The organism is Thioalkalivibrio sp. ALJ3 (genome assembly GCF_000377205.1).
Lineage (GTDB): Bacteria > Pseudomonadota > Gammaproteobacteria > Ectothiorhodospirales > Ectothiorhodospiraceae > Thioalkalivibrio.
The window spans coordinates 56,300-105,479 of sequence record NZ_KB897911.1 but is presented as its reverse complement, the minus strand read 5'-3'; the positions used below and the strand labels follow the sequence as shown (position 1 = coordinate 105,479).

Annotated in this window: 47 protein-coding genes and 1 tRNA gene (1 of these 48 only partly in view); 27 read left to right on the top strand and 21 right to left on the bottom strand. The window is 65.6% G+C overall.

Annotated features, from left to right (window positions below; all coding sequences use genetic code 11):
• Positions 1–190: 190 nt before the first annotated feature.
• Entirely contained in the window at positions 191–1,183 is a 993-nt protein-coding gene (locus C935_RS0111885; RefSeq protein WP_018862131.1) for an IS110 family transposase, read from the top strand.
• Between the two features lie 38 nt (positions 1,184–1,221).
• On the opposite strand, the gene ilvD is transcribed toward C935_RS0111885, so the two are convergent.
• A complete protein-coding gene (gene ilvD, locus C935_RS0111880; protein ID WP_018862717.1) occupies positions 1,222–3,126 on the bottom strand; it encodes a dihydroxy-acid dehydratase in 1,905 nt (634 codons plus the stop codon).
• An 82-nt stretch (positions 3,127–3,208) separates the two neighbouring features.
• Between ilvD and C935_RS0111875 the strand changes: the two genes are divergently transcribed.
• The 3 genes from C935_RS0111875 to argA all read left to right on the top strand — a co-directional run bounded on the left by C935_RS0111875 (position 3,209) and on the right by argA (position 5,416).
• The gene (locus C935_RS0111875; RefSeq protein WP_018862716.1) at positions 3,209–3,481 is read left to right on the top strand and encodes a heavy-metal-associated domain-containing protein; all 273 of its coding nucleotides are present in this window, start codon (positions 3,209–3,211) and stop codon (positions 3,479–3,481) included.
• Between the two features lie 15 nt (positions 3,482–3,496).
• Positions 3,497–3,967 carry a DUF192 domain-containing protein gene (locus C935_RS0111870; protein WP_018862715.1) on the top strand — a complete coding sequence of 157 codons (471 nt, stop codon included), beginning with the start codon at positions 3,497–3,499 and terminating at the stop codon, positions 3,965–3,967.
• Positions 3,968–4,045: 78 nt separating this feature from the next.
• Positions 4,046–5,416, top strand: a complete 1,371-nt coding sequence (argA, locus tag C935_RS0111865; RefSeq protein WP_081616609.1) for an amino-acid N-acetyltransferase — start codon at positions 4,046–4,048, stop codon at positions 5,414–5,416.
• Positions 5,417–5,443: 27 nt separating this feature from the next.
• Here argA and C935_RS0111860 read toward each other — a convergent pair whose 3' ends face one another.
• Both C935_RS0111860 and dksA read right to left on the bottom strand, forming a co-directional pair.
• On the bottom strand, positions 5,444–6,322 hold the full coding sequence (locus tag C935_RS0111860; RefSeq protein ID WP_018862713.1) for a sterol desaturase family protein: 879 nt from the start codon (positions 6,320–6,322) through the stop codon (positions 5,444–5,446).
• A gap of 45 nt (positions 6,323–6,367) precedes the next feature.
• The gene (gene dksA / locus C935_RS0111855; RefSeq protein WP_012983659.1) at positions 6,368–6,793 is read right to left on the bottom strand and encodes an RNA polymerase-binding protein DksA; all 426 of its coding nucleotides are present in this window, start codon (positions 6,791–6,793) and stop codon (positions 6,368–6,370) included.
• 141 nt (positions 6,794–6,934) lie between these two features.
• On the opposite strand from dksA, the gene C935_RS0111850 reads away from it, so the two are divergent.
• The 3 genes from C935_RS0111850 to murU are packed head-to-tail and all read left to right on the top strand — an operon-like array spanning position 6,935 to position 9,407.
• Positions 6,935–7,732, top strand: a complete 798-nt coding sequence (locus tag C935_RS0111850) for a phosphodiesterase (RefSeq protein WP_019572124.1) — start codon at positions 6,935–6,937, stop codon at positions 7,730–7,732.
• A complete protein-coding gene (locus C935_RS0111845; protein WP_018862711.1) occupies positions 7,729–8,715 on the top strand; it encodes an aminoglycoside phosphotransferase family protein in 987 nt (328 codons plus the stop codon). Before C935_RS0111850 ends, C935_RS0111845 begins: the two co-directional genes overlap by 4 nt.
• Positions 8,715–9,407: an N-acetylmuramate alpha-1-phosphate uridylyltransferase MurU gene (gene murU / locus C935_RS0111840; RefSeq protein WP_018862710.1), complete on the top strand. Its 693-nt coding sequence runs from the start codon at positions 8,715–8,717 to the stop codon at positions 9,405–9,407. Before C935_RS0111845 ends, murU begins: the two co-directional genes overlap by 1 nt.
• Here the strand turns inward: murU and C935_RS0111835 are convergent.
• From C935_RS0111835 to C935_RS0111825, 3 genes are read right to left on the bottom strand one after another with little or no spacing between them, the layout of a single operon-like run.
• Positions 9,392–9,877 carry a DsrE family protein gene (locus tag C935_RS0111835; protein WP_018862709.1) on the bottom strand — a complete coding sequence of 162 codons (486 nt, stop codon included), beginning with the start codon at positions 9,875–9,877 and terminating at the stop codon, positions 9,392–9,394. The genes murU and C935_RS0111835 overlap by 16 nt on opposite strands.
• 40 nt (positions 9,878–9,917) lie before the next feature.
• Positions 9,918–10,733, bottom strand: coding sequence for a hypothetical protein (locus tag C935_RS0111830; RefSeq protein ID WP_018862708.1), 816 nt, complete (start codon positions 10,731–10,733; stop codon positions 9,918–9,920).
• Positions 10,726–11,286 carry an RNA polymerase sigma factor gene (locus tag C935_RS0111825; protein ID WP_018862707.1) on the bottom strand — a complete coding sequence of 187 codons (561 nt, stop codon included), beginning with the start codon at positions 11,284–11,286 and terminating at the stop codon, positions 10,726–10,728. Before C935_RS0111825 ends, C935_RS0111830 begins: the two co-directional genes overlap by 8 nt.
• A 145-nt stretch (positions 11,287–11,431) precedes the next feature.
• Between C935_RS0111825 and C935_RS0111820 the strand changes: the two genes are divergently transcribed.
• The 3 genes from C935_RS0111820 to C935_RS0111810 are packed head-to-tail and all read left to right on the top strand — an operon-like array spanning position 11,432 to position 14,336.
• Complete coding sequence (locus C935_RS0111820; protein ID WP_018862706.1) at positions 11,432–11,875, top strand: hypothetical protein; 444 nt, start codon at positions 11,432–11,434, stop codon at positions 11,873–11,875.
• A gap of 2 nt (positions 11,876–11,877) precedes the next feature.
• Positions 11,878–13,314, top strand: coding sequence for a glutamate--cysteine ligase GCS2 (locus tag C935_RS0111815; RefSeq protein ID WP_018862705.1), 1,437 nt, complete (start codon positions 11,878–11,880; stop codon positions 13,312–13,314).
• Between the two features lie 8 nt (positions 13,315–13,322).
• A complete protein-coding gene (locus tag C935_RS0111810) occupies positions 13,323–14,336 on the top strand; it encodes a M14 family metallopeptidase (protein WP_018862704.1) in 1,014 nt (337 codons plus the stop codon).
• A gap of 45 nt (positions 14,337–14,381) precedes the next feature.
• Here C935_RS0111810 and C935_RS0111805 read toward each other — a convergent pair whose 3' ends face one another.
• From C935_RS0111805 to C935_RS0111785, 5 genes are all read right to left on the bottom strand, one after another.
• Positions 14,382–16,613, bottom strand: coding sequence for a hypothetical protein (locus C935_RS0111805; protein ID WP_026278786.1), 2,232 nt, complete (start codon positions 16,611–16,613; stop codon positions 14,382–14,384).
• A gap of 210 nt (positions 16,614–16,823) precedes the next feature.
• Positions 16,824–17,033: a hypothetical protein gene (locus C935_RS0111800; protein ID WP_018862702.1), complete on the bottom strand. Its 210-nt coding sequence runs from the start codon at positions 17,031–17,033 to the stop codon at positions 16,824–16,826.
• Positions 17,034–17,172: 139 nt separating this feature from the next.
• A tRNA-Met gene (locus C935_RS0111795) sits at positions 17,173–17,249 on the bottom strand.
• A gap of 60 nt (positions 17,250–17,309) precedes the next feature.
• Entirely contained in the window at positions 17,310–17,615 is a 306-nt protein-coding gene (locus C935_RS0111790) for a ferredoxin (protein ID WP_018862701.1), read from the bottom strand.
• A 54-nt stretch (positions 17,616–17,669) separates the two neighbouring features.
• Positions 17,670–18,404, bottom strand: a complete 735-nt coding sequence (locus C935_RS0111785; protein WP_018862700.1) for a YdiY family protein — start codon at positions 18,402–18,404, stop codon at positions 17,670–17,672.
• A 106-nt stretch (positions 18,405–18,510) separates the two neighbouring features.
• On the opposite strand from C935_RS0111785, the gene C935_RS0111780 reads away from it, so the two are divergent.
• Together C935_RS0111780 and coq7 are read left to right on the top strand one after the other, a co-directional pair.
• Positions 18,511–19,695, top strand: coding sequence for a (Fe-S)-binding protein (locus C935_RS0111780; protein ID WP_018862699.1), 1,185 nt, complete (start codon positions 18,511–18,513; stop codon positions 19,693–19,695).
• A 325-nt stretch (positions 19,696–20,020) separates the two neighbouring features.
• Positions 20,021–20,659 (top strand): 2-polyprenyl-3-methyl-6-methoxy-1,4-benzoquinone monooxygenase, encoded by a 639-nt coding sequence (gene coq7 / locus C935_RS0111775; RefSeq protein WP_018862698.1) that lies wholly within the window; start codon positions 20,021–20,023, stop codon positions 20,657–20,659.
• 24 nt (positions 20,660–20,683) lie between these two features.
• Here the strand turns inward: coq7 and C935_RS0111770 are convergent, their stop codons facing one another.
• Positions 20,684–22,855: an HAD-IIB family hydrolase gene (locus C935_RS0111770; RefSeq protein WP_018862697.1), complete on the bottom strand. Its 2,172-nt coding sequence runs from the start codon at positions 22,853–22,855 to the stop codon at positions 20,684–20,686.
• A gap of 12 nt (positions 22,856–22,867) precedes the next feature.
• Positions 22,868–24,265, bottom strand: a complete 1,398-nt coding sequence (locus tag C935_RS0111765; protein ID WP_018862696.1) for a glycoside hydrolase 100 family protein — start codon at positions 24,263–24,265, stop codon at positions 22,868–22,870.
• Positions 24,266–24,377: 112 nt separating this feature from the next.
• Here C935_RS0111765 and C935_RS0111760 point away from each other — a divergent pair, with 112 nt between their 5' ends.
• The 4 genes from C935_RS0111760 to C935_RS0111745 are packed head-to-tail and all read left to right on the top strand — an operon-like array spanning position 24,378 to position 29,724.
• A complete protein-coding gene (locus C935_RS0111760; RefSeq protein ID WP_018862695.1) occupies positions 24,378–25,004 on the top strand; it encodes a TetR/AcrR family transcriptional regulator in 627 nt (208 codons plus the stop codon).
• 31 nt (positions 25,005–25,035) lie between these two features.
• Positions 25,036–25,491 (top strand): cytochrome c, encoded by a 456-nt coding sequence (locus C935_RS0111755; RefSeq protein ID WP_018862694.1) that lies wholly within the window; start codon positions 25,036–25,038, stop codon positions 25,489–25,491.
• A 7-nt stretch (positions 25,492–25,498) separates the two neighbouring features.
• Positions 25,499–26,638, top strand: coding sequence for an efflux RND transporter periplasmic adaptor subunit (locus tag C935_RS0111750; protein ID WP_018862693.1), 1,140 nt, complete (start codon positions 25,499–25,501; stop codon positions 26,636–26,638).
• Positions 26,635–29,724, top strand: coding sequence for an efflux RND transporter permease subunit (locus C935_RS0111745; protein ID WP_018862692.1), 3,090 nt, complete (start codon positions 26,635–26,637; stop codon positions 29,722–29,724). Before C935_RS0111750 ends, C935_RS0111745 begins: the two co-directional genes overlap by 4 nt.
• A gap of 13 nt (positions 29,725–29,737) precedes the next feature.
• Here the strand turns inward: C935_RS0111745 and C935_RS0111740 are convergent, their stop codons facing one another.
• Complete coding sequence (locus C935_RS0111740) at positions 29,738–30,817, bottom strand: EAL domain-containing protein (RefSeq protein ID WP_026278784.1); 1,080 nt, start codon at positions 30,815–30,817, stop codon at positions 29,738–29,740.
• A 121-nt stretch (positions 30,818–30,938) separates the two neighbouring features.
• Between C935_RS0111740 and msrB the strand changes: the two genes are divergently transcribed.
• Complete coding sequence (gene msrB, locus C935_RS0111735) at positions 30,939–31,334, top strand: peptide-methionine (R)-S-oxide reductase MsrB (RefSeq protein ID WP_018862690.1); 396 nt, start codon at positions 30,939–30,941, stop codon at positions 31,332–31,334.
• Between the two features lie 31 nt (positions 31,335–31,365).
• Entirely contained in the window at positions 31,366–32,565 is a 1,200-nt protein-coding gene (locus tag C935_RS0111730; protein WP_018862689.1) for an MFS transporter, read from the top strand.
• Positions 32,566–32,631: 66 nt separating this feature from the next.
• Here C935_RS0111730 and C935_RS0111725 read toward each other — a convergent pair whose 3' ends face one another.
• From C935_RS0111725 to gshA, 4 genes are all read right to left on the bottom strand, one after another.
• A complete protein-coding gene (locus C935_RS0111725) occupies positions 32,632–35,790 on the bottom strand; it encodes an efflux RND transporter permease subunit (protein ID WP_018862688.1) in 3,159 nt (1,052 codons plus the stop codon).
• Positions 35,787–36,902: an efflux RND transporter periplasmic adaptor subunit gene (locus tag C935_RS0111720; RefSeq protein ID WP_018862687.1), complete on the bottom strand. Its 1,116-nt coding sequence runs from the start codon at positions 36,900–36,902 to the stop codon at positions 35,787–35,789. Before C935_RS0111720 ends, C935_RS0111725 begins: the two co-directional genes overlap by 4 nt.
• A 76-nt stretch (positions 36,903–36,978) precedes the next feature.
• Positions 36,979–37,995 carry a glutathione S-transferase family protein gene (locus C935_RS0111715; protein WP_026278783.1) on the bottom strand — a complete coding sequence of 339 codons (1,017 nt, stop codon included), beginning with the start codon at positions 37,993–37,995 and terminating at the stop codon, positions 36,979–36,981.
• Positions 37,996–38,128: 133 nt separating this feature from the next.
• On the bottom strand, positions 38,129–39,721 hold the full coding sequence (gshA, locus tag C935_RS0111710) for a glutamate--cysteine ligase (RefSeq protein WP_018862685.1): 1,593 nt from the start codon (positions 39,719–39,721) through the stop codon (positions 38,129–38,131).
• 147 nt (positions 39,722–39,868) lie between these two features.
• Here gshA and budA point away from each other — a divergent pair, with 147 nt between their 5' ends.
• The 6 genes from budA (at position 39,869) to C935_RS0111680 (ending at position 45,004) form a co-directional block, all read left to right on the top strand.
• Positions 39,869–40,681, top strand: coding sequence for an acetolactate decarboxylase (budA, locus tag C935_RS0111705; protein ID WP_026278782.1), 813 nt, complete (start codon positions 39,869–39,871; stop codon positions 40,679–40,681).
• 129 nt (positions 40,682–40,810) lie between these two features.
• Positions 40,811–41,713 carry a helix-turn-helix domain-containing protein gene (locus C935_RS12825; protein ID WP_051074687.1) on the top strand — a complete coding sequence of 301 codons (903 nt, stop codon included), beginning with the start codon at positions 40,811–40,813 and terminating at the stop codon, positions 41,711–41,713.
• A gap of 74 nt (positions 41,714–41,787) precedes the next feature.
• Positions 41,788–42,144 (top strand): group 1 truncated hemoglobin, encoded by a 357-nt coding sequence (locus tag C935_RS0111695; protein ID WP_018862682.1) that lies wholly within the window; start codon positions 41,788–41,790, stop codon positions 42,142–42,144.
• 19 nt (positions 42,145–42,163) lie between these two features.
• Positions 42,164–42,631, top strand: a complete 468-nt coding sequence (locus tag C935_RS0111690) for a DUF302 domain-containing protein (RefSeq protein WP_018862681.1) — start codon at positions 42,164–42,166, stop codon at positions 42,629–42,631.
• 188 nt (positions 42,632–42,819) lie between these two features.
• Complete coding sequence (locus C935_RS0111685; RefSeq protein WP_018862680.1) at positions 42,820–43,212, top strand: hypothetical protein; 393 nt, start codon at positions 42,820–42,822, stop codon at positions 43,210–43,212.
• A gap of 106 nt (positions 43,213–43,318) precedes the next feature.
• Complete coding sequence (locus C935_RS0111680) at positions 43,319–45,004, top strand: alpha/beta-hydrolase family protein (protein WP_018862679.1); 1,686 nt, start codon at positions 43,319–43,321, stop codon at positions 45,002–45,004.
• Positions 45,005–45,040: 36 nt separating this feature from the next.
• Here C935_RS0111680 and C935_RS0111675 read toward each other — a convergent pair whose 3' ends face one another.
• Positions 45,041–45,403, bottom strand: coding sequence for a hypothetical protein (locus C935_RS0111675; protein WP_018862678.1), 363 nt, complete (start codon positions 45,401–45,403; stop codon positions 45,041–45,043).
• A 169-nt stretch (positions 45,404–45,572) separates the two neighbouring features.
• On the opposite strand from C935_RS0111675, the gene C935_RS0111670 reads away from it, so the two are divergent.
• The 3 genes from C935_RS0111670 (at position 45,573) to fliL (ending at position 47,610) form a co-directional block, all read left to right on the top strand.
• Positions 45,573–46,220 (top strand): outer membrane protein, encoded by a 648-nt coding sequence (locus C935_RS0111670; RefSeq protein ID WP_018862677.1) that lies wholly within the window; start codon positions 45,573–45,575, stop codon positions 46,218–46,220.
• A gap of 158 nt (positions 46,221–46,378) precedes the next feature.
• Positions 46,379–47,215, top strand: coding sequence for a zinc-dependent peptidase (locus C935_RS0111665; protein ID WP_018862676.1), 837 nt, complete (start codon positions 46,379–46,381; stop codon positions 47,213–47,215).
• A complete protein-coding gene (gene fliL / locus C935_RS0111660) occupies positions 47,212–47,610 on the top strand; it encodes a flagellar basal body-associated protein FliL (protein WP_018862675.1) in 399 nt (132 codons plus the stop codon). The genes C935_RS0111665 and fliL overlap by 4 nt, the downstream gene beginning before the upstream one ends.
• A 105-nt stretch (positions 47,611–47,715) precedes the next feature.
• On the opposite strand, the gene C935_RS0111655 is transcribed toward fliL, so the two are convergent.
• Together C935_RS0111655 and C935_RS0111650 are read right to left on the bottom strand one after the other, a co-directional pair.
• Complete coding sequence (locus tag C935_RS0111655) at positions 47,716–48,012, bottom strand: hypothetical protein (RefSeq protein ID WP_018862674.1); 297 nt, start codon at positions 48,010–48,012, stop codon at positions 47,716–47,718.
• Positions 48,013–48,088: 76 nt separating this feature from the next.
• On the bottom strand, positions 48,089–49,180 hold the 3' portion of the coding sequence (locus tag C935_RS0111650; RefSeq protein WP_018862673.1) for an ABC-F family ATP-binding cassette domain-containing protein. It continues 816 nt past the right edge of the window; the window shows 1,092 of its 1,908 coding nt (coding positions 817–1,908); the start codon falls outside the window, past its right edge — the gene reads right to left on this strand; the stop codon is at positions 48,089–48,091.

Genomic DNA, 49,180 nt, shown 5'->3' with positions numbered 1-49,180 from the left:
CCTTGTGTCTTGCGGTTCACGGATCGCTACCATGGACCGCACCGGACTCGGGGTAACCCGATCGCATCCTGAGGTCACGAACCTGTGCCGTAGATGGGCCCCCGAGTCCTTTTTCATCTCGAAGTTTGAACGGTATCCAAGCTCCCCGTGAAGGGCGGGTGAGGCTGTACGGACAAGGTGAGAGGACGAGATGGCTCATATTGGCATTGATGTCAGCAAGAACAAGCTCGACTGCATGTGGGTCCGGGATCTGGAGGCGGGCAAGGTCAAGCCGAAGGTATTCCCGAACCGCCAGGACCAGTACCCGGAGTTGCTGCGCTGGCTGCAGCGCAACACGGGTGAAGCGCCCGAGACGCTTCAGGTGTATCTGGAAGCCACCGGCATCTATCACGAACCGCTAGCCTACTGGCTGCATGAGCAGGGGGTTCGGGTCTATGTGCTGAACCCGGCTCAGGTGCGCTTCCACGCCCAAGGCATGGGGGTGCGCAACAAGACGGATCGCAAGGACAGCATGATGCTGGCGCGTTACGGCATCGAGCGCGCGCCACGGCGCTGGCAACCTGAGCCGCCCGAGGTGCGGGAGCTCAAACGCCTGCTCAGCCGGCTGGAAGCCCTTGAGCAGGACATCCGGCGCGAGGAGAATCGCCTGGAGAAGGCGCAGTTCAGCGAGGACACCCTCGCCCAGGCGTCGATCGACAACGTGCTGCAAGCCCTGCGCGAGGAATACCGTCGGCTACAGCAGCAGATCGATGATCACTTCGACGCGCATGATCATCTCAAGCGGGATCGGGCCTTGCTGGAGAGCATCCCCGGCATCGGCCGGGTGTTGTCGGCGTCGATGGCCGCGACGTTGCGCAGCCGTGCGTTCACGAGTGCTCGGCAGGCGGCGGCGTTCCATGGACTGGTACCGGTCCTGCAGGAGTCCGGGACCTCGGTCCAGCGACCCCCGCGGCTGGCGAAGGCCGGCTCGGGGCGGCTGCGCAAAACGCTCTACATGGCCGCCGTCGTGGCCAGCCGCCACAACCCGGACGTACGGCACCAGTACCACCGTCTTCTGAGGCGGGGCAAGGCCAAGATGGCCGCGATCGGGGCAGCCATGCGCAAGCTCCTGCACATCGCCTTCGGCGTCCTCAAGTCGCAAACTCCGTATCAACCCCGAAATGACACGCCTTGCACCTCATAGGGCAAGACGGTATCTACGACCCTGCTGGTAGCCCTCGGTCAGTCCTCGAAGCGGGAGATGTCGCGCACCGCGCCGAAGGCGGCGGAGGTCGTCATCAGGGCGTAGGCACGCAGGGCCTGGGTGACCTCACGCTTGCGCGATTCGGGCTTCCAGGCCTTCGCGCCACGGGCCTCCATCGCCGCGCGGCGGGCCGCCAGGGTAGCGTCGTCGACGTCAATGCGGATCTCGCGCCCGGGGATGTCGATCACGATGGTGTCGCCCTCCTCGATCAGACCGATCGCGCCGCCCTGCGCGGCCTCCGGCGAGACGTGGCCGATGGACAGGCCGGAGGTGCCCCCGGAGAAGCGCCCGTCGGTGATCAACGCGCATTCCTTGCCCAGCCCCTTGGACTTCAGATACGAAGTCGGGTAGAGCATCTCCTGCATGCCGGGGCCGCCCTTCGGGCCCTCGTAGCGGATGATCACGACGTCACCCGCCTGAATCTGGTCACCAAGGATAGCCTCGACGGCCGATTCCTGACTTTCGAAGATACGGGCCGGGCCGGAGAAGACACGGATCGTCGAAGTGGGCACGCTGGTGGTGTAGCGCAGCTGCTGCGTTTCGAACATGCTCTCGTCGACGCCCGCGGTCTTCACGATGCAGCCGTCCGGGGCCATGTTGCCGTAGAGCACGGCCAGGCCGCCGTCCTGCGAGTAGGCATGTTCGATGTCGCGGATGCAGCCGTTCTCGCGGTCGATGTCGAGGCTGTCCCAGGTCTTGTCCTGGCTGAACGCGACTTGGGTGGGCACGCCGCCCGGCGCGGCCTTGTACAGCGTCTCGGAAGCGGCGGCGTGAAGCATCACGTCCCACTGCTCCAGCGCCTGGCCCATAGTGTCGGCGTGTACGGTCGGGACATCGCGGTGGATCAGCCCGCCGCGATCCAGCTCCGCGAGGATGCCGACCACGCCGCCGGCGCGGTGCACGTCTTCCATGTGGTAGAGCTGGGTGGCCGGGGCCACCTTGCACAGGTTCGGGACCTTTCGCGACAGGCGGTCGATGTCCGCCATGGTGAAGTCCACGTCGCCCTCGCGCGCGGCCGCCAGCAGGTGCAGCACGGTATTGGTGGAGCCGCCCATCGCGATGTCCAGGCTCATCGCGTTCTCGAAGGCCTCGAAGGTGGCGATCGAACGCGGCAGCACGGATTCGTCGTCCTGCTCGTAGTAGCGCTTGGCGAGCTCGACCACGCGCCGGCCGGCCTGTTCGAACAGCGACTTGCGCCCGGCATGGGTGGCCAGCAGCGAGCCGTTGCCCGGCAGCGACAGGCCCAGGGCCTCGGTCAGGCAGTTCATCGAATTGGCGGTGAACATGCCGGAGCAGGAGCCGCAGGTCGGGCAGGCGGAGCGCTCGATGGCCTCCACCTCCTCGTCGCTGGCGCTGGAGTCTGCGGCCTTGACCATCGCGTCCACCAGGTCCAGGTGGATCACGTTGTCGCTGCCCGGTGCCTGCACCTTGCCGGCCTCCATCGGGCCGCCGGAGACGAACACCACCGGGATGTTCAGGCGCATCGCGGCCATCAGCATCCCCGGGGTGATCTTGTCGCAGTTGGAGATGCACACCAGCGCGTCGGCGCAGTGGGCATTGACCATGTACTCCACCGAATCGGCGATGATCTCGCGCGAGGGCAGCGAATAGAGCATCCCGCCGTGACCCATCGCGATGCCGTCGTCCACCGCGATGGTGTTGAACTCCTTGGCCACACCACCGGCCTTCTCCACCTCGCCGGCGACCAACTGGCCCAGATCCTTCAGGTGCACGTGCCCGGGCACGAACTGGGTGAAGGAGTTGGCAATGGCGATGATCGGCTTGCCGAAGTCGCCATCCTTCATGCCGGTGGCGCGCCACAGGGCACGGGCGCCGGCCATGTTGCGGCCGTGGGTGGTGGTGCGGGAACGATAGGCGGGCATGGTCGGGTCTCGTGAACGTTTATGCAGATGCGGAATCGTACATAATGAACAGTACAAACCCCAGTATCCCGAGGTGCAGTCCATGAAAATTGAGGTTGAAAACATCAAGTGCGGTGGCTGTGCGAACTCCATCCGCAAGGGCCTGATGCAGGTCGAGGGTGTGGAGAGCGCGAAGGTCGATGTTGAAGGCGGGGCGGTCGAGGTCGACGCGCCGGAAAGCGCCCGCGAGGCGGTGGCCGCCAAGCTCGCCAGCATGGGCTACCCCGAGACCGGCTCGGTCTCCGGTCTGCGCTCCGCCAGCGCCAAGGCCAAGTCCTTCGCCAGCTGCGCCGTGGGCCGCATGAGCGGCGACTAACCGGCAGCAGACGAGATGCACTCAATCCCGCGTATTGCGCCCGCCCTCGTGGCGGGCGCAGCTTTGCTGGGGGTCCTGCTGCTGTGGGGCTCGCCTCAGGCCGGGCCCGGCCTGCCGGTCACCGAGCTCAAGGTCGGCGAGCGCACGCTCAGCGTGGAGATCGCGGCCGACGAGCCGGCACGCCGTCAGGGCCTGATGCACCGCGAGGAACTGGCCGACGACCAGGGGATGCTGTTCGTATGGGATCACCCGGCGCGCTACGCGATGTGGATGCGCAACACCTACATCCCGCTGGACGTCGCGTTCATCGACGCCGACTACCGCATCACCAACATCGAGACCATGGAACCACAGACCACCACCCTGCACGAAGCCAAACGCGACGTGCTCTATGCGCTGGAGGTCAACGCGGGCTGGTTTGAGGAAAACGACGTCAGCGCCGGCGACCGGATCGACGACCTCCCGCGCGCGCTGGGCAAGAAATAGCTCAGATCTCACACTGATGCGCGCGCGGCGCGCTTTCCCTACACTGTCCGACAAGCCCATCCGCGCGCGGACACGCCCGTGAACCCTCCCGCCACCGCCAGTGCCACGCCCGGCGCGCCCAGCGAAACCCGCGCCGCCCCGCACCCCTCGGAACTCGACTGGTTCCGCGGGGCGGTGCCGTATATCGCCGCTCACCGGGGTCGGACGATGGTTATCGCGCTGGCCGGCGAGGCCGCGCTGGCACCGGAGTTCCCGGAGCTGATGCGCGATATCGCCAAGCTGCACGCCCTCGGGGTGCGCGTGGTGCTGGTCTATGGCGTACGCCCCCAGATCGAGGCCCGGCTCGCCGAGCGCGGTCTGACGCCGCAGTACGCGGAGGGCCTGCGGGTCACCGACGCGCCGGCGCTGGAGGCAGTGCTGGATGCAGTCGGCCGGCTGCGCCTGCAGATCGAGGGGCTGCTGTCGCGCAGCCTTGGTCAGCCGGGCACCGGCAATGCACGACTGCGCGTGGCCAGCGGTAACTTCGTCACCGCGCGCCCCCTTGGCGTGCGCGGCGGCGTGGACTTTCACTACACCGGCGAGGTGCGCGGGGTCGATACCGAGGCCCTGCGCAACCTGCTGGACCGGGAACAGGTGGCGCTGGTTTCGCCGCTGGGGTACTCGCCCACCGGCGAGGTGTTCAACCTCTCGGGCGAGGACGTGGCGACCCAGGTCGCGATCGCCCTGAACGCGGACAAGCTGATCTTCCTGACCGAGGCGGGGGTCCTGCGCGATCCGGAACACGGGGTCCTGGGCCAGCTGACCGTGCCCGCCGCGGAACGGCTCCTGGCGGAAGCGGACGATCTGCCGGAGGAGCTGGCCAACCACCTCAAGAGCGCGATCGATGCCTGCCGCCAGCGCGAGATGCGCGTCCATCTGGTGGATCGCCATGACGATGGCGGGCTGCTGATCGAGCTGTTCACCCGCCAGGGGATCGGAACGCTGGTCTCGCGCGAACCGCTGGAGCGGCTGCGTCAGGCGACGATCGACGATGTCGGCGGCATCCATGCCCTGCTGCAGCCGCTGGAGGCCGAGGGCATCCTGGTCCATCGTGCGCGCGAGCATCTGGAACTGGAGATCGAGCGCTTCCAGGTGCTGGATGTCGACGGTCTGATCATCGGCACCGCCGCGCTGTATCCGTTTGGCGAACAGGCGGCGGAGATCGCCTGTCTGGCCCTGCACGCCGACTATCGTGGCAGCGGCCGGGGCGACCGCCTGCTGGCGGCAATGGAGTCACTGGCGCGGGAACAGGGCGCACGGCAGCTGTTCGTATTGACGACCCGCACCGCGCAGTGGTTTCAGGAGCGCGGCTACACGACCGGCCAGGTCAACGATCTGCCGCCCGAGCGGCGCGCGCACTACAACCAGGCGCGCAACTCCCGGGTCTACACGAAGCGGCTCCAGCCCTGAACCCTGCCGCCCGCGGCAGCCGCGCCGTCAGCGCCGTCGGTGGGTGACCTCCTCGCTCGACCCCCGCTCGGTCTCGGGCCGGCGATTGATCGGATAGCTGTCGGCGGGCCCGACGAAGGGCTGGATCAGCATGCGATCGAGCCGCTCCCAGGTGGGATCGCGAAACTGGTTGAGCCCGATGGTCATCCCCTCGTGCCCGTCCTGCGGCTGCGCCCGGTAAGTCCCCATAACCCGATCCCAGAGCGAGAGGTTGAATCCGAAGTTCGAGTTGGTCTCGTGCGGATACCAGGAGTGGTGGACACGGTGGAAGTCCGGCGTGACGACGAACCAGCGCAACACCCGGTCCACCGGGGCCGGCATGCGCACGTTGGAGTGGTTGAACAGAGCCAGCGAGCTGAGGATGACCTCGAAGATCAGTACCGCCAGGGCCGGGGCGCCGATTGCGACCACCACCATGGCCTTGATGCCGAACGACAGCAGGATCTCCAGGGGGTGGAAGCGCAGGCCAGTGGTCAAGTCGAAGTCGAGATCGGCGTGGTGCATGCGATGCAGCCGCCACAGCGACGGGATGGCATGAAACATCACGTGCTGCGCCCAGATCGCGAAATCGAGGACCACGACCGCAATCAGCACGACCAGCCAGAAGGGCAGATCCAGCACCTGCAACAATCCCCAGCCCTGGGTCTCGACGAAGAGCCCCAGACCCACCAGACCCGCCGGGAACAGGAACCGGGTCAGCAGCGTGCCGGTAATTACCACACCCCAGTTGTTCGACCAGCGATAGGCCTTGCCCACCGACAGGGGGCGCCGCGGCCCCAGAATCTCCCAGGTCGCCATGATCGCGAGAACGGACAACAGGATACCGATTCGAATAATCGGCTCCTGCGCCAGAAACCAGTCCGTCATGCGTGTGCCCTACGTGTCACTATGGGCGCCAGGGTGCGCCTGTATCTACTGACCGAAGCGGGCCTCGTTGCGTTCATGGGCTTCCTGGGCAGCTACGCTCAGCGTGGCGATCGGGCGCGCCTCCAAGCGGGCGATGCCGATCGGCTCGCCGGTCTCCTCGCAATAGCCGTATTCACCCAGATCAATACGTGCCAGGGCCGCATCGATCTTGTTCAGCAGCTTGCGGTAGCGATCCCGCGTGCGCAGCTCCAGCCCGGCGTCGGCCTCGTGGGTCGCGCGGTCGTTGGGGTCCGGTTCCTGCCAGCTCTCGGTGCGCAGGTGTTCGAGCGTCTGCTCGGACTCCTCGATCAGCTCCGCACGCCAGGCTTCGAGCTTGGCGCGAAAGTAGTCCAGCTGACGCGGATTCATGTAGGGTTCGTCCTCGGACGGACGATACCCGGACTCCAGGATGGTTTCGGCTTCTTGGCTCATATCGGCCCCTCGCCGGACCGTCTTCCGACCCCATGTCGGAACGGACCCGGCACGACGACAGGTACACCCGATCCAGTATAGGGCACTTCCCCGCGCGGACGGCAACCGCCGCGCAACAATCGCCGGACTTCATGGGAACCCATGCACACCATGACGACTATGCAGCGCCTGATCCAGATCAGTGATACCCACCTGGGCCGCGACCCCGGGCCGATCCGGGCCGGTTACCCGGACAGCGACACCCAACTGGCGCGAATTCTGGACGCGCTGCCCCGGGAACCGGCGGCGGACGTCCTGCTGCTGAGCGGCGATCTGGCCGAGGACCCGGAACCCGCCACCTACGCGCGGCTGACGAAGCGGCTGCGAGCACGCCACGAATCGATGCTGGCGCTCGCCGGTAACCACGACGATTCGCAGACCCTGCGCGCGGCACTGGAGCCCGGAACCTGCCAGGTCCATGGCGAGAGGATGCTGGGCCCCTGGAAGCTGGTCGGACTGGATTCCAGCACCCCCGGCGAGGCGGCCGGGCGTCTGGACGCGGCAGAGTGCGAACGACTGGAACGAAGCCTGTCGGCCGATCCGGACCGCCCCACGATCGTCGCGCTGCACCATCCGCCGGTGGCCATCGGCAGCGCCTGGATGGATCGGCTGGGGCTGCTCGATCCGGACGCGCTGTTCACGGTGCTCGACCGCCATCCGCAGGTGCGCGCCTGCCTGTTCGGGCACATCCACCAGGATTTCCGGGTCCGACGGGGCACAGTCGAATTCCTCGGTTGCCCGTCGACCTGCGTCCAGTTCTCACCGGGCTCCGAAGAGTTCGCCGTGGATGCGGCCCTGGACGCCGGCTACCGCGTCCTGGATCTGTACCCGGATGGGCGATTCAAGACACAGGTGGTCCGGGTGCCCGGGACCCACACAGCCGCGGGACATTTGGCATGAGCACTCAGGACACCCGCATCCACGCGCTGCAGCGATGGCTGGATACCCTGCCCGGGGAATTCGAGGGTCTGCATCTGCTGCGCGCGGATGCGAGCTTTCGCCGCTATTTCCGTGCACGCCGGGACGGGATGTCGGTGGTGATCATGGACGCCCCGCCCGAACGCGAGGCGACCGGGCCCTTCGTGCGGATCGCCTGGCTTCTGGAGGATCTGGGGCTGCGCCCCCCCGGGGTACTGGAACACGATCCCGACTCGGGCTTCGTGCTGCTGGAGGACCTGGGGGACCGCACCTTCACCCGGGCCCTGGCCGAGGGGGCGGACGAATGGCCGCTGTACCGGCACGCCCTGGATACGCTGGCTACACTCCATCAGCGCTGGCCGGAAAACGGACGCGCAGATGGCATCCCTCCCTACAACCACGAGCGCCTGCTCGCAGAGACGGGCCTGTACGCGGACTGGTACTGGCCGCGATTGAACGGCCGGGCGATGCCGGAACCGATGCGCGCCGATTTCGACGCCGCGTGGCACCAGGCCCTGGATGCCCTGCCGAACCTCCCGGAAACCCTGGTGCTGCGCGATTTCCATGTCGACAACCTGATGCTGCCCCCCGGCGACAAACAGGCCTGCGCGCTGCTGGACTTTCAGGATGCGGTCATCGGCAGTCCCGCCTATGACGTGGTCTCGCTACTGGAAGACGCGCGCCGCGAGGTCTCGGCCGACACCGTCACCCACGGGCTCGAACACTATCTGTCCATGGTGGACATGCCCCGCGCGTCGTTCATGACGCACTATCGCGTGCTTGGCGTGCAGCGCACGGTGAAGATCCTGGGCATCTTCGTGCGCCTGGCCGAACGCGACGGCAAACCCCGCTATCTGGAGCACCTGCCGCGCCTGCACCGGCTACTGGAACAGGGCCTGCGTCACCCGGAGCTGGAGCCGGTCGCTCGCTGGTTCGCCGCCCACACGGACAGGGAGCACGCCTGATGCGAGCGATGATCCTGGCCGCCGGACGCGGCGAACGCATGCGCCCGCTCACCGACCATTGCCCGAAACCACTGCTCCCGGTCGCCGGGCGCCCGCTGATCGCCTATACCCTGGAACGCCTGGCCCGGGCCGGCTACCGCACGGTAGTGATCAACACCGCACACTTGGGCGAACAGATCCGCGAGACGCTGGGTGCCGAATATGCAGGCACGCGGCTGTTGTACTCCGAAGAGCCGGAGGGAGCACTGGAAACCGCGGGGGGCATTCGCCAGGCCCTGCCCATGCTGGGCGACGGGCCGTTTCTGGTGGTCAATGGCGATGTCTGGTGCGAACACCCCCTCGACCCACCCGCCGAACAGGCCCTTGCGGAAGGCGGCCGGCTCGCGCACCTGGTGCTGGTAGACAACCCGCCTCACCACCTCCGGGGCGACTTTCGGCTCTCCGGCAGGCAAGTATCACTGGATACGGGCACACCGCTGACCTTCAGCGGCATTGGCTGGTATCACCCCGCGCTGTTCGCAGGCCTGCCTGAAGGGCGCTGCCCGCTCGGTCCCCTTCTGCGCGAGGCCGTCGACCACGGTCAGGTGAGCGGGGAACACTACACGGGGGACTGGCGCGACATCGGCACGCCCGAGCGCCTCGCGGCGCTGGAGACGGACATCGACCGGCGCCGACATCACGGCTTGATGTAGGTATACCCCGCACGCTGGAGTCGGGTCAGCTCGCCAATACCCGAGGGCACACGGTCCTCGGGCTGGGCATCGTAAAGGTCGTCCAGACCGATTCCCCGCTTATCCAGCGTGTTGCCGCACACGAGAAAGCGGACATCCTGCATCTTCAGTGTATCCACCGTTGCGCGAAGGTCCGGTTCATCGTTCGCGTACTGCAACAGGTTGACCCCGCCACCGTGCATCACGACCTTGATCTCCAGGCGATCCACACCGCTCCCGTCGATATGGTTTTGCAGATTGCGCAGGGCGTTCAGGTGCAGGGCCGGATCATCGGCGTTGATGTGGTAGACCACCTGCAGTGTGTCGTCGGCATCAGCGGCAACGCCGTTTGGCTCGGGCGCAAACAACGCCCAGGTGACCCCCAGCGACAGGACGAAAAGCGCCCCGGCCAGCAGCCCGCCCCGGCGCAGGAGAAAAGAGAGGACCTTCATCGCCAACTTGGCCCGACGAGACTACCCGCGACCGGGCCGATCATACCTTGATGTAGATCCAGCCTTCGGCCTGGCGGCGCGCGGCCTCGGCCACGCCGGAATCGATTCGTTCCGCCTGCGGGAGAATGTCCACCGTACCGCCCTCCTCACGCGCCAGACGTTCGAGCGTCTGGGCACAGGCCGTGAAACGCAGGCTCGAATATTCCTGGCTCAGCGCCGCGACACGCTCGGGATAAGGAGCCCGGTCCGTGCGCAGGAAGTCCATCGCGTTGTTGTGCACCACGACCTGCACGTTCAACTCGCGACCATCGGCCGCCGCGTCGCGGTACATCGCCTCGATGTCGTCCAGCAACTCGGCCATGGATTTCGGGTCGGCCTCGTTGATATGCAGCAGGATCTGGTCGGTCTCGGTCGCCGCGATGACCTGCGGCGCGTAGCCGCCAGCATGATCGCCGCGGGCAATCAGCGCCGTCTCGCCAGCGTCACCACCGATCCAGGCGGTCGGCTCGCCGCTGCCGAGGAAGCCGGCATCGCGCGTAATCTCGTAGCCCGCCAGCGACCCCAGCACCAGCGCCACGACCCCGGCCGCCATCGACGGAAACCAATGAGAACGCGGTGCCTGCGAAATCCGACAGCGTCCGCCGGCACCGGACTGGTCCGCCGGCACGTCCTCATAGGCCATGCTGACCAGCTCCTTGAGCTGATGCATGTCACAGACCTCGCGACTCAGCCGTTCGCTGGACGAGATCAATTTCAGCGTGTTGAGGCGATCCTCGGGCGAGAATTCGCCATCGACGAACGCGTTGAGAATCTCCTCGCTGGGGCGATCCTGCGCATTGAGACGGTGTTCAGCCATGCCGATTCCTCACTACCTGAAGATGGGGTCCATCGGCCGCTTGCCCCTTGTCGGCCTGCTGCTCCAACAACACCTTTTTCAGCTGCGCCCGAGCCCGGCTCAGGCGGCTCATGACCGTCCCGATCGGTACGTCCAGCACCTCCGAGACTTCCGAATACGCAAACCCCTCCAGGTCCACGAGCGACACCACCTGTCGGTGGTCGGCGCTTAACTGCGCCATCGCGCGGTGGACATCCGACACCATCCGGTTGCGTTCGGTCTGCATCTCCGGACAGTCCTCGCAGGGCAGCTCCATGCTGTCCACATCCACCGTGTCCTTCTGTCGTCTCCCCCAGTCCCGGTAACAGTTGGTCATGATGCGGAACACCCAGGCCTTCAGGGCGCTCTCGTCCTGCAGCGACTTCAGCCGCGTCAGGGCCTTCATCATCGCTTCCTGCACCAGGTCATCGGCCAGCGCGGCGTCGTGACACCAGGCAAATGCCATGCGGTACATCTGCGGTCGAAGGTCACAGACCTTCTGACGCAGCCGCCTCTGCGCGAACCAGGTCGCCATGTTGTATTTCCTCCATCCGCAGGGCCGTACGTGCGGCCTTGCTTGTTCTTGTACCTTGTAGGACGCTACCCAACGCAGCGCTATTCCGGACCACACAGCCTCCCCTTTGTGGACTGTGTCCCGAACCCCAGCTTCAGGATACCCAATGCCCTTCGATCCGCAACAACTGGAAGATTCTTTTGCGTTCGACCCAGAGACCACAAGCGATCTGCGTGAACGCTGGTCGCGCCTGATCACCAATGCCGTCTGGGGCGATTTGAAGACCGGAACCATCGGTGCCGTGCCACGCCTGCGCAAACGCCTGCTGGAGCTGGGCGAAAACCTGCGATCGCTGCTGTCCGACCGCGCCTGGATCCCGCACGAGCGCGAACGCGTGAAGGGGGCGATGGCCGCCGCACTCAACCTGCGCGACAGCCTGCAACAGACCGACCGCGCGGCGAAACTGCTGAACGGTGGCGAGGATTTCGCGGCCTTCGAGTCCGACTACCTGGCGTTTCGCAAGGTGCTACTGACCTTCCTCGAAAAGCACGAACAGGCCTGGGGCGATCTCCTCGAAAGCCTCTACGACGACGCGCCGGACGAGGACTGATCTTGGGCCAGGAGATCGCCGACGAGCACTTCGACGCGCAGGACTTCGAGCGGTTTCGCACTGCCCTGGTTCGTGAGACGGCGCTGCTGCACGAGTGGCTGGACCAACAGGCGGATAGTCCCGAAGCCCCGCCACGGCTCGGGTTCGAAATCGAAGCCTGGCTTTGCGACACCGCCGGGAGGCCCCTCCCCGTCAATCAGGGAGTCCTGGAGTCCATGGACAGCCCCCTGGCCACTCTGGAGCTCGCGCGGTTCAACCTCGAACTCAACTCATCGGTCTTCCGTGTGGGCCCCGGGTGTTTTGCAGCCATCTTTTCGGAATTGAACGAGACCCTGCGACAGGCGCGCCGCGCCGCCCGCCACCAGCATGCCGAGTTGTTGATGGCGGGCACGCTCCCGACCCTCCAGCCAGAGGACCTCGGCCTGCATCACATGTCGCCCCAGGCGCGTTACCGTGCCCTGAACGCGGCCGTACTGGAACAGCGGGCCCAACGGCCACTCAAGCTCGACATCGTCGGTCGCGAGCACCTGCAGCACGTTCATTGCGACGTGATGCTGGAGGCCCTGGCCACCTCGTTCCAGGTCCACACGGAGACCCGCCCGGCGATTGCCCACCGCGCCTACAACGCGAGCCTGGTGGCCAGCGCGCCCGTACTGGCTGCGGCCGGCAACACCCCGTTTGTGTTCGGGCACGACCTGTGGTGCGAGAGCCGTATCCCGGTGTTCGAGCAGTCGGTCGAGGTCGGCGGCTTCGCCGACAGCGCCCGCGGGCCGATCCGGCGTGTGACCTTTGGCACCGGCTACCTGCACCGCTCGATTGGCGAACTCTTTACCGAGAACCTGGAGCACTTTCCGGTGCTGCTGCCGGCGCAGCTGGATGCGCCACCCCGCGAACTGTGTCATGTAGCTCTGCACAACGGGACCATCTGGCGCTGGAACCGTCCCATCGTGGGTGTCGACGAACGCGGTCGACGTAACCTGCGCCTAGAGTTCCGCTGCCTGCCAGCCGGCCCGACCCTGATCGACATGCTGGCGAACACAGCGTTTGCGATGGGGCTCACCGAGCACCTGATTCACGAATCGGCCGACGGGACACTGGACACACCCTTCTCGGAGGCACGCGACAACTTCTACAATGCCGCGCGCTACGGGCTGGATTCCCGGCTACGCTGGGGGCACGCAGAGCCGGAACCGGCCCCCCGCCTGATCCGGCGGCAGCTCCTGCCCCGGGCCGCCGCGGGTCTGGACCACCTGGGTGTGGATCCGGCCGAGGCCAACAGTCTGCTCGGGATTATCGCGGCGCGCACCGCGGCGCGGCAGACCGGAGCGCAATGGCAACGCGACTGGGTGGAACGCCATGGACGCGACTGGGCCGGCCTCGTGCGCGCCTATCGCGGCTGGCAGAACACCGGCTCGCCGGTCCACACCTGGGGGCTCTGATTCGAACCATGAACACGACCCTGCACGAACTGCACGAACTGCCCGAGGGCTTTCTCGACACCACCCCGGAGAACCTGCACGAGTGCGTACCGGAGCCCACCCTGATTCACCTAGAGGGCCAACGGTCGCCGGCGGTAGCAGTCGTCCTGCTGCTGCATGGGAACGAGCCCGTGGGCCTGCAGGCGATCCAGCGGCTGTTGCGACACTACACCGGGAAGCCCCTCCCGCGGGCACTGACGCTGATCATCGGCAACCCGCGCGCCGCGGCCGTCAACCAGCGCCACCTCGACGAGCAGCCGGATTTCAATCGCATCTGGCCCGGCACAGAGCAGCCGGGGTCGCCGGAGGCCGATCGATTGGCCGAGGTCTGCCGCCGCCTGGAGCGGCACGGCCTGTTCGCCGCGGTCGACCTGCACAACAACACCGGACGCAACCCGCATTACGCCTGCATCAACCGCCTGGATCCGGCATTCATGAACCTGGCGGCACTGTTCAGCCGCACGGTGGTCTATTTCACGCGCCCGCGAGGTGTGGCCTCGATGGCCCTGGCAAGCATTGCCCCCTCGGTCACGCTGGAGTGCGGCCCGCCCAATGACGAATCGGGCATCCAGCACGCTTGCGAGATGCTGGACGCAGTGCTGCACCTGGATCATTTCCCGGAACAGCCGCCGCGCGCTGGCGACATCGAAATCTTCCACACCGTGGCCCAGGTACGCGTGCGGCCCGGGCTGCAGGCCGGGCTGGACGCGCAGCACGATGTCCGGCTCGAACCCGACCTGGACCGCCTGAACTTCCAGCTCCTGCCGGCCCGCTCGACACTGGTGCGTATCCGTCCGGAGGTGGACAGCCCACTGGTGGCGATCGCCGAGGATGGACGCGAAGTGACAGCGGAATATCTGGAAACCCGCGGCGACGAGATCCGGCTCAAGCGCGCAGCGATGCCGTCGATGTTGACGCTGGACACACGAGTGATCGCGCAGGACTGCCTGTGCTATCTGATGGAACCGCTGGCCCTGCCCTGAGACTTTGGGTCGCCCCTGGCACTTCCCGGGGCGACCCGCTTGGCGCTACTTCTTGCTGCTCGCCCGGCGCTTGGCCGCGGTGGTGCCGGTCTTGCCATCGTTCAGGCTGATGATCTGCGTCTTGCTGGTGCGATGGCGGTAGATCTCGCGCAGGTAGCGAATCGCCTGTTTGACGTTCTCGCGGCTAAGACGGATGTCGTTGATCGAGACAAAGCTTTTCTCGTCGCTGCACATCTCGCGATACTTCTTCTCGTACATCGGCTTGATCGCGTACCAGTTGGTATCGAGGATGCGCGTCGGGTTCTCGAACTCATTGAGCATTTCGTCCACGCGCTGCTCGTCGAATTCCTCCGCCCGGATCAGATCCAGCACCGCATGGTCGAGGGTGTCGTCGAAGCGTGTCTTGTCATTGGCGAAGCAGCGCTTGATGTAGGCCACGAACAGGGTCAGGAAGTCGTCCGACAGGCAGGGGCTCTTCACCACCAGGGTCGTCAGCGACAGGTTGGCCGAGGCCCCGATGACCAGGGCATAACGCTTGAGCGTGGTGTTCGGGAACAGCCCGTTCAGGTGCGTCTTCAGCCGGTTCAGGTCCATGTAGGACAGCTTGTAGTCCTTCGGCAACGACAGGATCGTGACGATGGACGAGCAGTTCTTGAAGAAGTGCAGGTCGCGCAGGTGGACCGCGTCCATGCTCGATTCCTTGTACTTCTTCAAGGCTTCGCGGTAGCGCGGCGCATCGATCGGCAGCAGGCTGATGCCCTCGATCGCCTCGGTCTGCTTGTTGAAGTGCGGCAGATCGATGGACCGATAAAACAGATCGTCGATATCCAGCGGACCCTGCCCGACCGGGGCGTGCTCGCCAGTGGCCACCTCGGACTCCGCATAGGCCACGGCGACCGGCCCCGCAAGACTCATGAACAGATCGTTCGCATCGAGGCGAATGGTCTCGCCAATGTCGACCCCCGCGCGGCGGAAATAGTCCTCGTCGTAGTCCGTGGTAACCGCCTGCGCAGTCAGGATGTTGAAGATCTGCTGGGAGATGTACTGGTTGGCGTACTTCTCCATGGCGTTGACGTCGACATTGCGGATATTGCCGTCGTCGGTCTCCTCCGCGTAGCGCATGATGTCGTTGGAGATCAGCATCATCGCGTTCCAGGGACGGATACGATGCATCATGTCCTCATCGCGGGTCTCCTCGGCCTCGAAGTTGTAGGAGAAGTCCCATTCCTCCGCGAGATACTTGCACAGCAAGCGCCCGGCATTGATGTGCAGCGCCTCGGACATCTCCACCCGGTTGTCCTGGATGTTCGGCAGGATGCAGATACCGGCGGCAAAGATCGGCTCGAACACGAACGAGTGGTCACGATTGGCCTTGTCGCGCTTTTCCAGCTTCGGGTCGAAGGTCTTGCGCATGTAGGAGTACTGCTGCGCCAGCCCGAATTCGGAGGCCATGCCGGAGCCCGTACCCCCGCCCGCGCTGAAGATGTAGAAGTACAGCCGCGACTGGTTGGCCTTGATGCCACAGGAGTCGATCAGATAGGAGTGGATGAACTTCCAGTCCTCGTTGGAAAACTGATCGGTGTCCTTGTTCAGGATGATGCGCGCAAGGTACTGGCCCAGGATAGGCGCGTTACCGGCCCCACCGGCATGCACCTCGGACAGATCCATGATCTTCATCTTGTTGTAGTTGTCGATGAAGTTGTCCTGCCCGGCACGGCTGGAGAAGCGGATGCGTCCCTCGATGTCCTTGTCCAGATCGCCCAGCATCACCATCGGTTCGATCAGGAACACCGGCTTCACCGCATTGGACGGCGGCAGGTTCAGGCTCTTGCGAATCCAGCGCAGCGGCCGCATTTCCTTCTCGCGCCCGCCATTTTCCTCGTTGTCCAGCTCGCGCATGTATTCCGAGCGAGCACTGTGGACCAGAGCAGCGACATCCAGGGCCACATTGGAGCCACACCGCCCGACACCGATCAGACACACCGACGGGAAACACTGCTGCTTGTGCTCGTCTGCTGCGCCTCCCTTGGTCAGCCGCGGGAAGACCGTGCTACGCAGGTGGTCGAGATTCTCGAGGATTCGGTCGAGGTCGCGCTCGGTAAAGTAGTGTGGCTCCGTGCGCTCCTGGGTCGTGCGCATCGAGGCTCGGCCGCCGCCGGCGGCCGGCATGGCCGTGCGCGGTCGGACAGGCATGGCTCCCCCTCCTTCACCCATTGCGTTGTCCGTGTCTTCGGACGGGGTCTCCGGCGCGGTATCGCTGGGCCTGGATGTGGACATGCCTGTACTCCTGTATGAATCACCAAGAATGAGTGCTGGTTCCTTGCGCCTCGCACTAAAGCATGGCAGACGCGGGGTTTCAACCAGACAGGAGTGACAGGGCCGCCGATGAGCGGCGGCGGTGCTTCAGACGAGGCAAAGGGGCTCTCCCGGCGGAAGGAGACTCATACCAAAGGATGGCGATACGATCGGATCGACGCGCCAGAAAACTCAGTCTTCGCGTTCGACGCGCTCGAGCAGCTGCTGGACGTGATCGCCCTTGCGGTAGTTCGGCAATTCGCGCTGCATGTCGGCCAATGCCTTCTCGCGCGCCTGCTCGCTGTCGTACCAGCGATAGGACTCCCAGTCGGGGCCCAGCAGATGCGGCATGGACATGGTGCTGCCTTCCGGCAGGCGGATGCGGATTCCGAAACGTTTCATGGAGTTCGTCCGAGGTTGGTCCCAATGAGCCGGGCCGGCCGAGGCGCAGTCTAGCGGAGCCCCGGATGACCAGCAACAAGCCCGCCCACAGCCCGGGAACGAAAAAAGGGCTGCCTGGGCAGCCCTTTCATGAAGACGGTGGTGGCTACGCCCTGATTCGAACAGGGGACCCCATCATTATGAGTGATGTGCTCTAACCAGCTGAGCTACGTAGCCACGCGGGCTGCGAATTCTCCGGAGCTGTCCGCACAAAGTCAAGTTGATGCGCGACGCAGGTCAGATCTGCAAACGCGCGACAACCCGCCCGTTCTTCAGGTGTTCCTCGAGGATCTCGTCGATATCGTGCTCGTCGTGGTAGGTGTACCAGACCCCCTCCGGGTAGACGACGGCGATCGGCCCTTCATTGCATCGGTCCAGACAGCCAGCCGTGTTGACCCGAACCTGCCCCTTACCGTGGATTCCCATCGCCTTTGCGCGATCCTTCGCATAGGCGCGCATCTCGGTCGCCCCATGGTCCTCGCAGCAATTGCCGTCCTCGCGACAGTTGGTACAAAAGAAGATGTGGCGTTCGTAGTAGCCCATCGTGTGCTCCGTCATTCGATCAGCGCATGATAACGCGGGGCGCGGAAGATCCGGTTAGTGGAAGCGATAGACCAGTGTGACATCGGTGATGGTGTCGGTGTTTTCGGTGCCTGGTTCAACGTCGGTGTTGTGCTTCACCGTAAAGCTGGTGCGTAGCGCCAGGCGACTGGTCATGTCCGCGGTGAGCGAAAGGATGTTTTCGATCTCGGTGTTGTCCGAACCATAAAGGATTAGCAGCTCGTCGGTCAGGCGCGCGTTTTCGGAGAGATCCCAACGGAAGTTGCCACCAAAGCGTGCGACCGGCTCGCGCTCTCTGCCGCCTTCGGTACGCTTCCGATACTGCCGCATACCCCCGCCGGCTTCGGCATCCAGCTTGACCGTTTCGCGATCCACCAGGCGACGACCATAACCGGTGGTCAACGAGCCCTGATACACATAGCTGCTGAATCGGTCGCGCTCGTAGCGCGCCGCACCGAACAGATAGTCATGCTCACCCAGCTTGCGATCCAGTTGGTAACTCCCGACATAGCGCTCCCCCGTGGTGTCGTCATCCTCCTCGTGGTAGTAGCCGTCCAGACGCAGGCGGTTACGCCACTCCTCGCTCGTGTGCTGCGAACGGAAGCGCGCGTGGGCCTTGGTGGAATCGGTGTTGCCGGTGGTCTTGGAGGCCCCGAGCTCGATGCTGGTTTCCCAGCCCTCTGCGTCCCAGGCGACGGCTGGCAGGGCTGGTATGCTGACCAGCATGAACAGGGCAAGCGAGGAACGAACTGGGCGGGACGAACGCAGCATGGAAGACCTCCCGAGGCAGAGTAATTGGGGCGAAACCCTAGCAAAGCCCCTCGGTTCTTCGGACCAACCGCCACGGTTTCAGGGTCTTTCCGCAGCCGATCAGTGCGTGCACTGCGGACTGTGCCTGCCGCACTGCCCCACCTATGCCTGGCACCGGGTCGAAGGGGATTCGCCGCGCGGGCGCCTGACCCTGATGCAGGGGCTGGCCCAGGGCCGGCTGGAGCCACAATCATCCCGCCTGCGCGAGCACCTGGAGGGCTGCCTCGGCTGCCGCAGCTGCGAGGTCGTCTGTCCGGCACGTGTCCCGTTCGGCGCATTGATGGATCGCGCACGCGAGATCCTTGAGGACCACCCACCGAAGCCCCGCCCCGGCAGTCTCAGATTGCGACAGTCCCTGCAGACCGCTGCCCTGCGCCATGGGCCGCTGCGTGCCCTCGGGGGCGTGACCGCCCGCGTCGCCCGCAAGACCGGGGTGCAACGCTGGCTGCGCTCCGGCCAGCCGCTGTGGCGCATCCTGGACCATACCCGTGCCTCGCTGGCACCGGCGCCGCAGCTGACGGGCACCGTCGCCCCGGAGCACGCCGATGCCCTGCTGTTTATTGGGTGCATGGATCGCTTCTTTACCGGACCGGACCTAGAGGCCGCGCTCGCCGTACTGCAACAACTCGGATTCCGGATCGCGGTGCCGCGCGGACAGGTCTGTTGCGGGGCACTGGGACAGCATGGCGGGCGGCCACAGGCGGCACGCACCCTGCAACAGCGCAATCAGGAGATCCTGGACGGCGAGGCCCCGGTGATCACCCTGGACAGTGGGTGCGAGGCCACGCTGAGCGAAATCCCCGAAGGCGACCTGGGCCGCCGCAGCGTCAGCCTGACTCGGTTTCTGAGCGAACACCTGGCGGCCGAGTTCACTCCCCCGTCCTGGCTCGACACCCCCGTCCGCGTCGCGCTGCACTTCCCCTGCACCCTGCGCAATGTCACCCGCGAGGCTCGCGAGCTGACCGCACTGCTGCAACGACTGCCGGGCATCATTCTGACCGACGTATCCGATGCCCCGAACTGCTGCGGCGCCGGTGGCACCGCGATGCTTGCGCTTCCCGAGATGTCCGACGGGCTGGGCACGGCCACCCTGGATGCGCTGACCGCCGATACCCCCGATGTGATCGTGAGTGCAAATGTCGGCTGCAGCGTCCACCTGCGCGCCCTGGCCGAAGATCGCGGGGGGCCGCCCGTCCTCTCGCCGGCCCGCTTTCTCGCCAGCCGGCTAAACTCCAGCGCCTCTACGACCTGACGACCGCAATCGCTTGCGTTACGCTAGGGAAACACTGATTAATGTAGACGCTCGCGTTGGCACCCCAGGTTTTCCGAGACAAGGCGCGTCGTGCAGCCGGTAGTGGTTCTACCGACAAGCGGCGCAACGCAGGATCGGGGAACCTGGGGTGCCAACCCCGAAGGGGCTCGGCCGCTTTTGCGCGCGCACGGCGTTGCGGCTCCCTTGTGCAGAATGACTGCACGGCAGTCACCGCGCCTTGTTCGCACGCAAAAGCGACTCGAGCGCGAACGTCTACATTGATCAGTGTTTCCCTGGAACCATTCCCTGCGAAACGGGCACCACCATGCGCAAACTCAGCCCCCTGGATCACCTGATCGGCCAGGCCGATGCGTTCGTCAAGGTCGTGGCCGGCCAAGCCCGCTCCACCGGCCGCCCGTCGCCCGGGGGCGACGACTGGCCGCACTTGGAAGAGGACGACCGCAAGCTGTCGACCCGCCTGATGCGGGTCAACCATGCCGGCGAGGTCGCCGCGCAGGGGCTGTACCAGGGTCAGATGCTGACCGCGCGCAACCCGCAGATCCGCGAGCACCTGGACCAGGCCTCGCGCGAGGAAGGCGACCACCTGCACTGGTGCGCGCAGCGTGTGCACGAGCTGGGCGGCCACACGAGCCTGCTGGGGCCGTTCTGGTACATCGGTTCGTTCGGGCTCGGCGCCGTGGCGGGACTGGCAGGGGATGCGTGGAGTCTGGGCTTTATCGACGAGACCGAGCGTCAGGTCGAGCGCCACCTGGACCGCCACCTGGAGCGCCTGCCGAAGAGCGACGAGACCTCCGCCCGTATCCTCGAGCAGATGAAGCAGGACGAGGTGGAACACGGGGCGCATGCCATGGCGCTGGGCGGCCGGCCGCCCCCCTGGCCGGTACGCAACGTGCTGATGCCGCTCACGTCCGGCGTGATGACGCGCACCGCCTACTGGATCTGACTCGGCTCGCCGGCACCACCGGCGTTATTCGTCGGCCGGGATGTCGCAGCGGTTGGGCAGATCGAAGTGCTCGATGCCCTCCAGGATGCCGCGCGCATAGGTCGCGTCGGCGAAGAAGATGCGCTGGAACCCGCGCAGCCCTTCCAGCTCCGGCTGGTGATTCCCGACCACGACCCCGAGCAGCCGCCCGCGCAGCATGTCCTCGTCGTTACCGGAGTCCCCGGCGACCAGCACATGTTCGAGCGGGATGCCCCACTTGTCGGACAGGTAGCGCACCGCGAGCCCCTTGGAGGCGCGCACCGGGAGCAGATCCAGATAGCGCTTGTGCGAGTAGATCACGCGGGCGTGCAGATCCTCGCGGTACAGGCGGGTCTCGACGCTCTCGGCATCCAGCTCCCCCGGAGGATCGACGAAGAAGCTCACCTTGAATGCCCGCTGGTCCTCCTGTGGCTGCAGCTCCAGCCCGGGCACCTTCAGCAGACACTCGCGCAGGCGATCGGGCTCCCAGCGATGACTGATATGCCGCGCCCAGCCACGATCCTCGGTCCGGTCCACCCCGTAATGGATCTCACTGCCCACCGAGGTAATCCAGACATCCGGGGCGGGCACTCCGTGTTCTTCCAGCACGGCCGCGGCGGAGTCCACCCGGCGACCCGTGGCGACGCCGAACACCACCTGCTTGCGGTGACGCTTGAGCCAGGCCACAAAGGCCCGCGTGGCCCTGGCATCACCCAGCAGGGTGTTGTCGATGTCCGTGATCACGGCGCGATCGGCCTTGGCCAGCCGACCGGAGGTCGAGCGCTGCTCGCGCCGCGTCTGGCGCACCTCCTTGCTTAGCTCCTTGACCAGCTTCACGTACTTCTCGGCATGCCCGTCCCAGGAGTAGTGCTGGCGCACGCCCTTCAGGCCCGCGCGCGAATAGCGCTGCCAGCGCGGGCGGTCCGCGAGGATGCCCTGGATCGCATCGGCGATCCCTTCCGGGTCCAGCGGATCGACCAGCAACCCGTTGTGGCAGCGCGAGATGATCTCCTCGGGACCCCCGTCGTTGGTGGCGACGATCGGGGCGCCGCTGGCGGCGGCCTCGATCAGCGTGAGGCCGAACGGCTCGGTCAGCGCGGGGTTGACGAACACCCCCTTGCTGGATGCGACCAGGCGGTAGAGATCGGGCACGTCCTCCGAGCTGTGGTGCTTCGGATAGGCCACGCGGCCGTAGAGGTCGTGGCGGTCGATGCGCAGCAAGAGGTCCGTCAGTACGTCGCGCGCGCCCTTGTCGAGGTCGCGGATGTCGTCGCGATTACCGGCCACGATCACCAGGTTGGCGTTCTCCTGCAGCCACTCGTTGCCGGCATAGGCCTCGACCAGGGCACGGATGTTCTTGCGCTCGTCGGCCCGGGAAAGCGCCATGATCAGCGGGCGGTCGGGCTTTTGGAGGAACCGCCGGATCGCCGGCCAGATGGGCGGCCTGCGCTGGCCGCGCTTGGGCGGATGGAAGCGTTCGAGGTCGGTCCCCGGCGGGATCACCTCCATGCGCTCGGGCTGGTAGTTGTCGTACGCCGCATACTGCTCCCCGATCTCCTGGCGCGTGCTGGCGATCACCCGGTGGGCATGGGCCAGGGCCTCTTCCTCGGCGTGGATGCGGGTGGCGATGTTGTAGCGCGACTCGATGTCGTCGTCGGACATCCCGCCCTCGCGCAGGCGCTCGCGCTTGACCCGACCCAGGGAATGCCCGGTCTGGAGCATCGACGCGCCCAGCAGGTTGGACAGGCGCACCGCCACATGTCCGGCATCGGCATAGTGCCCGTGAATCACGTCCGGGCGCAGCCCGACCTCGCGGATATGCCCGAGGGCGTTGTCGGCGAAGCAGTCGAGATACGGCCAGAGCTTTTCCTTGCGCAGGTAGCGCCTGGGCCCGCAGTCCAGGCGCACGATGAAGGCGCCGTCGCCGAGCGACTCCTCGCGCCGGGCATAGTCGTCCGAGACGCGGTTATCGACAATGCGCCGTGTCAGCAGGTCGACCCGCCCCACCTGCGGGTGTCGCGCCAGCGCCCGTGCCAGCTCCACCACATAGAGCGTCTGTCCGCCGGTATCGGCGTCGCGTCCCAGCTCCAGATCCTGCCCCCGGATCAACCCGTGGACACTGATCAGGACGAGATACAGACCCTCGCCGTCACGGGCCTTGCTCTGGGTCTTTTTCATCGACGCACATCCTCATGGCAATTCCGGTTCCGGGCTGTCGAACAGGCTCATGGACTCGGGGTTGTCGAGCAGCGCCTGCGACACCAGCACGGCGGTGGCCGACCAGGTCTGCTGGTAGTTGGCGCGCCGGCCGATCAGCCGGCCGTGACGGCCGTCGTAGTACTCCGGCCAGTCGTCGCGGTGCAGGCGTTCCGCCGCCACCGCATGCACGCTGCGCGCGAGATCCGGGCGCCCGACCCGCAGCGCGGCGCCGGTAAACGCCCACAGCAGCGCCGGCCAGTTGCCGCCGTTGTGGTACGACCACGGGGTATTCTTGGGATCGGAGCCGGTTAGTAGGCGCCATTCCTCGCCGCTCATGGCCGGGTAGCAGATCTTGACCGGCATGGTCCCGATCAGGTCCTCGAAGCGCTGCTCGAAGGTCTGCATGATGGAGCGCGACTCGCGCTCGTCGGCCAGGCCGAACAGGACCGCCAGCAGATTGCCGAAGCTGAAGAAGCGAAAGTCCATCCGCCCAGGGCCGAGGTTGCCGACCAGGTACCCGCTCTCCGACGGCAGCCAGTCCACCAGCCAGTCAGGGATGCTCTCGGGGTAGATGTTCAGCGCGTTCTCCGACTCGTGGCCGAAGTGCTCGGTGCGATAGCGATGGATGTCGTTCAGCCGCTCCAGATCCAGCCAGTAGTAGTGGCGGATGTAGTCGGACAACTGCCGGGTACGGATCGCGGACTGCTCGCAGAGCTGCTCGGAGTCGGTATCACAGGGTTCGAGCATCGCCAGCGAGGCCTTCAGCATGCCGTAGAACAGTGCCTGAATCTCCAGCGGGTGGCCGAACACGCCCATGCGCCGGTCGATCATGAAGCTGCCGTCCGGCACCAGCAGGGTCGGGAAGACCTCGAAGCGGTCCTGCAGGCAGATGCTGAGTATCAGCCGGATACCGCGCTGCACATCCTGGCTCTTGATGAAGTCGTGGTCTCCGGTGCGGTTCTGATAAGCACGCAGCAGCAGCACCCACCACATCATGGAGTCCACCGGGGCCACACGGCCAATCGCGCGGTCACCAAAGTCGGCCGCCAGCCCCTCGCGACCGTTCTCGTCGGTAAACACGCGAAAGCTCGCCGGCATCACCCGCGGCAGCCGGCGGTGACCCTCGATCTCCTCCTGGGTATCGCGGATCTGCAGGATCAGCGACAGAAACTCGCGCACGACCTCGGGCTCGTCGTTCAGCAGATAGACAAGCCCGGAGGGCACGAAATCGCGGATGAAGCAGTCGGCGTAGTTCTCCGCTGGCGCGCGCGTATCCAGGCTGGCGACGGTCCCCACCGTGCGCCCCTGATAGCGCACCTCGGCATCACGAAGCAGCTGGAAGGCGGACTCCAGCGTCGGGTTTCGGGCATCGGGCGGAAGCTGGTTCATGGCTCCGAGTCTATGGAAACGCGTGCGCTTGTGCACGTACCTGGCGCCTTGTGGCAGCGCTATAAACTACATAGCGCTTGCATCATTAAAAGGAAAGTGATTAATTACTTGCATGAAACGAAAATCCGGCGAAGAACGACGCGAAGAAATCGTTCAGGCACTGCTCGACCTGACGGCCGAACACGGTGCCCGGGATGTCTCCACTCAGGACATTGCCGATCGGGTCGGGATCGCACAGCCCACAATCTTCCGGCACTTCCCGAACCGCGATGCGATCTTCCGCGCAGCACTGGACTCTATCGGCCGCAAGCTCCTGGACGTACTTACACCAATGTTCTCCGGACGGGGATCTGCAGATGTCCGCCTGCGCAAACTCTTGGCCCGGCAATTGCGATTCATCAGCCGCCGCAAGGGGCTGCCCCGCCTGATCTTCTCCGAACGACTGCATCGGGAAGATCCCGAATTGAAGGCCGTGGTCCGCGACATCATCGATCGCTACACCTCCCGGCTGGAAGAGTTGCTCCGGGAAGGGATCAGCCAGGGATGCTTTCGTCGGGATCTGCAACCGGCCGAAACCGCTCGTCTGATCGTGGCGATGATCCAGGGCCTGGTGATGCGCTGGTCGCTCTCCGACTTCGAGTTTCCACTAGACCAGCAGGGCGAGGTGCTTTGGCGCTTGCTGGAACCGGCATTGCGCACACCGGAGCCCCCGCCCCCACAAGGCTCGACCCGCACCTGAATACACCCGACCAACACCGAGGAGTCTGGATATGTCCCATACCCGTGCTGCAACCCGTACCGTCCTAGTCGTCGCCGCCCTCGCCATGCCGCTGGCCAGCACTGCGGCGGCCGAGACCTTTCAATCCGTGATGCAAGGGCTCGCGGACGACATGAACCGGGTGCAATCCGCGCTGTTCGTCGAGGACTTCGCTACCGTCACCGAGGCGGCCGAGGCGATCGCGGATCACCCGAAACCCTCGCTCGGCGAGCGGCGGCGTGTCCTGTCCGCCGTTGGCAACCGGGTCAGTGAATTCCGCGGGATGGATCAGCAGGTGCACGACACCGCCGAACAGCTCGCCGATGCAGCGCGGGAGCAGGACCTGGACAGGGCCATCCGCTACCACGGCAGACTGGTGACCGAATGCATCGCTTGCCACAGCGCATTCCGCGACAAGGTGAGCAGCGACCTGTCACGCCTGTCGCCGGATAACGCCCCGGAACGCTGAGCGGGACATGAAGGCCTCCCGCACCGTATGCCGTCGCCGCGTTCTGCGGCGGACCCTGGGCCTCCTCGCGCTGGGCGGGGTGGCAATCGTGACCGTCTGGAGCGCGACGGACCGGCTGTCGGAACGGTTTTCTCCCGAGGCTGCGCGCGCGGCGCCACCACCGGCCGTGACCACAATCTCCGCAGAACCCACGGGAGCCACACTCTACAGCGCTGCCTACCGGGGCAGCATCGAGACCCGCGACGAGACCACCGTCTCGGCAAGAGTCACCGCCCGGGTGCTTGAAAGCCCCCTGAACGCCGGGGACCGGGTCGAGGAGGATGAAGTCCTGGTGCGCATGGACACCGACGAGACGTACCTGGAGGTCCAGCAGCGCGAGGCCGCCGAACAGCGCCTGGACGGAGAACGCGCCACCGCACAGCGCAACCTCGATCGCCAACAGGACCTCTTTTCCCGGGATCTGATTCCGGAAAGTGAAATCGACGACGCTCGCCAGCGCGTCGCCACACTGGAGGCCCAACTCCGCGAAAATCGGTCAGCACTGGAACTGGCCCGCAAACGCCTGGAGTACACGACCGAGCGGGCCCCCTTCACCGCCCAGGTTCGGCGCACGCATGTCCGCCCGGGCGATCTCGCGACTTCGGGACAGCCCCTGATCGAACTGGTGGGCCTCGCGGATCTGCATGCGGTTCTGCGCGTGCCGGAGCGTGACACATTGCTACTCAAACCCGGGCTGGACGTCGAGTTGACCATCCCCGCGCTGGATCATACCGTCACGTCCCGGCTTGACCGGGTCTACCCCACGCTGGACACCAGCCGGCGTAGCGGGAGCTTTGAGACGAGGCTAACCGAACCACCGGAGGCCCTGCGCCCCGGCATGGCCGTACAGGCACGGGTCGTCCTGGAACATCTGGACCACGCCATCCGGGTACCGGCCCATGCCATCTGGAGCGACGCCAAGGGCCAATGGGTCTATCGGCTGGAAGACGGACGCGCCTACCACACGGAAGTGGTGTCACGGTCCTTGCCGAATGGAGAACGGGCGATTCTCGAGGGCATTGAGCCCGGTGACCGCATCATCGTGACCCCGGATCGCCGGATCCGGGACGGGATGCCCGTACACGCCGTGGACGACAGCCCCCGATGACCTGGGTCGAAGGCCTCCTGCGGTACCGGCACACGGTGCTGGCCCTTCTGGCTGCCGCCCTGATCCTGGGCCTGCAGGCGCGCTTCGACTTGCCCGTCCAGCTCTTTCCCGACACCGACCCGCCGACCGTCACGGTCATCACGGAATACCCCGGCATGGCGGCCCTGGATGTCGATCGCGAACTCACACGCCTGCTGGAGGAGGAGTTTGCCAGCCTCGACGGCGTCACCCGGATCAGCTCCTCCAGCCAGACCGGCCTGTCCGTGGCACGGGTGGAATTCGACTACGGCATCACCAGCGCCCTTGCCGCCGTGGACGTCCAGAACGCCGTCGGACGGTTGCGCCCGGACCTGCCCGCCACCATCGAAGAACCGCAGATCCTGGAGTTCTCCACCGCCGACAAGCCGATTATCACCATCGCCCTGACCAGTGACACCCTGGCGCTCGACGCGATCCGCGAGCAGGCCGACAACGCGATACGGGAACGGCTCGAATGGATCCCCGGCGTCGCCGCGATCGACGTGGTCGGCGGGCACAAGAGGGAACTGCATGTTGCGCTCGATCCCGAGCGCACCGAGGCCCTCGGGATCGACATGCCCCAGGTACTGGAGGCCCTCGACGACTGGAATCTCATGGCGCCGGGCGGTCGTGTCCGCATCGGTGAACTCGAGAGTGTGGTGCGGTTCGATGCGCCGCTGCGAAGCGAGGCCGATGCACGCGAGATCATCCTCGTCGCGGACGGCGATACGCGTGTGCGCCTGGGCGATATCGCCCGAGTCCGCCTGGAGCCCGGCGAGCCCCGCGCGGCCTACCGTCATGACGGCCAGGCAGCGATCGCCGTGCAGGTGCTGCGGCGGGACGATGCCAACACGGTGGAGGTGGCCGCACGGGTGCGCGAGGCGCTGGAACCCCTGCGCGATGCCGCGCCCGAGCTGAATATCGTCGTCGCCGACGATGATTCGGTGTTCACCGAGAAAGTGATCGCCGACATGACCCAAACCGTGATGATCGCCATCGCCCTGACGATGGTGATCGTCCTGCTGTTTCTCGCCGATCTGCGTCAGGCCGGGATCATCGCCCTCTCCATACCGGCGGCGTTCCTGGCGACCTTCGGCCTGATGCAACTGGCCAGCCTGGATCTGAACATGGTCACCATGTCGGCGCTGATCCTGGCGATCGGCCTGCTGGTCGATGACGGCATCGTGATCCTCGAGAACATCCACCGTCACCTGGACGAAGAGGGCCAGCCCCCGCGCCAGGCCGCCATCGAAGGGGTGGGTGAGGTGTTCGGCGCCAAACTGGGCGGCACCCTGACCACCCTCGGCGTACTGCTTCCCCTGGCATTCATGGGTGGCTTTATAGGAGAGCTGTTCCGGCCCCTCGCGCTGACCCTGGCGTTCGCCTTGAGCGCCTCGTTCGTGATGGCCGTCACCCTGATCCCTCTGCTGGCCACCTACTGGCTGCGACCCGCCACCTCGACCGCCACCCCGCGCTGGCGGGAGACCCTGGAGGCACCGGCGCGCGGCGTCCGTCACCTCTATCTGGACGTGCTGGCCCTGGCGCTAAAGCGTCCGCTGGCGACGCTGGTGGTGGCCGTCATGCTGCTGGCCCTCAGCCTGGGCATGCTCCGCATGACCGGGAGCGAGATGCTGCCGCGGTTCGACTCGGGCAGTTTCCAGGTTCTGGTCGACATGGCGCCGGGCACCCGGCTCGACACCACCCTGGCAACCCTGGAACCCGTCGAGCGGTATCTGGCCGAACACGAATACGTCGTGGATGTCAGCAGCCAGTTCGGCCACGAAACCGGCGCCCGCTCGATGGGCGACCGCGGCGCCATGGGCGTCAATCAGGCCGAGATCACGGTAACGCTGGTGCCGCGGACGCAACGCTCTCTCACACAGTGGGAGATCATGGACGACGTGCGCCAACGCCTGGAGACCACCCCGGGGGTCACCCTGGCCGTCCCCCGGGAACTTGGCGGCACCGCACGCTCGTCAACCGCCGCCCCGATCATCGCCCGGATCAGTGGCGAGCAGGCGCAAACCCTGGACCACACGGCGAGCGACCTGCTGAACCACCTTTCAGGCATCCCCGGCATCACCGACCTGTACAAGGACTGGGCCCTCGACACCCCCGAGGTGCGGGTCCGGGTCGACCATGACCGGGCAGCCGAACTCGGTCTTACCGGGGCCGGGCTCGCCCGTGCGGTTCACCAGGCCATGGACGGCGCCGTGGCCACACGCTTCCGCCAGCCACCAAAGCGGGACCTGGACGTAGTCGTGCGCTACCAGGCCTCGGACCGCCGCTATCCGGAGGACCTGGAGGGGATCCTGCTGCCCACCCGCGAGGGCCCGGTCGCCCTCGGCGAGGTCGCAAGCCTTGAACATACCCTCGGCCCGCGCATTGTCACGCGGGAAAACGGCCAGCGGACCCTGGACATCCTCGGCTTCCACCTGGGACGCCCGCTATCCGAGGTGGTGGCCGACGTGCAGCAGCGCCTGGACACGTTCGCCGCCCCGGATGGCTATCCGGCGACACTGGCCGGCGAGCAGGCGGACTTCGACGAGGCCCGTGACCACATGATGCGCGCGCTGTTGCTGGCCGCCCTGGCCGTCTATCTACTGCTGGTCGTGCAGTTCCGCAGCTTTGCCCACCCGGTCATCATCATGACCGCCATTCCGTTGCAGTTCATCGGAGTGGTCGCGGCACTGCTGATCGCCGGGAAGTACGTATCCATGCCGGCGCTGCTCGGGATCATCCTGCTGATCGGCATCGTGGTGAACAACAGCATCATCCTGCTCGACCTGGCCCGGCGCCGACTGGCCGAGGGCCTGGACGTATACGCCGCCGTCACCGAGGCGGTGGAAACGCGCATGCGCCCCATCATGATGACCGCCCTGTCCACCATCGCCGGCATGCTGCCGCTGGCCCTGGAGATGGCCGTCGGGGCCGAACGTTTCTCGCCGATTGCCACGGTCATCATCGGCGGTATCCTGGCCGCGACCGTTCTGACGCTGGTGGTGATCCCGGCCCTGTTCGTGCTGTTACATCGGCTTGTGCCGGCACTCCACACAGCCAGGGGGTAGAAGCACGCCAGCGCTATGGGAACTCCGGGTGCTGCGGCAGGGGTGGCTCGGCGGCCGGGCGGGCGAACAGGTAGCCCTGGCAGTAGTCGACCCGGTCCTTCAGCCACTGCCACTCCCCCGGGGTCTCGATGCCCTCGGCGATGATCTGTACGTCGAGTTCACGCGCGAGCTCGACGACCTTGTCGAGGATTTTCTGCTGATAGGGATCGCCATCGATACCGCTGACCAGTTCGCGGTCGATCTTCACGAAATCCGGGCGCAACTGAGACAGCATGTTCAGCGAGGCATAGCCTGCGCCGAGATCATCCAGCGCAACCTGGAACCCGGCCCGGCGATACCGGTCGACGATCCCGGCCAGATGATCCAGCTCCTTGACCTGATCACTCTCGATGACTTCGAACACGAAACCGCTCGGACCATCCCCCTCCGGGCGCGACAGGATCTCGCGCACGGTCGTTTCCAGACAGAAGGCGGGGTCGTAGATCGCGGTCGGATTGAAATTGATGAACAGGTGGCTACCGATACCCCGCTCGGCCGCCCGCCGGATGGCATTGATACGCGCGGAGCGGTCCAGATGGAACAGCAGTTCGGCGTTGCGCGCGGTGCGAAACAGCTCGTTCGGGGGGATGATCCCGCCGTCCGGCGCACTGGCCCGAACCAGGGCCTCGTAGGCGAAGACCTCGGTGGGACGTGCCGCATGCACGATCGGCTGAAAGTGAAAGTCCAGCGCGTCGTTCGCCAGGATGACCGACAGATCACGGGCATTGTGACGCGCGATCAGCGTGGACAGCAGATGGGTGTCCTGCAGATGTCCGAGACCGAACTGCTCGCCCTCCGGCACAAAGGTCGCGCGGCAGCCAGCCTGCTCGGATCCGCTCAGCACCTGATCCAGCCGAGCCAGCGCATCCCCCAGCCCGCCCGCGCCGGATACCGGCATCGCCAGGATACCGGAGGTCGGCTCGCTGCAGGGGATCTGTTCCTCGACCATCCGGCGCCGCAGAGCGCTGCGGGTGTGCGCCAGCACCGGCGCCAGAAAAAGGGTGCCGGCCTCCGCCGGCAACAGGTGGATCCGTTCACAATCCGGGCAACTCACGACCACCTCCAGCGGTCTCGCCTGGCCACGCCATGTCCGGGCTGCCAGTGGTAGGATCAGGCGGGCGGCACAACGTGACAGCACGCATGTGTCATGACCATATCACCCCTGCGGAGGCTGCATGAAAGATTCCGGATTTTCCGACGACGACCTGCGCCGCCGACTGACCCCCGAGCAGTACCGCATCGCCCGCGAAGGTGCCACCGAGCCGCCATTTACCGGCGCCTACAACAACCACAAGGACGATGGCATCTACCACTGCGCGGTCTGCGGGGCCGCCCTGTTCGACTCCGCGACAAAGTTCGATTCCGGCTCGGGCTGGCCCAGCTACACGGCACCGGCGGCCCCCGACGCGGTCACCGAGCATCGTGACCGTTCGCTAGGCATGGAGCGCACCGAGGTCCGCTGCGCGGATTGCGACTCGCATCTGGGGCATGTCTTTCCCGACGGCCCGGCCCCGACCGGTCTGCGCTACTGCATCAACTCCGCCGTGCTCGATTTTCGCCCGCGCGACTGAACAGGTTGCCAACCGACTGGAAAGGAATCCCGTGCCCTCTTCGACCACGCCGCGCGAACGCGTGAACGTCCTGCTGCTGGCCACGGCACAGGCGCTGTTCCTGATCGCCGCAGTCACAGTGATGACGCTGAGCGGCGTGGTCGGCGAACGCCTCGCGGCCGATCCCGCCCTGGCCACCCTGCCGGTCGCCGCGATGATGGTCGGCACGCTGGTCACCACCCTGCCGGCCTCGCTGTTCATGAAGCGCTTCGGACGGCGCACCGGCTTCCTGCTGGGCACCAGCGTGGGCGGGGCCGGCGGCGCCGCGCTGGCCGCGGCCGGGGTCTTCGCCGAGGCCTTCTGGCTGTTCGTGCTGGGCAATCTGCTCCTGGGGGCCTACCAGGCCTTCGCGATGTACTACCGCTTTGCCGCCGCCGACGTGGCCAGCCCCGCCTTTCGCCCGCGCGCGATCTCGCTGGTCATGGCCGGTGGCGTCGTGGCCGCCTTCCTCGGCCCCTGGAACGCCCACCATGCCCAGGCCCTGCTGCCGGGCACGCCGGAGGCTGGCCCCTACCTGGTCCTCGGCGCCCTGGCCCTGCTGGCGATGGCACTGCTGGCCTGGCTGCGCGTGCCGGCGCCGCCGCCGGAGGAACGCGGCCCGGCCCGTCCGATGCGCGAGATCCTGCCGCAAGGGCGCTTCCTCGTGGCACTGACCGCGGCCGCGCTGGGCTATGCGGTCATGGTGCTGTTGATGACGGCGACGCCGCTGGCCATGCGCCAGGCGGGGTTCGACATGGGCCAGATCGCACTGGTGATGCAGTGGCACGTACTGGGGATGTTCGCGCCCTCGTTCGTAACCGGCCACCTGATCACCCGCCTCGGGATCACGCGCATCCTGGCACTCGGCAATGTACTGGTGCTGTTCAGCGTGGCGATCGCCGCGCACGGGGAGACGCTGGGGCATTTCTGGCTGGCGCTGTTCCTGCTGGGGGTCGGCTGGAACTTCCTGTTCATTGGCGGCAGTACGCTGCTGACCACCACGCATACCGCCACCGAGAAAGGCAAGGTCCAGGGGGTGAACGACCTGACCATCTTCACGCTGGTTACCGCCGGCTCGCTGCTGGCCGGGGCGCTGCTGCGGCCACTGGGCTGGGACGGCCTGAACCTGGCCATGCTGTCGGTCGTCGCGCTGCTGACCATTGCCATCGCCTGGCTCTGGTTCGACGACACCCGCGCCCCGGCGCGCACCTGAAACGCCGAACGCGAACGCCGAACCAGGGACCAGCCTCAACAAGGCAGGTGGCCCCGCAACGGGAAATCAGGGTTCGGCGCGGGGGGCGGATGAGGCTCGTGCGCCATGGCGTTCGCCGTCGACGTCGGTGACTTCGGCGTCGAGGTCGTGCAGGCGGCGGGTGGTCGCCAGCGGCGAGGTGGTGCCGCGCGCGACCAGGCTGTAGGCCGCCGGGATCACGAACAGCGTAAACAGCGTGGCAAACAGCACACCGGAGAACACCGCCACCCCGATCACGAAGCGCGTCTCCTCGCCCGGCCCGGAGGCCAGAATCAGCGGAATCGACCCGGCCACGGTGGTCAGCGCGGTCATCAGCACCGGCCGCAGGCGCATCCGCGCCGCCTCGACCACAGCGGTGTCGAAGTCGCGCCCGCGGTCACGCAGCTGGTTGGCGAACTCGACAATCAGGATGCCGTTCTTGGCCGCCAGCCCGATCAGCATGACCATGCCGATCTGGCTGTAGATATTCAGGGTCTGGCCGGTCAGATGCAGCCCAAGTAATGCCCCGACCACCGCGAGTGGCACGGTCAGCATGATCACAAACGGGTGCACGAAGCTCTCGAACTGGGCGGCCAGCACCAGAAACACCACCAGCAGCGCCAGTGCAAAGACGAACAGGATCGCCTCGGAGCCCGTGCGCAGGTCCAGCGACTCGCCCTTGTAGTCGATCCCTGCGTCGGCCGGGAGCAGCTCGGCGGCCTTGGCATCGAGGGCATCCAGGGCCTGGCCAAGCGTCATCCCGTCCTGCAGGCCAGCAGTCAGGGTGACCGAGCGGGCCCGGTTGTAACGCTCCAGCGACGAGGGACCGGCAAACTCTTCGTAGGTGACCAGGCTCGACAGCGGCACCATGGAGCCGGCCGCCGAACGCACGTAGAGGTTGTCGATATCCCCCGGGGTGCGGCGCTGGTCGGTCAGGCCCTCAATGATCACGTCGTACTCCTCGCCGCGATCGACAAAGGTGGTCACGTCGCGACCCCCGAGCACGATGTCGAGCGTGCGTCCGACATCGCGCATGGATACGCCGAGGTCGCCGGCGCGATCGCGGTCCAGGCGCACGTTGATCTGTGGCTGCGTGGGCTCGTAGTCGAGGTCCACGCGGGTCAGCCCGTCGATGCCCTCGGCCGCCTCACGCATGATCTCGCCCCATTCCTCGAGGGTGTCGTAGTCCGGCCCGGAGATCACGAACTGTACTGGCGGACCAATGCGCCCGCGCGAAAGGCCCTGGCGCATGACCACCCTCGCCTCGACCCCCGGCATCTCTTCGATAATCGCCCGGAGCTCGTCGATCACCTCCTGCCCCGACATGTCGCGGTCATCCCAGTGTTCGAGGATGGCAATCACGAAACCGTTGTTCATCAGCTCCGACCCGCCGAATCCTCGGGGCGTGCGCACCAGGGCCCGGCGAATGGGGCCGTCTTCGATCAGTGGCTGGATGCGAGTCTCGATCTCGGCCATCTGTCGGCTCATGTAGTCGAAGTTGGCACCTTCGGGACCGTCCACCATCACGAAGAAGGCGCCGCGATCCTCATGCGGCGCGAACTCTTCGGGCAGGGTGTCAAACAGGTACCAGGCCGCCGCGAGCACCAGGGCGAGGATCGGGACGATCAGCCAGGCTCCCTTCAGTCCGATCTGCAACACACGCCCGTAACCGCGTTCCAGGTAGGAAAAGCCACGGCTGATAAAGCGCGCCGCGCCGGTGTCGTCGTCGCCCTTGTGCATCAGGCGCCCAGACAGCACCGGCGCGAGGGTGAGTGCGACCACACTGGAGAAGAACACGGCGATCGCCATCGCGATCGCGAACTCGGTGAACAGGCGCCCGACCGTGCCCTCAAGGAAGGCCAGCGGCACGAACACCGCGATCAGCACCGAGGTAGTCGCAACGATGGCGAACCCTACCTGCCCGGCGCCGCGATAGGCGGCCAGCAGGCCGGGTTCGCCACGCTCGATGCGGCGGTGGATGTTCTCCAGCATCACGATGGAGTCATCCACCACCAACCCGACCGCAAGCACCAGCGCCAGCAGGGTCAGCAGGTTGACCGAGAACCCGAACAGGTTGATACCGATAAATGCCGCCGTGATTGCCACGGGCACCGTGACCGCCGGGATGAGAGTCGCCCGCCAGCTCCCCAGGAACAACCAGATCACGAACACCACCGCTGCGGTTGCCACGGCCAGGGTGATGTAGACCTCGCGGATCGCCCCCTCGATGAACACCGACTCGTCGTAGGTAGTCACCAGCGAGGTGCCTTCCGGCAGACTGTCCTGCAGATCGGCGGCCAGGGCCTTGACCCCGTTGGCGACCTCGAGCACGTTGGCATTGGACTGGCGGATGATCCCCAGCCCAATCATGTCCTCGCCATTGCCGCGAAATTCGCTGCGCTCGGTGTCCGCGCCAATATTCACGTCGGCGACGTCGCCCAGCCGGACCAGCTGCCCGTCCTCACCGCGCTTGAGCACGAGACTGGCGAAGTCCTCCGGTGTTCGATACTGGCGATCGACGCGGACCGTGAACTCCCGTTCGACCGATTCCAGACGCCCGGCCGGCAGTTCGACGTTCTCCTGTTCCAGTGCGTCGGCGATGTCGGTCACGGTCAATTCGCGCGCGGCCAGGGCCTCGCGATCGGCCCAGATCCGCATGGCATAACTGCGCGCGCCACCTCGCCGAACCAGCGCGACACCATCGACTACCGAGATGCGATCAATAAGATTGCGTTCGGCGTAATCCGCCAGTTCCAGGGCGTCCATCGTTGTGCTGGACAGATTGAGCCAGAGGATCGGGTTGGCATCGGCATCCGCCTTGGTCACCTCCGGCGGATCGATATCCTCGGGCAGATCCCGCATCGCACGACTCACCGCCTCGCGCACGTCGTTGGCGGCCGCGTCCAGGTCGCGATTCAGGTTGAACTCGATGGTGATGCGGGACTGCCCGTCCTCGCTGGAGGATTCGACAAAGCGTATGCCTTCGATCCCCGCCACCCGGTCTTCCAGCCGCTGAGTGACCTCGCGTTCAATGATCTCGCCGCTGGCACCGGGGTACACCGTATTGATCGTGACCACTGGCGGGTCCACGTCGGGGTACTCGCGCAGCGGCAGGTTGTCGTAGGCGATCAGGCCGAAAGTGATCAGCAGCAGATTGAAGACAATCGCCAGGACCGGACGGCGGTTGGCGACATCCGAGATGATCATTGCACGGTGCCGGCCTCGCCGGTTTCCAGTACCTCGGGCACACGCGGCGGCAGCACACGCACGGACTGCCCGTCACGCACCCTGGACACGCCCTCGGAGACAACCACATCCCCACTTTCCACCCCGGAGAGCACCTCGGCAGAACCCGGCATACGTCGACCGATGCGAATGCGCACGCGCTCTACCGTGCCGTCATCCAGATAGCGGAAGGTGAAGTGCTGATCCGCAACCTGCTGAAACGCGCCCTCGGGGATAGCCACGCGTTCCACCGGGTCCAGCGATAGACGCATGTTGACCAGCATTCCCGGACGCAAAATGAGCTCGGGGTTGTCCACGGTCGCGCGCACCGTCAGCGTGCGGGTCGCCACATCAATGCGGTTACTCACCGCCGAGACCTGGCCCTCGAATGCGCCGACCGCACTGCGTCCGAAAACCGTGCTGCCCAGTGGGATCGCGGCTGCATGCCGCTCGGGTACGGCAAAGTCGATCCTCACCCGCTCGATATCGTCCAGTTCCGCAATCGGGGTTCCGGGGCTCACCAGTGACCCAGGGCTTACCTGGCGCATACCCAGCCGGCCGGCAAACGGGGCACGGATCGTACGATTGGCCACGCGCGCCTCGGCGGCCGCCAGCCGGGCTTCGGCCTCGCTCAGGCGCGAGCGCTGCTGATCGACCTGCTGCTGCGTCACGACGCCATCGGCTACACGATCCCGCACGCGTTCCAGTTCGCGCTCGGCGTCATCCACCTGTACCCGCGCCTCGCGCAGGGCCGCCTCGGCCTCGTCCGCGTCCAGGCGCACCAGGACCTGCCCGGCCTCGACCTCGTCGCCGTCGTCGAACAGGACCTCCACAACGCGCTCGGTCACGTTCGCCGTCACCAGCACCGACTCGTTGGCCCGGACGGTCCCCAGGGACTCCACGATGGTTTCGAAGGTCCGCGGTTGCACAGTCGAGGTCCGTACGGGGGTGCGACGATCCGTCTCCTCGGGTGCTTCGTCGGCGGCCTGCGCGTCACTGTTGGATTCCGGAAACTCGCCGTCGAACGCGTACCAGGCGGCCACGCCGAGCGCCACCACGGCCACCAACCCCAGCAACCAGCCAATCGCCTTCACCCAGCCAACCCCTCGATACAAAGGTGGCCCGGGCAAGGCCGGGCCACCGTGATCCGCGCCAATAGTGTAACGACCGTCACGTTTCCGCAGCGTTCCGAAGTCCGGCTGGGAGATCTCCCAGCGGCCGCCCGTGCGGGGCACCGTAATCGAGAGACGGCCCCTTCGGCACGATGCGGCTCGGATTCAGCATCGGGTGACTGCCGTAGTAGTGCGCCTTGATGTGGTCCATACGCACCGTCTCGGCCACGCCGGGACGCTGGTAGAGCATGCGCATATAGGCATGCAGATGCGGGAAGTCGATCAGACGCTGGCGGTTGCACTTGAAATGGCTGTAGTAGACCGGATCGAACCGCACCAGCGTGGTAAACAACCGCCAGTCGGCTTCGGTCAGCCTTTCGCCGACCAGGTAAGGCTGACGTGCAAGACGTTCCTCCAGCCAGTCCAGAGTCTCGAACAGGCGATCCCAGGCGGCCTCATAGGCCGCCTGGGTGCTCGCGAAACCCGAGCGGTAGACCCCGTTGTTCACGTTTTCGTAGATGCGGTCGTTGACCGCGTGGATCTCCTCGCGCAGGTCTTCCGGATAGAAATCCAGGGTGTTGCCGGTGATGTGGTCGAACGCGCTGTTGAACATGCGCACGAGATCCTCGGACTCGTTGTTCACGATGCGATCCGTCTTTTGGTCAAACAGTACCGGCACGGTCACGATGCCCGTGTATTTCGGGTCAGTTCGTGTGTAGAGCTCGTGCATGTAGCCGGAGCCGTGCACCCGGTCGCCGGTACAGCCGTCGCAGCCATCAAACGACCAGCCGGCGTCTCCCATGTAGTGGTGCACGACCGACAGCCCGATGTGCGACTCCAGCCCCTTGAGCTTGCGCAGGATCAACGCCCGATGCGCCCAGGGACAGGCATAGGACACATACAGGTGGTAACGCCCGGATTCGGCCGGGTAACCGCCCTCGCCCAGCGGCCCGGGTGCTCCATCGGCGGTCACGTAGTTGCGGTACTGCTGATCCTGGCGCACGAATTCGCCGCTGTCGTCGGATTCCTCCTCAAGCCAGCCTTCACGCAGTTCGCCATTCACCAAGAGACTCATCGGATTCCCCTGCTCGCCATGCCCCGCACTCACCGGGTCGGACGAACGATATCGACGGACCTCGATCATCCCATCGATTAAATCGAAATTTAATCGCGTTTATTTGCGCTGACGGTTCGCAAATACCGAACGATCAAGCATCAACGGCACGCAAGGTCCCGGAGAAATAGCGCTCCAGGAACGTATCGAAGTCCAGGTTATCGCTCGCCTCAATCTCGGCTTGCTCGCCCAGGCTCTGGCGTGCCAGGGCCTCCAGCGTTTCGGCGCGCGGGAGCGGGCCGTTGAAGCGAAACGCCTCGCGGTGCTGTTCGGACAGGCGACGGGCGTAGCGGTAGAACCCCTCCTCGCGCGCCATCATGTCTTCCAGCATGCGCGCAGAGGGCGTCAGATCCGCCTGCTCCACCTTGCCCCACTGCTCGCTGAGCGCACGACGGTAGGGGTCACCCGGCAATTCCTGGTCCAGGATGGCCGCCACTGGGCGCATCAGGGCGAGAAGTTCGCGGGACCACTGTTGCAAACCCACGGTACCGCCCGCCCGGCGCAACTCCAGTCCGGGGCGCCGCCCATAGTGCGCCACATCCAGCAGGTTTCGGTCGATCGCATCCAGCTCCCCATCGGCGAGCAATGGGCTGGGCTGCAGCAGGCAGGCCAGGGCGAACACTTCAAGAAAGCGCAGCTGGGTCTCGTCGACCCCCAACGGGTGCTGGGCATTAATGTCCACCGAGCGCAGCTCGACGTACTCGATGCCGCGGGCCTCCAGCGCATCGGTCGGCTTTTCGAAGCGCTCCAGCGGCTGCTTCGGGCGCACGGTGGAGTAGTATTCGTTTTCGATCTGCAGGATGTTGGCATTCAACTGGCGGTACTCGCCGTCGACCTTGACACCGATACGTTCCCACTCGGGGCTCGGTGTATTGATCGCACAACGCAGCGAGTCGACATAGCCGGCCAGGGAGTTGTAGTCCGCCTTGATTCCGGTATCGGCCTCCTTGCGGTTGGTGTAGCCGATATCACCCATGCGCAGGCTGGTCGCATGCGGCAGATAGGAGGTGTCGTCGTCGAATTCCTCCAGCACCGCCCCGTGGCCCTCGAGGAAGGAATTGCAAACGGCCGGCGAGGCCCCGAACAGGTATGGCACCAGCCAGCCAAAGCGGAGCAGATTGCGGATCATGCCCATCATGCGCTCGTCGCGGAACGCACGGCCGTCGGTTTCGCCCAGCACCCGCGCGAGCGCCGGCCAGAACTCGGGGCGCGGGGAGTAATTGAAGTGCACCCCGGCGATTACCTGCATCTTGCGCCCGTAGCGGTAGCCCAGCCCGATGCGATAGACCGTCTTCATGCGTCCGGCGTTGGACGTGCCGTATAGCGCAACCGGGATCGCGTTGTCATCAGCGGTCACGCACGGCATGGAAGTCGACCACAGCGTCTCGTCCCCGACATTGGCTGCCGCGAAGGCCTGCAAGTCATGCAGGAAGCCAAGCGTCTCGCGCACGTCCTCGAACGGCGGGGTGACCAGCTCCAGCAGGGCCTCGGAGTAGTCGGTGGTAATGAACGGGTGGGTCAACGCCGAGCCCAGAGCCACAGGGTGCGGCGTGCCCGCAGGCGAGCCCTCGGGACCCACGCGCAGGGTCTCCTTCTCCAGGCCAATGCGTCCGTGCAGGCCGATGCCCGCCAGGCGCTCCGCTAACTGCGCGACCAGTCCCTGCAGATTGCGTTCGTCGGTTCCCACTGGGGTGCGTTTCCTGCCTGTCTGCAAACCCGGCGAACATACCGGAATGCGCCCCCCGGGTCACATGCAACCGGCACGGGGTTGCGGGAAGCACCGCGCCCGCGCAACCTTGCCGGCAACCGTTTGCGCTGACCGGACGCCACCGAGATGTCCAGTAACAAGCTGCCCCCTGAATTAATGGAACGCCTGAATGCGCGGGCCCGCCGCGAGGGTGTGGATCCACAGGTCCTGCTCGAGCGCTGGCTGGAGACGCCGGCGACCGCCGCCAGCCTGTATGTCTCGGCCCCGGTGAACGCTCTGGTCGAGGGGCTTTATCGCGAGGACACGACGATCGCCGACATCCTCGATCGCGGCGATTTCGGGCTGGGTACCTTCAACGACCTCGACGGCGAGATGGTGGTCCTGGATGGCGAGGTCTTCCAGCTGCGTTCGGATGGCCGCGCCTACGCGGTCACACCGGAGACACGCACGCCCTTCGCCTGCGTCACGCGCTTTCGCCCGTGGAGCGAGGAAACCATCGATACCCCGATGGACTACGAAGGGCTGCTCGCCCTGTTCGACCGACTGATCCCGTCGCACAACATGGTCTACGCGATCCGGCTAGACGGCGTGTTCGATTACGTGCGCACCCGCTCGGTCCCGCGCCAGGATGCCTACCGGCCGCTGGTGGAGGTTGCCCGCGAACAGCCGGAATACGAATTCGAGGGCATCGAGGGCTCGATGGCCGGCTTCTGGACCCCCGAGTTCATGCAGTCGGTTGCGGTGCCCGGCTACCACCTGCATTTCGTGGACGCCGACCGCCGCTGCGGCGGTCACCTGCTGGAGGCCCGCCCGCGATCCATCCGTATCGCCCTGCAGCACCTCCCACGCGTGGACCTGGGCCTACCCATGACACTGGACTATCTGACCGCGGACCTGTCGCGGGACACATCCGAGGACCTGAACGAGGCCGAACACTGATCTGCTGTTCGGGATAATCGCCGAATCCTCCACCCCGTCCCCATTTATGCGGTAGCGCGTGGAACATTGGCCAAAACTGGCCTATATGGAACCTCCGGGGTGCCGACGATGCCACAAGATCCATGCAGCATGCTCGACTTCTTTGTTCGGGGGCGGAACACACCGTTCCTGAAGGAAGCGCGAGCGCGAACGGACCCACCGGTTCCGATGATCGAGAATGCCCATCCACCCGGGCGCATGAGCACGCCCCCGGTGCGCGAGCTGATGATCAGCGACACCTGCGGGCCGCCCTTTCGCTTTCGTTGCGATATCGGCGCCGGGGCTTTTTCCGGCTGGGCGCACCCGAAGGAGTTCGTGCTGATCGCCCCCAACGTTCCTACTTACTGCCAGATGCACGACCCCGCCAGGATGCGTTTTCTCGGCATACCTACGGAACTCGCCCGCGCTTGCCTGGAACGCGACCCCGATGACCCTCTGGATTTTGGTTCCCTGCATACCCGCGTGCAGGCCGACCCTCTGGTAAGCCAGGCCCTGGCGGCCCTGTGGCAGGAGATGGGCCGCCCGGACCCAGCGGCTCGCGTGTTTGTGGAGAGCATGATCGCCATACTGGTCATACGGCTGGCACGGCTGGCGGGGCAGAGCGCGGACGTCGACGTCCGGTGTGGCGGACTGGCACCCCACCATTCGACCCGCGTCGTCGAATACATGCGGGCACACCTTGATCAGCGCATCACCCTTTCTGAGCTCGCCGCGCTGTGCGACCTGTCGCCCTGGCATTTCGCCCGTGCCTTTCGCGCCACGCATGGGATCCCTCCGCACCGCTTTCTGATCGGGTTGCGCATACAGTGCGCCCTCGACCTCCTGGAACGGACTCCCCTTTCGATCGGCGCAGTCGCCTCGGAAGTCGGCTATTCCTCGCAGCAATTCGCGCGTCACTTCCGCGCGGTGACCGGCCTTAGCCCCGGTGCCTACCGAAAACGTGCAGGTGTCTGCGAATCCCGCCCCCGCGAAAACCGCAAGATCCGGTCCTGAAGCGCAAGATCGCAGCAGCGCCTTGTCCGGGAGCTGGCTAGTCTCACGGCAATCCCAATCGTTGGAGCCGGTTAATGACTTCCCTGTACGAACGCCTGGGCGGCGAGACAGGCATCCACGAACTCGCCAGCACCATCTTCGACAAGCACACGCAGAACGCCACCGTCCGCAAGCGCTACGTCGACACGGATCGCGATGAAGTGATTCGCCTGGTGACCGAATTCATCTGCAACGGTACCGGCGGCCCCCAGGCCTACAGCGGACGCGACATGCTGACCACCCATCGCGGCATGAACATCAGCGAAGAGGAATTCGTCGCGGTGGTCGACGACATCGTCGAGGCCCTCGACGAACACGAAGTCGGCCAGCGCGAGAAGGAGGAACTGCTGATGATCTCCTGGTCGCTGAAGCCGGAGATCGTGCGGGTCTGACATCACGGAGAAACGAACCATGACGACGCATTCACCTTTCACGGCCCTTGCCCTGTCCTTAGCCGCCGCCACGACCCTGGCCCTGACCGGCCCGGCGGTCGCTGCCGAACCCGACGACCACTTCATCATCCACGACGCCGAGCAACCGCGCGAACAACTGGCAGGAACGATTCGCGAGTTTGCCGAAAACGAAGAAGACTGGATCTTTCTGGCGAAGTTCGACCTGGCCGGTGGCGATATCACGGCACTGAAGGTCTGCTATCTGCCACTGGGCCCGGACATCGTGGATGCCGGACTGCACGTCGGCGCGATGATGCCCTGCGGCCACGTCGCTCTGTACGAGGAGAACGGCAACACGAAACTCTCTATGCTGCATCCGAAATTCATGACTACGCTGCAGCCGCATCCGAGTCTGGAGCGTGCGGTGGAACGGGCCGAACCGGCCTTCGAGGCGTTGCTGGACCATGCCCTGAACCAACGCCCGTGAGGCAATGCCGCCAGAGCCGCACGCCAGTAATCCGCGATGGGGCGGGCCATGCCTGGCAACAGACATGGCCCGCCCGGACACTCTCTGTCCGGAGAGCCGTCCGCCGGAATCATCCTCAGGGCCGCGGTGATTGAATCGCGAAAACCGCTTGTCACAGAACGGTCACCTTCGCGTTGTACGCTGGCGCGATGAAGGACTCACGTTCACGCCACTGGGCCGGAGCGGGAACCGGCCTGTGGCTTCTGCTGCAGACGATCGACGAGACGGGAAAGGCACAGCGTCTGGCCCGCGTCGCCGGTTGGGTCCTGGCACTGGCCGGCGCCGTCGTCGTCGCACTCGGCCTGCTGATCCAGCACACCCCGACAATGATGGAGGGGACTCTGGTCGCACTGCTCGCCGTGGTCGGCGGCTGGCTGCGCAGCCGCATCGCCGCCACGCTCCTGATGCTGCTCATGGCGCTCGGGCTCGCCACCGGCCTCACGGCCGGGGCGGCGACAGGAGGCCTGCTGCTGCAGGTGGCCCTGTTCGGTGTGGCCCTGCGCATGGTCGAAGCCACCTTTCGCTTTCGCACGGTGGCATAACGGTCAATGGATCGCAGAGCACATCCGCCTTCGCCGGGGAGACTTGAACCCTGCCCGTGTGCCAGACAGGATGAGGCTTTCCATCCGCGAAGGAACCGCGCACGCGATGTCTGTTGTCGGCCGTCTGCAAACCCGCCTGCGGCGCTTCATCTGGCCGGGCTGGGCCACCCGTGTCCTGGGGTCACTGTCGATCCCGGGACTGATACTGGCCACTTTGTTCTTTGCCGCTTCGCTGACCCCGAGTTTGATCCCGCGCACCGACGACGTGCAGGGCATCCTGTCCGGTCTGTCGCTCGCCGCGGGCTACGGGCTGGGCGTGTTTTTCCACTGGCTGTGGTCCTACCTGGAGCTGCCCGAACCCAGCGAGCGCGTGCACAACACCCTGGTGCTGATCGCCGGGGGTGGCGCCGCACTGATTGTGCTGGCTTTTCTGTGGCAGGCCACCGAGTGGCAGAACACCATTCGCGAGTTGATGGATCAGGAGCCGGTGGATGGGGGCTTCCCGGTGCGCCTGGGGCTGATCGCCGCGGCCGTGTTCGCCGCGACCCTGACCGTCGCCCGGCTGTTCCAGCTACTGGTGCGCTTTCTAGCGCAGCACCTGCGGCGCTTTATCCCGCGTCGGCTTTCGAATGTGATCGGTGTGGTGGCCGCCGCCGCGGTATTCTGGGCCGTGATCGACGGCGTGGTCCTGGAATACGGCCTGCGCACTGCCGATCGCAGCTTTCAACAGTTCGACGTACGCGAGTACCCCGGCGCCGAACAGCCGACCAATTCCGCCCGCACGGGCAGTGCCGAGTCGCTGGTCTCCTGGGAAGAGGGTCTTGGCCGCCAGGGGCAGCGCTTTGTCGGCGATGCACCTGCTGCCACCGACATCACGGAATTCACCGGCGAGGAAGCCCTGGATCCGATTCGGGTCTACGTCGGGCTGAACGCAGCCGAAACCATCGAAGACCGGGCACGGCTGGCCCTACAGGAACTGGTCCGGGCGAATGCCTTCGAGCGATCCGTGCTGATCCTGGCCACACCCACCGGGCGCGGCTGGGTGGATAACCGCGCGATCGCGCCGGTGGAGTACCTGCACGGCGGCGACATCGCAACCGTCGCCGTGCAGTACTCCTACCTGCCCAGCTGGCTGTCGCTGATGTCCGAATCCCAGTACGGTCACGAGACGGCCCAGGCCGTATTCGCGGAGATATACAGCTACTGGAAACAGCTCCCCGCGGACGCCCGTCCGGAACTGTACCTCTACGGCCTGAGCCTGGGCGCGCTGAACTCCGAACGCGCGGCGGACCTCTACGACGTAATCGGTGACCCGTTCAACGGTGCGTTATGGGCGGGGCCACCTTTCCGCAGCGAGACCTGGCGCGACATCACACGCCAGCGCCAGCCGGATTCCCCGGCCTGGCTACCGCGTTTTCGCGACAGCTCGGTGGTGCGCTTCACCAATCAGGAGAATCATCTGGACATCCCCGGCGCCTCCTGGGGCCCGATGCGCATCGTCTACCTGCAATATGCAAGCGATCCGATCACCTTCTTCGAACCACAGGCGCTGTACCGCAAACCCGAGTGGATGCAGCACCCACGCGGCCCGGATGTCTCGCCGGACCTGACTTGGTACCCGGTGGTCACCATGCTGCAGCTAGCCGTGGACGTGGCTATCGGCGATGCCGCGCCGCGCGGCTACGGACACGTCTATGCCACCGAGCACTACATCGATGCCTGGCAGGCGGTGACGGCCACGGAGTGGCCGGAAGAAGAGCTCGAGTGGCTGAAGCGCCACCTTGCCGATTAAGGAAACACTGGTCAGTGCTTCCTTAAGCTACCGCGGTTACTGGCTCGAAAACTCTGCTTCCTCGATCAGTACGGGATAGGCGTAGCCCGCGCCGAAGTCGCGATCCAGGACCAGTATGCCGGTCACCGAGACCCGATCGCCCACCTCCGGCAACTCGCTGGAGGTAATGGTGATGTAATCACCTTCGTTGCCCGTGCCGTCAACGAAGTGAATGAAATTAACACCCATGATGTCCTCGTTGACCCGGCCGACGATCCCCTCCAGGCGCACTTCTTCACCCTCGAGTTCCGCCGGCGCCTGATTCAGTTGCTCGACCGTATGGACCTCACCCGCGGCCGCGACGCCCCCCCAAAGTACCGCCATCAGCAGCGCTGCCAGGATTCCTGTTTGCTTGTGCATTCGTTCAACTCCATCGCTTGCGTATTGCAGCCGCAGGGGCTACCCGAGCGAGCGATTCTGGCATAGAACCATCGATGCAGTGCCCGCCCCACCGGAAACTGTGCCACCATTCGCCACGCGCGGGACATCCGAATCTCGCCGCACTCACAATAAAATTGGGAGCATAACCATGCACAACAAGACTCGTCTCGGGGTCGCCCTTGCCGGCACCTTCACACTGCTGGCCGCGACCGGATCCGCCCATGCCAGTCCCTTTCACGGCTGGTACGTCGGCGGGCAGCTCGGCTGGGTCGGTTACGACATCGACTACCGCGAAGATGACGATGGCCGCATTTCGGGCATGAGTGCCTCCGGAGCGACCGGAGGCGTGATGACCGGTTGGGGGACAGTGCTGGACAATGGGCTCTATCTGGGCGTCGAGTTCGATGCGCAAACCGAAGATGCCGACCTGACGGTGCGGATTGATGATGCAGAGCTGGGTGTAGACAGCAAATACAGCTACGGCATCACCGGCCGCCTCGGGACCACGGTAAACGACAGCGTCCTGCTCTACGGGCTGGCTGGGTACCAGCGCGCGCGATTCGATTACCGCCTGACCGAAACGGAAGAGGACATGTCCCTCCGTTTCAAGGACAGCACCAATGGCGCCCGGATCGGCGTGGGCATCGAGTACCAACTGGACAGCCGGCTGTTTATGCGCGCCGAGTATTCCTACACCTTCTACGAGCGCGAGCGCTATCGGATCGAGGACGAAATGACGTTGCGCTTCGACTCCGATGCCCAGCGCTTCATGGTCGGCCTCGGCTACCGCTTCTAGGCAACTCGCCGCCCCGCCACCGTCTCCGGTGGCGGGTTCCTGGACGGACTGGTCAACGCTCCCTCCTGCCCCGTCAAACACGGCGAGCCCCCGCACCTCAACGTTTGTCGCTCCCCTGAAGGCAGGCATCCCGGCCACAAACATGCGACGATGTCGCCATGCACGACACGCCTCACTATCCGTTGCGCGGCCTGCTCAAGCGGCTGATCGATCCCTTTGCGGCAAGCCATGCCGGCCGAGTCTCGCTAAGTCCCGATGAATGGGAGACCCTGCGCCGTCAGGTGCCCTTCATCGCAACCCTGTCGCCCGAGGAGTCCGAACGCCTGAAGGGGCTGGTGGAAGAGATCCTGGGCACCCGGGAGTTCGTGGGCATCGAGTCGGAACCCACCCACGGGCAATGCCGCATGATTGCCGCCTACGCCGCGCTGCCGGTACTGGAGCTCGGACTCGCGCCCTACCGCGACTGGCGCACGCTGGTGCTGTATCCGGACACATTCGTGCCAGAACACGAATGGGTAGACGAGGACGGCATCGTGCATCAGGGGGCCATGCCGCAATCCGGCGAGGCCTGGGAGCGCGGGCCGGTGATCCTGTCCTGGGCCGATGTCATTCTCGATGGCGCCGTGGTGGTACATGAAATGACCCATGTACTGGATGCCGGCAACGGCGACGTGAATGGCTTTCCGCCACTGGAACGCGATCACTCCGCCGAAGACTGGACCCGCGACTTCACCTCCGCCTACGAGGCATTTGTCGAGGCCGTGGAGAACGATACCCCCGAAGACCAGCTACCGCTGGACCCCTACGCCGCGACCGCGCCGGAGGAGTTCCTGGCCGTGGCCGCGGAAGTGTTCTTCTTCGAACCTCGGAGGCTGCGCGAGACCCTTCCGGCGGTCTATGATCATCTGAGCCGATATTTTCGCCAGGAACCGCACCGTCGCGCGGCGACCATCGCCACGCAAGGGACCCATTTGCCACACGAGATCTCCGCATGAAGACTGTGTCACTCAGCCTTTCCCTGCTCGCCCTGCTGTGGTGGATCGTCCCCGGCAGTGCCCTTGCGGTCGATGATCTCGACAGCCGCTACGTGACGCTGGAACCCATCGTGGTCAACATGGAGGCGACGGACCGCGCCCGCTACCTTCAGGCCAAGATTCAGCTCGAGGCGGCCGAGATGGAGGATGCCCGCGAGATCCGCGGACATATCCCGGCCGTCCGCGATCGCATCATTCGCATCATGGGAGGCCGCTCCCCGGACAGCCTGCGTGGCAGCGAGGCCCGCGAAGATCTGCGCCATGAGGTACTGGAGGAACTCAACGAACTGCTCGAGGAACTGACTGGCGCCCCCCGCATCGAGGCCCTGTACTTCTCCGACTTTATCCGCCAGTAACGCACGCCTCCGTCCGGATAAAGAAGGCCCCGGCAGTCAGTTCTGCCGGGGCCCAAGCTGCCCGACGGAGGACCGGGCCGGAGTCCCGCCAGGGACCCAGTTAAATCAGTGAGGCCGATGCAGCAACGGCATCTCGCCGCGCTCGACCATGTGCCGGATCAGGGTCGCCCGACCGGGGGCCTCCTGCTCCAGCTCGGCGGCACATTGCGAGTCCTGGTGCGTGGCCTCGGCCAGCAGCACCTCCAGTTCGCGCAGGTCCACTTTCGGCTTCTGCAGGTCCTCCGGCTTCGGGTTTTCCACCATATGGGTCTCCCAGAACATGCGGGGGTGCCAGCAGTGCAATTGTGCGTCCGGGTGGTGAAAGAGTTCGACACAGCGACGATTGAGTTCCTGTGCATTCATTGCGAATGACTCCTCTTGCCGGTGCATTCACTCTACTTGTATAGACGCCTGAATACCTGAGTTCAAGACTCGGACATTAGACCTGACCCACAGAATGCCCGCGGGCCGACTCGAGCTCCTCCAGTGCCTCCATCCATTCCGCCTCGACGGCCTCCAGGCGCGTACGCAGCTCGCCCTGCTCGCGGGTAAGCTCCGCCAGACGGCCCGCGCTGTCTCCGGTGTACAGCGCGGGATCGGCCAGCTCGCCCTCGATCGTCTCTAGCCGCCGTTGTAATTCGCCACAAGCCTGCTCCGCCGCATCGGCCCGCTTCTGTATCGGGCGTAACGCCGCACGCGCCTGCGCGGCCTGCTGGCGGCGTTCCTTCTGCGAAAGCGGCGCTTCCGACGTATTCGACGCCGGCGGCGCGGAGGCAGCCGTCGTCTCCCGTTCGCGTTGCAGTTCGCGCGCGTAGTCGTCCAGATCGCCGTCGAACTCCGTCAGACAGCCGCCTTCGAGCCGCCAGAAACGGTCGCAGACGCGTGCCAGCAACTCACGGTCGTGGGCCACCACGACCAGCCCGCCAGCATAGTTCTCCAGCGCCTCCGCGAGGGCCTCGCGCATATCGAGGTCCAGGTGGTTGGTCGGCTCATCGAGCAACAACAATGCGGGTGCCTGCCAGATCAGCATACCCAGCACCAGGCGCACCCGTTCGCCGCCAGAGCACTGCCCGACGGGTGCATCCGCGCGCTCGCCGGGGAATCCCATACCACCCAGAAAATCACGCAGGCGCTGCTCGGGAGCAGCCGCATCCAGCCGCGTCATATGGGTCAGGGGCGAGGCCGCAAGATCCAGTTGCTCGCGCTGATGCTGGGCGAAATAACCCACCCGCAGGCTGGGGTCGACACGCCGCTCACCCGCCGTTGGCGCGAGCACGCCTGCCAGCAGGGACAACAGTGTCGATTTGCCGGCGCCGTTAGGTCCCAGGACACCAATACGATCTTCCGGGCGCAGCCGCAGGTCGGTCGCGTGCAGGCGGCAGGTCTCGCCGTTACAGACCTCGGCCGCCTCCAGCGCCAGCAGTGGATCGGGCAGGCGCTCCGGCGTCGGGATCTCCAGGTGGATCGGGCGCGCCGCGCGGATCACGGCCACTTCGTCCAGCCGCTCGAGGCGCTTCAGCCGGCTCTGAGC

Bases quoted from the DNA above. Each gene is read 5' to 3' on its own strand.
- C935_RS0111885 (WP_018862131.1), top strand. From the start codon at position 191: ATGGCTCATATTGGCATTGATGTCAGCAAGAACAAGCTCGACTGCATG.
- ilvD (WP_018862717.1), bottom strand. From the start codon at position 3,126: ATGCCCGCCTATCGTTCCCGCACCACCACCCACGGCCGCAACATGGCC.
- C935_RS0111875 (WP_018862716.1), top strand. From the start codon at position 3,209: ATGAAAATTGAGGTTGAAAACATCAAGTGCGGTGGCTGTGCGAACTCC.
- C935_RS0111870 (WP_018862715.1), top strand. From the start codon at position 3,497: ATGCACTCAATCCCGCGTATTGCGCCCGCCCTCGTGGCGGGCGCAGCT.
- C935_RS0111860 (WP_018862713.1), bottom strand. From the start codon at position 6,322: ATGACGGACTGGTTTCTGGCGCAGGAGCCGATTATTCGAATCGGTATC.
- dksA (WP_012983659.1), bottom strand. From the start codon at position 6,793: ATGAGCCAAGAAGCCGAAACCATCCTGGAGTCCGGGTATCGTCCGTCC.
- C935_RS0111850 (WP_019572124.1), top strand. From the start codon at position 6,935: ATGCACACCATGACGACTATGCAGCGCCTGATCCAGATCAGTGATACC.
- C935_RS0111845 (WP_018862711.1), top strand. From the start codon at position 7,729: ATGAGCACTCAGGACACCCGCATCCACGCGCTGCAGCGATGGCTGGAT.
- murU (WP_018862710.1), top strand. From the start codon at position 8,715: ATGCGAGCGATGATCCTGGCCGCCGGACGCGGCGAACGCATGCGCCCG.
- C935_RS0111835 (WP_018862709.1), bottom strand. From the start codon at position 9,877: ATGAAGGTCCTCTCTTTTCTCCTGCGCCGGGGCGGGCTGCTGGCCGGG.
- C935_RS0111830 (WP_018862708.1), bottom strand. From the start codon at position 10,733: ATGGCTGAACACCGTCTCAATGCGCAGGATCGCCCCAGCGAGGAGATT.
- C935_RS0111825 (WP_018862707.1), bottom strand. From the start codon at position 11,286: ATGGCGACCTGGTTCGCGCAGAGGCGGCTGCGTCAGAAGGTCTGTGAC.
- C935_RS0111820 (WP_018862706.1), top strand. From the start codon at position 11,432: ATGCCCTTCGATCCGCAACAACTGGAAGATTCTTTTGCGTTCGACCCA.
- C935_RS0111810 (WP_018862704.1), top strand. From the start codon at position 13,323: ATGAACACGACCCTGCACGAACTGCACGAACTGCCCGAGGGCTTTCTC.
- C935_RS0111805 (WP_026278786.1), bottom strand. From the start codon at position 16,613: ATGTCCACATCCAGGCCCAGCGATACCGCGCCGGAGACCCCGTCCGAA.
- C935_RS0111800 (WP_018862702.1), bottom strand. From the start codon at position 17,033: ATGAAACGTTTCGGAATCCGCATCCGCCTGCCGGAAGGCAGCACCATG.
- C935_RS0111790 (WP_018862701.1), bottom strand. From the start codon at position 17,615: ATGGGCTACTACGAACGCCACATCTTCTTTTGTACCAACTGTCGCGAG.
- C935_RS0111785 (WP_018862700.1), bottom strand. From the start codon at position 18,404: ATGCTGCGTTCGTCCCGCCCAGTTCGTTCCTCGCTTGCCCTGTTCATG.
- coq7 (WP_018862698.1), top strand. From the start codon at position 20,021: ATGCGCAAACTCAGCCCCCTGGATCACCTGATCGGCCAGGCCGATGCG.
- C935_RS0111770 (WP_018862697.1), bottom strand. From the start codon at position 22,855: ATGAAAAAGACCCAGAGCAAGGCCCGTGACGGCGAGGGTCTGTATCTC.
- C935_RS0111765 (WP_018862696.1), bottom strand. From the start codon at position 24,265: ATGAACCAGCTTCCGCCCGATGCCCGAAACCCGACGCTGGAGTCCGCC.
- C935_RS0111760 (WP_018862695.1), top strand. From the start codon at position 24,378: ATGAAACGAAAATCCGGCGAAGAACGACGCGAAGAAATCGTTCAGGCA.
- C935_RS0111755 (WP_018862694.1), top strand. From the start codon at position 25,036: ATGTCCCATACCCGTGCTGCAACCCGTACCGTCCTAGTCGTCGCCGCC.
- C935_RS0111750 (WP_018862693.1), top strand. From the start codon at position 25,499: ATGAAGGCCTCCCGCACCGTATGCCGTCGCCGCGTTCTGCGGCGGACC.
- C935_RS0111745 (WP_018862692.1), top strand. From the start codon at position 26,635: ATGACCTGGGTCGAAGGCCTCCTGCGGTACCGGCACACGGTGCTGGCC.
- msrB (WP_018862690.1), top strand. From the start codon at position 30,939: ATGAAAGATTCCGGATTTTCCGACGACGACCTGCGCCGCCGACTGACC.
- C935_RS0111725 (WP_018862688.1), bottom strand. From the start codon at position 35,790: ATGATCATCTCGGATGTCGCCAACCGCCGTCCGGTCCTGGCGATTGTC.
- C935_RS0111715 (WP_026278783.1), bottom strand. From the start codon at position 37,995: ATGAGTCTCTTGGTGAATGGCGAACTGCGTGAAGGCTGGCTTGAGGAG.
- budA (WP_026278782.1), top strand. From the start codon at position 39,869: ATGTCCAGTAACAAGCTGCCCCCTGAATTAATGGAACGCCTGAATGCG.
- C935_RS12825 (WP_051074687.1), top strand. From the start codon at position 40,811: ATGCTCGACTTCTTTGTTCGGGGGCGGAACACACCGTTCCTGAAGGAA.
- C935_RS0111695 (WP_018862682.1), top strand. From the start codon at position 41,788: ATGACTTCCCTGTACGAACGCCTGGGCGGCGAGACAGGCATCCACGAA.
- C935_RS0111690 (WP_018862681.1), top strand. From the start codon at position 42,164: ATGACGACGCATTCACCTTTCACGGCCCTTGCCCTGTCCTTAGCCGCC.
- C935_RS0111685 (WP_018862680.1), top strand. From the start codon at position 42,820: ATGAAGGACTCACGTTCACGCCACTGGGCCGGAGCGGGAACCGGCCTG.
- C935_RS0111680 (WP_018862679.1), top strand. From the start codon at position 43,319: ATGTCTGTTGTCGGCCGTCTGCAAACCCGCCTGCGGCGCTTCATCTGG.
- C935_RS0111675 (WP_018862678.1), bottom strand. From the start codon at position 45,403: ATGCACAAGCAAACAGGAATCCTGGCAGCGCTGCTGATGGCGGTACTT.
- C935_RS0111670 (WP_018862677.1), top strand. From the start codon at position 45,573: ATGCACAACAAGACTCGTCTCGGGGTCGCCCTTGCCGGCACCTTCACA.
- C935_RS0111665 (WP_018862676.1), top strand. From the start codon at position 46,379: ATGCACGACACGCCTCACTATCCGTTGCGCGGCCTGCTCAAGCGGCTG.
- fliL (WP_018862675.1), top strand. From the start codon at position 47,212: ATGAAGACTGTGTCACTCAGCCTTTCCCTGCTCGCCCTGCTGTGGTGG.
- C935_RS0111655 (WP_018862674.1), bottom strand. From the start codon at position 48,012: ATGAATGCACAGGAACTCAATCGTCGCTGTGTCGAACTCTTTCACCAC.